The sequence below is a fragment of the Vibrio sp. 661 genome (genome assembly GCF_033339315.1).
Lineage (GTDB): Bacteria > Pseudomonadota > Gammaproteobacteria > Enterobacterales > Vibrionaceae > Vibrio > Vibrio alginolyticus.
This window is the reverse complement of the sequence record NZ_JAWOUJ010000001.1, coordinates 651063-708733: the sequence shown is the minus strand read 5'-3', so window position 1 is coordinate 708733 and position 57671 is coordinate 651063. Positions and strand designations below refer to the sequence as shown.

Sequence of the window (57671 nt, the reverse complement as noted above, 5' to 3'; positions counted from 1 at the left end):
TTGATTGGACGAACAGTTAAATCAATCGAGCTAGAAATGGTTTCTTGACCATCACTGATATCAAACGTTAAGTCGAGTTCACCATTAAAATCTGTATCAGGTGTGACGGTATAAGTGCCATCACCATTATCCACAACGGATGCATTAGCACCCACTTGCACGTTGAATGCGGCAAGATCATCGCCATCAACATCACTCGCGTACCCGAGAAGTTGTTCTTGAGTGAAGGTAATAGTGCCATCTTCATCCATGATGTACGCCAGATCTTGCCCTACTTCTGGCGCGTCATTTTCACCTTCGACTTTAATTTGGAACGTTTCGCTCGTAGTTTCGGAGTCGAAATCGTCTTCTACTTGCGTCGTGGTTTCTTCGCTGGTGTCTTGTACATCCACCGCGAAGCTCTCTTCAGTGGTTTCTGAATCTAGCTCGTCACCACCTTGAGAACCTTCAGAGTCTGAAGAAGCACTTGGCGCAGATGAAGTTTGTACCGCTTGTCCTTGCGCTTCACTGCCTTCTGCGTCCGAACCACCTTCAGAGCCAGAGGCATCACCACCACCGACCGCTTGGGCACCCGCCCCAGAATCCGAACCACCGCTGCCCAGAGCCTCGTCACCTGATTCTCCGCTAGAAGCTACACTATCAACAACATTGGATTGTGCAGCGTCAGAGTCGCTGCTACTTTCAGTATCCTCTTCTTGAACTGCGCCACCCGAGCTCACTGCTTCTTCTTCCGTACCCGCGCCACTAGGATTTTCTTCCATCGCACGATTGGCTTCATCAACAGCATCTGCACTTTCAGCACCGGTCGCTACAGTCGAAGAGACGGTCGACTGCTGTTTTTCTTCTTTTGTCCCCGTATCCTTCGTTTCTGTTTGCTCTACCGCATCGTTAAGCTTTTCATTGTCTTTTTCTTGATTAGTGTCGCCTGCCATTACAGCCTCCGTTGCTTTTAGCTAACTGATCGTATTTAGAGGCAGTAAAGGACACCATTTTTAGAAACCAACTTTTTTATACAACTTTTTTCATACCTTTCGAGTTCCATAAAAACAAAAAAATTTGAAAACCCAGTATAAAGATCCTTACTTGTTGTCATTAAAGCAATTAGTGCGGTGGGATAATGATAAATATGACAAATCTGTTGCGCTCAGTCGACAACAGCCATAAAGGGCTGCAATTGCTATTAGGCGATTTTTACCAAGATTTCAGTGACGCAGGGATTGATATTGAGATGCTGCATAAACAAAACCGTTTTGAAGCACTCAGATGTTATTCAAAAAGACTAAAGACCATTCTCGTCTTGTTATGTGATGACGACTTACCACCAAAATTGGCAAAGCTTGAACACTTAAACAAACACCATTTCCCTGCTCCTAATGAATTGATCGAGGACGTTAAAACCGAGCTTAACAACGTAAACAAACAAATTAGCCAGCTGTTAAAAATCGAAAATTCAATCGATAGCCGCACAGGTAGTGAATCGTAGGGGTGGCTCATGAGTAATAAGCAAATAGAACATCACCTCAAAAAGGCACTCGTTTCGAACAACGAAGCTTCGAAGGTAACAGCAGACGATACAATCGTGCTAGCCAGTGCAATGACCAGCGTACACAAAACCTTGCTGGTTATCTTTTTGCTTTCCATGGTGGCTATCGCCGTGGCATCTCAGGCTCGTATCGACATTGTGGTGTCGGTGCGCGGTGAGCTATTGCTCGAATCTGACATCGAAAAAGTGCAACACCTTGAAGGCGGTATTCTAGAAGAAATGCTAGTGCGCAAAGGCGAAGTGGTTTATGAAGGTCAACCTATTGCACGCCTTCGCTCTCTGGATAGAAACACTCAACTTGATACGGTAAACACAGAGATCATTCAGCTTGAGCTAGACAAGATTCGTTACGAAAGCCTGCGCGATATGGTGGAACCCGATTTTTCTGCCTACATCGAAAAGTACCCAGAATTAGTGCAAGTCAACATGAATACCTGGCAGCAAGAATTTTCTAAAAACCGTTCCAATGAAGAGTTGATCACTCACGATATCCAACATAAGAATTCGCTTATTGATTCAATGCTCAAGCGCCGTAAAAGCTCCGAGAACCAGCTCTCCTTAATACGCAAGCAGCTCAATATTAAGAACACCTTGTACAAAGAGGAAATGGCGTCTTACGTCGATGTTCTGAATATGCAGGTTCAAGAGTCAAACATGGTGCGTGAGATTGAAAACCTTGATGAGTCGGTCATGAATGAGCGCTTCCAACTCGACAAACTAGAGAAGCAGTACCGAGACTTGGTGGAGAATCGTAATGCCGAGTATCAAGCACAAATCATTCAAGCAAACAAGGACTTAAAGTTGAAACGTATATTACGTCCTCAACACTCAGATAAAGTGGATCGCCTCGTGGTTTACGCCCCTATTGACGGTGTAGTAGATAAAGTGCACTTCAATTTCCGCTCCGCTGTGATACCGCCAGGTGAAAGCATCGCGGACATTGCACCGATCAATAACGCCCTTCACGGAGAGGCGAAGATCCCGCGTAAAGACATGGGTTTTGTAGAAATCGGACAAGCGGTCAAAGTGAAGATGGATACCTACAACTTTGCCAAATACGGATTTTTGGAAGGTCGAATTGCATCGATCAGCCGTTCTTCTTATGAAGAAGAAGACGCTGAATTCTATCTCGCGGAAATCCAAATCAGTCAAAACTATCTAGAGCGCGGAGGCACACAATACAAGCTGTCCCCTTATATGGAGTTTACCGCAGACGTGAAAACAGGTTCACGCCGGGTGATCGAATACGCAGCGAAGCCGGTTATGTCGGCTATCGAAGACGCATTCGATGAGAGGTGATGGATGAGTAGCAAACCTTCTTACAATATTTCCGTTCCTGTTATGCGCCTAAGCATCGCTTTCAGCTTGATGCTGGCTGCCCTCGCCTTTTATTTGTATATCTCTTGGGAAAAAGTGGATTCAGTCGAGAAAGTGCAAAACGCGCCTCTGTTGGTTCAAGCTCAACAGCTCAACCAAACTATCGAGTTTGATATTCAAACGCTTCAACGCTGTTTAAGCGCGCGTTATTGCAGTACAACAGAGCTTGATTTTGAGGTTCTGAAAGACGAAATTGACCAATTTAAGTCGCTCGCGTCACTCAACAAAACCGAGTTTAGCTTGGTGGGCGCGACCGAATACACGCAGCTTGAACTGGCAATCAATCGCTTCTCAGACAGCCAAAAAACACGCGACGATGTGTTGGCACTGTACCTCTCGCTCACCAATAACTACCTACAAATGGACGACAACTACCGGACCATATTTAACAACCATGCGAGTGACCTAATGATGGAGAAAAACGAGTTCTTCATTTGGTTGTTTGTGGTCGTTGTCGTACTGGTTGGTATCGCAGTGCTATCGAACTTGGTGGCAATCCTTAAACTGAAAAAATCCAGCTCGAATGAGCGTGACATTGACCAAGAATTCGATGAGCTTTATCAAGAACTCAAACTACTGGATTTACAAAGGTTGGAAGAGTTGCTGAATGAAGTGAGCATCAATCCTAAGCAGCGTCAGATCTACTCACACCTAAAACTGATTTTCAGCAAACTCGAAGAGCAAAAACGCAATAACGATCTCTACAAGCAGCTCTATGCTCTGATTGGTTACGAGATTCGTGGCATCACCAACACCATTAACGGCGGCGTGCAATATCTCGTTCAAGAGACCGATGAGAGCGGAGTGTTGATGGCGCAAGATATAACCTCGGCTGCCAATACCCTGTCTGAATTGGCAGAGAACTACAACCGACTCATTTCACAAGGGACCGAGAGCAAATCGAAAGAGTTTTCACTGCTGAATGTACTGTCTGAATTGATGATTCACATCAGTTCAAAAGTGCAGCGAAATGAAGGTGAGCTAGACTGCTTTATCTCAGATAACTTACCAAACCGTGTTGAAGGACAATCCACCAGCTTATTCTGGGTGTTGTTCCTTCAGCTATCAAATGCCATCCAACTCAAAGCCGACAAGAAACTGTTTGTCACCATTGAATCAGGTGCGGCGTCAGACATTGAAAATACCCGCCTGACCATCAATCTAAACTTCTTAACCACGCTGGATGTGCCGCTTGCCAAGCTCAATACCCTACACTGGAGCGACCATAAACAGCACACTGCAACCAAAGACGATTTGGCGAAAAGCGTGTTGAAAGATTATGGCTATTACGAGAGCCATTGGTATCAATCGGGCAATCAGGAACGTTTTCAAATTCAGCTCGATTTGAAAGCCAAAAGCTTCCACACCGAGAAAACTCGCTTCGACAATAAGCGCCTATTACTGTGTGCCAACTCTCAGCTGCGCATTGATGTGATGAGCAAAATGTTAGTCAACTTGGGCTTAGAGATTACGCCAATTCGAACGCCGAACGAACTCTTCTCTGCGGCAAAAACCTTTGGCGAATACGATGCCATCATGCTGACCGACACGTTCGAGCCAAACAAGCTGCCCTCACTGAGCAAAACGGTGAAATCGCAACTGCGCAATCACCCGAACACCAAGTTGCTGCTCTCGGTCACTAGCACTCAGCAAGCGCAAGAGAGCCATACCTTTGCCGACAAGATTCTGAACTCCCCTGCGATTCCGTATGAGTTTATCCCCAATCTTTTAGCAATCATGGAAGCGGAAGCCTCAGAAGATCAGATGGAGAACAGCTCATTCCTGATTGTGGAAGATGACCGTGTTCAACAGATTCTACTCAAACGTATTTTGAGCAAGCAAGAATACGAAGCCGACACCGTTGGCGATGGCGCAGACGCTGTTCAGCACTTCATGAATCAGCGCTCGGACATCATTTTTATGGACTGCATCATGCCTGGCATGGGCGGTATTGAAGCAACCAAACGCATTCGACAATACGAACAAGAGAGCGGACAAAACCCTTGCACCATCATAGGCGCGACAGCATTGACCAGCAGTAATGAACACCAAGCTTGTATCGAAGCTGGAATGGATTACGTGATCAGCAAACCTTATAAAAACGACGAAATCATCAAGGTGATCAACAAGTATGTGGCGGTACAGAAACTTAACTAGCTGCGTATTGGCAGCGCTTACATTGAGCAATGCTCCTTCGGCAATGGCGACCACCTTGCTTGAGGCGGTCAAACTCGGCTTGGAAAACAATTTATCTCTGCGCGCTAGTGACAAAGGCGTGGAAGAAAACGAATACAACATCGACATTAGCCGTTCTAAGTTCCTGCCTTCTTTAAACGGTGCCGCTGATACAACATGGAATGAAAACGAGACCATATTAACGGGAACACCAGATAAACGTTCAAGCTACAACTCAAATAGCTACAGCGTGTCTTTATCGCAATCGGTGTTTAACCTTGGCGACATCTTCAAATACGGCACCGCGAAGCTTGATTTCAACATTGAAGAAATCAAACACGAGAACAAAATCCAGAGCACCATTTCTGAAATCGCGACGCAATATTTCGAATACCTCAAAAACAACGCGCAAATCAAAGCCACCCAAGTAGAACTTAAATCGTCTGAAACACGTGAGCGCCAAATGCGTCGCAACGTGGAACTTGGCAACACTGCGGCGAGCGAGTTGTATGAGGTAATTGCCCAGAAAGAAGGCATTGCCAATCGCTTAAGAACCTTAGAGAAAGACCGGCGCGTAATTTTGAACGGTTTAGAGATTCAAGTTCAATACCCAGTCACCCCATCACAGGACATCTACGAAAGCGTGCCCTTGGCGGAAATCAGCGAATCCGAACAACGTGAGATTCTTGAACAAGCTTTGAAGCTCAATAACGACTTATTGGTTGCGAAGAAAACCGTCGAGCGCAGCCGAAGAGGCTTGAAAGAAAGCGGTTCAAACTTTGTGCCGACCGTATCGCTCTCTGCCAGTTACCGTTACGACGATGCGAACAACTATGACCGAACCGACCCAACCGCAACAGGGGACAGTAACTCGACCAGCGTCGGGTTGAACTTGAATGTGCCAATTTTCTCCGGCGGTTCGGATTACTACGGTTATCAAAAATCGTCGACTGCCATCGAGCGAACCGAGCTGCTGTACCAAGATTCATTGTTCGCGACACGCAATAGCGTTAACACCTCGGTACTCAACATTAATGACTTCTCCCGCGCTATTAGCAGTTACGAGAACATCATCCGTGCCAACTACGCTTCCTACAAAGGCATTCAACGCGCCTACCAACTTGGCACGCGAACCATTACCGACTTACTGGCCGCGGAAAGTAAACTGTTTAGCGCGCTACGTGATTACGAGAGCGCGCGTTATGACTACATCATTGAATCGATCAATCTTGAGCAAATCAAAGGCATGCTGTCGGTGCAATCCATCGAAAGCATCATGCAATTAATGAGCGATATCGAAGGCAGAAGCAATCAAGACTTAGTTCCAAAACACCTTCTCTCCAAACCATCGATTAAGAAAGGAGGTCGCAATGCAAACTGAGTATTTTTCCCAAAAGATTAACTTTGCTGACAAATGTTACCTGACTTTCTCAACGGTCATCTCGACGCTGTTTGGTTTAGTACTGCCCTTTTCGATTCTAATTATCTTTGACCGTGTTTTACCTAACCAAGCCAAAGACACGCTGTTTCTTCTGTTTGCCATTATCTTGATCACCATCTTCCTCGACTATCACTTAAAGAATCAGGAAGAGAAGATTTCGTCGGTGATCATGAAGCAATTCGAAACCAACTTAACCAACAAGGTGTTTCAATCAATCTGTTTGGCTGAGATATCGAAGTTTCGTCGTCTAGAACCCGGTGAATACCTAGAGCGTATTGCGACCATTCCAGAGATTAAATCCTTCTTTGGCGGAGAATCTGTACGGGCATTGATCAACCTTGCCGTCAGCATACTGACCATTCTGATTATCGGTGTGATCAACATTTGGGCGGGAGTGACCATCTTGCTCGCCTCCATCATTTTGGCGGTGTTCGCACTCAGTCTTTCCAAGCAGAAAATCAACAGCTTAGAAAACAAATCCGACATCGAAGGCTTAACTACTTCTAAAATCATCGAGATCATCTCTAGCCCACTCGATATCAAAGCGCGCAATATGGAATATCGCGTTGAGAGCTTGATGACACAAATGGTGGAAGAACGTGAAGTCGAGAACATCAAATACGAGCAAATTGAATCAAACTTCAACCTTATCTTGTCGCTCATACAACAGCTCTCCATCGCTTGTGTGGTGGTGGTTTTGGCAACGGCAGTTATCAACATGCAATCGAGCCAAGGCATCATGGCTGCCATCATCATGCTTACCAACCGCTACTTCGCGCCATACCAGCAAGTAATGCGCACGGTGAGTCGATGGGAGTTGAACAAGCTTCATATTCAACGTATCGCCGAGCTGCTTGAGCTTGCTGCATCTATAGAACAACAAAACGACACGACGGAAGTCGAGCGCATCTCGGTGAAGTATTCGGAAAAACAACGCATTGAGTTTGAACGCGGTCAGGCTTACTTGCTGACGGGGAAAAGCGGCGCAGGTAAAACCCACCTCGCCAATTGCATTACGCGGCAAAACACCGACAGCAAGCTCGATATCCAAATCAACGAGACACCGCTCGATGATGTCAACTACAACGTCTGGCGTAATAGCGTGCTCATGGTGGACAAAACCAGTTCGTTCGTCGAAGGGACCATCATCGACAACCTGACTTGTTTCCGCCCGAGCTTAAATAACACCGCATTTGCGCTTTGCGAAACCATGAACATCAAAGCACAAATCGATGCCCTTCCCGCGGGTTTTTACACCGAGCTCAAAGGACATTTACGCAACCCATTCTCACGCCAAGTCGCTTATGCCTTGTTGCTGGTGCGTGCCTTACTTGCGAACAAACGTGTGTTGATCTTCGACGACATCGACTGTGTTTATGATGACGACTTTGCTCGATTGGTTTTGACCAGTACCGCCTATCGCGCCAACGACAAAATCCTCATCATCGTCAGCAACAAGATGGACAAACTCAATCATCGCCTCAAACGCGTCAAACTTACCGGAGGTGACCAATGAGTATTTTGGTTGATTTTAATAATGTCCCTCAGCGCTTGTTGGACTTTGAGGCTCGCAGTTATGACGAGCGATACAATGAGTCACCTTTGATTCGTGGTTTAGCTTACACCCTCATAGCGCTTGAATGGGAAGGCACACCTCCTATCCTCAGCGACGCTTTTATCCCCAAACCAAAAGACAGCGACAGTTTTATCGCTACGATTGAACGCCTTGGTTACCGTTGTGACGTCACCAAACTAAAAACGTTGGAGCACATCGAGGGGCATCCTCATCCTTGTTTTATCGAGATAGAAAACCTCACTGCGATTTTCTTGGGCACTAAAGACGGCAAACTGATCCTGTTTGATTACACAAATAACAACACCATTGAATACCCGCTCTGCAAGAAGCCGTGCTTGTTGGTCTCGATCAGCGAATACTCCCGCTTATTCCGAGAACCGCCACCTGAATCTCAAGACCGCAGTAACTGGATTAAATACGCGTTTTATCGCTACAACAATGAACTCAAAAGCCTGATTATTCTCAGCTTCGTGGTCAGCATTCTCGGCGCACTCCAGCCCTTTTTTATTATGAGTGTGTACAACTTCGCCTTAACCTCTAGCTCGCAAGCCACGCTTTATTGGCTCACGTTATTTGCTGTGATTGTTGGGTTCTCGGAATACTTTTTCAAGAAAATGCGGGTCAACATCATCGCCACATCAGGAAAGGATTTGGCGGTGCATATTTCTCAAAACGTAATATCCAAACTGTTGTGGCTTCCTTATTCGATGACATCCACCGCAGGTGTCTCTTCTCAGTTAGCGCGTTTGAAAGACATCGACACGTTCCGCCGTTTGGTAACCGCAGAGTCAACATTAAGCTACTTCGACATGCCGTTTGTTATCGTATTCATTATTGCCATTGCTCTTATGTCTGGTACCGCGGCGCTAGTCGTTATGGCGGGGTTGATTCTAATGTTGGTGTTCTGTGTTTATTCTCGTTACATCTACTCGCAAGCCACGTCCAAGAGCTCTCGCGCCAACGCCATGGTTTCTTACCAATGGAATGAGATTCTTCGTGGTATAAAAACCATCCAAGGCTTGCCATTATTGCGTGTTATCCAGTCCCGCTTTAGCGCATCGCATTTACAAAGCACCAACGATGCAGAACATGTTTCAGTGACTAATAGCAGGGTTCAGGCAGCAGGCGGGAGTTTGATTCAGGTTATTGGTACCGCAAGTATCGTCGCGGCCGTTATCGGCGTGATGGACGGCACCTCCGATGCAGGTGCAATGCTTGCTACCGTAATTTTAGTCTGGAAGGCGTTGGGGCCAATTATGGGCATCTACAACTCTATTTCTAAGTTCCAATCCATTAAGGCGTCTTCTGCGCAAATCAACAACCTTATGGCGATGAATGACGATAAGCTAACGTTAGAGAAAAGCCCCCCTATTCGCCTCTTTCAAGGTAGTATCGTCGGCTCTGGTGTGAGCCATCGTTATAGTGGTGCGGCAACAGGCTTAACTAATCTTGGTTTTAAAATTCCACCGGGCGCAAAAGTCGTGATTTGTGGACCAACAGGTTGCGGTAAAACGACGCTCATCTCTATTATCGCTGGGCTAGAGGAACGCTATCAAGGCTCAGTTTCGGTGGACGGTTATAACATCAAACAGTTCAACAGTTACCGCTATCGAACCTCGATTAACTACATCCCGTTTAACCTGCATATTTTTGAAGGCTCCTTGGAGACTAACTTCATCTTGCATAATGGATTAACCCCAACAGAAAAAATGCGTGAAATGGTGAGTTTCTTTGAGCTCGATACATGGTTACCACAAGGCCTGGACACTCAATTGAGCGTTGATATCTGTAAAAGTTTACCAAATGGTATTCAACAAAGACTGCGGCTCGCATTAGGGCTAGGCAACTGCGAACAATCTTTGATTATCATTGACGAGCCATTTAATGGTGCAGAGCAAGAAAACTCCCACTATTTCAAGCGGTTATTTAGCGACAAACTACTCAATAAGACCGTTATTTTCTCAACGAATGATCCGGGCATGATCTCTACATCCAACATGAGCTTAGTCTTGGAGCCAGATGGCAACCTGAAATATTTCGGGTTAACCGATAAGTACTTAAAAAGTCTAAGTTAAGTTCGGAATGTGGTGTGGTTCATCATTCATACTTGAGCACGGTCATTGACAAAAATGTAAACGATGAGACTATTTACTCTGTAAGCGCGTACACTAAGGAATCCGATGTATACATTTGTTGCAGACAAATTGGATGTGGTTTATTTATCAACAATACCAGAAAACTACCAGTTACAAGACTTCGATGTGCCTGAAGAAGAACTCGAAATTCGTGAAATTGTAGAGGTATGGTATGAGTCTGCGTTTCTACCTGACTTTAACCTTCAACACATCGACATCGAAAACAAAACCGCATTAGTCGAGACACAAGCGCAAGTCGTAAACAACTACACAAGTACGCTCGCTTTTTTACTCAAAAGTCGCACTTATCGCGCAGCACTTAACCGATTATTGAGTGTATGGAGATTGGAGGCAGCAGCTAAAGCACAGCTTGAGCTGCTGTTACTTACGGAAGAACAGAGTAGCAAGCCAGTAAATTAATCGGCTAGGATAAGGGGCTAAAAATCTTAAACCCAACCATCGAATCGGAGACGTTTCTGCACGCGTTCAACCGCCTCTATCTGCATCTGACGAACACGCTCGTTAGATACGTTTAATAACAGGCCTATTTCCGACAAGGTTTTCACTCTCTGGTCAAATAATCCGAATCGATGGATCAAGACTTTCTGCAACTTAGTTGGCAAAGTTTTAATAATATTTTCAATAGCTTGAGTAAAGCACTGGTTTTCACAGTCTTGTTGTGGATCTGGCGTATACTCACTTTCACACAGTTCAAGAACAAATGGAACACGATGTAGGTCCGCCGTGGTCGATACATCAATAAAACCACTTAGAGCAACAAGTTCATCTATGCGCTCTGCTTTCACCCCTGAGCAGCGTGAGAGTTCAGAAATAGACAACTCCTTGCTCTCACTTTTTGACGCATCGAGCTTTTTTAAAGCCAGGCTATTTATCTCTTTGCACACATGAGCAGGTAAACGTACCGTGCGGCCATTGTTCATTAATGCCGCTTCTATATTCTCGCGAATCCACCATACCGCATAAGTAGAAAAACGGTAGCCTGGCTCAGGATCGAACTTATCGACCGCTTTTATCAAACCAATGTTACCTTCTTCTATTAAATCGAGCAGAGTAAAGTTATTACCTGGCCGTTTGAGGTAACCTTTTGCGATTTTCACAACAAGTCGAAGATTAGACTCAATCAACATTTCGCGCGCTTCTTCATCACCAGCTCGATTAAGTTTGGCGTAATGCAACTCCTCTTCACGAGACAACAAATCAATGCCCACAATATCTTTGAGATAGTGAGCATAAGGGTCTTTCCCAACTGACAACGATTCTTTCATTGACAGTTCATCCGTGACAGCTCGGAACCTAGCAAAGCATTCGTTGTTCATTCCCCGTCCTTCTCAAGCCAACTTATTTCTTATCTTCTTTAATTGTTTTTGTACAACACCGTATGCATCATGCTTTATATGCATTACTTTACACTGAGTGTAGACAGGGGTTCTGATCTTTACCAAGAAATCACTTATCACTTTAAAACAATTACTGCTTCTATGATAAAAACGTGAGCAGGCGGGGGTTTATATATATGAGAGTGCAAGTATTTGTACGCAAATTGGCCTCAAAGAAAACAACGCAACGTGATCGTCAACGCTTACCACCTTACTCTGACTAAAACTTTGAGGCTTGAGGATGGTTTGAAGTATCAGTTGAATTAGCTTAATTCACTTGACGAAGCGCAGGTAGAAGCTGACAGTCTGTTATAACTTGGAAAACTGCACGATTCTTTCCTTCAGACTTACCTTGATACATCAACTCGTCAGCATCTTGCAAGCTCACGATGTGGGTAAACTCAGGATAGTAAGCACAGCCCAAACTGATACTCAAATGAATTGCTTGTCCGCCCAGTATAACAGGCTGATCGTAAACGGCTTTACAAAGCATATTGGCAAAATTGAGCGCTTCTCGCTCTGACAGAGAAGACGTAACGAGTGCGAACTCTTCTCCTCCAATTCTCGCCAATGTCATTCGGTCATCAGTCATCGACTTAGCGGCTTCTGCGATGGCAACTATTGCTCGGTCTCCAGCAAGGTGGCCATATCGATCATTGATTGATTTAAAATCATCAATATCAAACACCATCACCGTTAAGTTTCGCTTCAAATGATTCAGTAGCGCCAATTGCTCAATCAGGTGTCTACGGTTGTATAGCTTTGTGAGAGAATCCGTCAACGTCATCTCTAGCAATTGCTGATTGGCAATCGTTAATTGCCTTGTCCGAAGAGCAACCATACGTTTGAGGGCAAAAATATGATAAAGCGTTGCGACCGCCATAATGAAAATAGCAATAGGGAAAAGATAAAGTGGATAAACCGTTTTCACCAGACTCCAACGGGTGAGGATCCGCTCACGATCCGTATCGATGACTTTTTCAAACGCTCGTGATACCTCTAAAATGGAAGTTGCACTGTGCATTCCTGCTGCAATCCGAAGATCTTTACTATATAAGCTAATTGTCGGGACAAACATACCCGCTCCCGGCGTGGTTGCCATATAAAAGTTAGCAACTTGCAGGTCCGCAACGAAGTACAGCACCTTTTTATCGACGGCGGCTTGTATCATCGAATCATTGTTAATGTATTCTGCGATAGGTGCATTCGGATAATTCGTCTGAACAAACTCAGACTCGTAACTTCCTTTAACAACGCCAATTGGCAGCGTCATTTCGCCAGTTAAAACACTCCTGATATCAACCGAAAGTACATCTTTATTTACGTACAATTTGGTTTGGATAGGCATTATGACTGCGCCAAAGTCCATATACTTCGCCCTTTCGGGCGAGTAGACAAGTCCTCCGTGAAAGTCAGCCTTACCCTCTTTTACGGCTTGCAAAGAAGCATCCCAATCCAAAAGGAGAAACTGAACGTCGATTTGGTTGTTCACCGCGTACTCTTTCCAAAAGTCGATTAAAATACCTTTAGGTTCACCATCTGGGCTAAGGTAAGAGAACGGCTTCCACGCTTTGGAGTTAGCAACAATTAAAGAATGAGACTCTGACTTGTGTGCATGCGCCATCGGACAAATGGACAGCCACAGTAGTAATAAAGAAGCACACGCTTTTTTACATTTGCAACCATAAGTACCATAACTCGTCGATGACATACCTACTTCTCACCAGTCTTTTTAAACCATAATCTCGGCTGTTTGATTAGACTAAAGATATAGTAGAGTTGCATAAGACAGGAAGTGACGCTTATTGATATGAATCTAACTTAGTAAGTTTTAGTACTTAATTGGTACTTTCAACGCCTAGTTCGCTGAAGCAGTTGAAGCAGTTGAAGCAGTTGAAGCAGTTGAAGCAGTTGAAGCAGTTGAAGCAGTTGAAGCAGTACATGATAAATTAGGAAAACTTATCTGGTACTAAAAATTGAATATCATCAGTTTTGCAAACACCTAGTACCAACAAAAAAGCCCTATTCAAAATCCACCTTGGGGAGAACTTTGAATAGGGCTCTTTGCCTCTATGCTTCATTTTACGGCTGAAGCTACCTTTACCTTTTTTCGCTTTAACGACTCGTGTTTGGAACAGCTGACTGGTAACAACCGCTTTTAACGCGTTGTCTTTGATTTCACCTCTGCCGAAGTCGGTCTCATGTTGTGAGCCACTCGGTTGAGGACTGATTTTACGCTTTGCCATAAATCCTCCTTAATGGTCGAACCAGATTGGACAATAATTATATAAATAAGTCAAATTTATAGATTTAGTTGAATTTTATGCTAAAAAACTTCACATCACCGTCATTTATTTGAAATTTAATCAAAAACATGCTGGTTAAATAGTGACTAAATACAAATATTTGTCCATAAAGCACTAATATATGTTGACTCTTCGTGGAATTAACCTAGACTCAAACACGGCTAGAAAGAAAGTTCTTTGTTTTCACATTTCGTTGGATTACTTGTAACCCGTCGTCCTGTGGTACGCAATAGCAATTTATTTTTCCACGCTATAAGCGCCGTTGAGGCGAAAGATTACATTATTTAGATATTTAGGAAATAGACATGTCTAACACAGCTACTGGCACAGTTAAGTGGTTCAACGAAACTAAAGGCTTCGGTTTCATTCAACAAGAAAACGGTCCTGACGTATTTGCTCACTTCTCTGCAATCACTGGTGACGGCTTCCGTACTCTAGTTGAAGGCCAGAAAGTAGAATTTGTTATCTCTCAAGGTCAAAAAGGCCCTCAAGCAGAGCAAATCAAAGTACTTTAATTCTTAAAGAATTTGATACGATAGCCAGCTTTTAAAGCTGGCTATTTTTTTGCCTAAAACTTATTTTGCCAACAAAACGATATAAATCTATGGCTCTTAAACCAACCATTTACAAATTTCGTATCGCCATTTCCGATATGAATAATGACTATTACGATTCTAAAAATCTAACTATCGCCCTTCATCCTTCTGAAAAGCCGCAACGAATGTTGGCTCGCATTCTAGCTTACTGTTTAAATGCTCAAAGCAATCTGGAGTTTACAAAAGGACTCTCTACGATTGAAGAGCCTGATTTATGGCATGTTGGCGATGATCAAAGCATTACTCACTGGATTGAAATTGGCGAACCAGAACCAGACAGAATTAAGAAAGCTTCTCGCCTCGCAAAGCATGTAAAAGTTTACACTTATAACACCAAAGCGGCTGTCTGGTGGGACAAAATGTCAGGAAAGTTCTCAATGCTTCCCGTCAACGTAGAGAGCTTTGACTATGACGCTATCGACTTGATTTGTCAGCATCTTGACCGAGGTACTAGCCTTTCTGTTATGATTACTGGCAGCTCAATTTTTGTTGATATCAATGATCAACATATCGAAGTAACGGTGAAGGAACTAAAAAACCATGACGTCTCTTAGTGAACTGAGTCAAGAGATGGGATTTGAAGAAATCCCCTTTGTTAAAGAACATAAAGCAGCAAAGCGGCGTTGGTTAAAAGAACAGTCACAACTATTTACAAAAGTTTGTGAGAACAAACCCACAACAGCACCTACTCTTCACCTGCTTGGCCTTTTGACCAAATCACATATTGAAGCAAGTGCTAACTACGAGCAACATGCTCACTCTACCCAGCGTATGCAGCAAGTTCTGACTGACTCCTTGGGTAATGAGCTCGCGGATAAGTTTACTAACCAATCTGCTGAAGACCTAATCTTAGTCACCCACCTTTGGTTATACACGCAAGGCTATTTAAATATGGATTTCAGCTTGGCGCACGATCATGCCGAGCAGACTCAAAATACATTGCAGCATGAGCTTGTCATAAAACGCATGGACGTTGATGCATTCAGAACCGAACTCATGCAAAGTTTTTATCAAGGTAAAGAAGCCCGTCCGGCTTCAGCAAGTGGCTTTTGGGGTTGGTTTAAACGTCTATTTTCCGCATAAAATACATGGTTTTATCCATTTCAAACAACTGATAGACTTCACGCTCAGTGCAACAAGCATCATGATTGCATTCTTAAAGGACAGTTACCCAATGAACGTCAAGGGATCATTATGAAGTTTATCCGTTGGATTTTAGGCAAGGTTATCTTATTGCTGAACGCGGTGTTCTCACCTCGTGGTATTAAGCGCACCGCAGAAGAACAGCAACGTATTGATGAAAAAGCGAAACAATACGCACTTTACCAATTTGAAGCCTGCCCTTTTTGCGTAAAGGTCCGCCGTGCAATGAAGCGTCAATCGGTGAACATTGAGCTACGTGATGCAAAAAATAATCCTACTCATCGAGCTGAACTAGAGCAAGGTGGTGGGCGAGTTAAAGTCCCTTGCCTTCGTATCGAAAAAGATGGCGAAACACAGTGGTTATACGAGTCATCTGACATCGTCGCTTACGTTGAAAAAGAATTTGCCTAAGTTCCCCCTATGAACATTGGCGGATGTAAAAGAGGCACCTAACGGTGCCTCTTTTCTATTTTTTCTAGCTAAATGTTGCCGTGCGAGCTTTCCTTATTCAGTCTTCTTGCTCAACTCCGAACTTAAACTCCACTAAGCAAATAACGGGTATGCAAGAACAACACAACGAAGATTACCACCCAACGTCTGCGTTATTCATCCACGATCAATGTTAGCTCTACGCGCCGATTGCAAGCTTTACCACTCGCTGTCGCATTGCTGCACTTCGGTACATACTCTCCGAAGCCTCTAGAAAACACTCGTTGACGTGGAATACTCGTCGCCAATAATTGTTTTTCTACTTCACGAGCTCGCTTTTCAGATAGCGTGTCGTTGAAGCTTTCAGCTCCCGTACTATCCGCATGACCATCAATCACGACATCAACATCAGTTCTTCCCGCCAGATAGTGACCAATGTTTCGAATCCAGTCTTGAGATTGAGCAGATAACCTTGCTGAGCCCGTTTGAAAATGCACTTGCTCTTTCAAACGTATCATCAGGTGGCCACCACTGAGCGTCTCGTGAGGAATGTTATGCCTGCTCAGGAACATTTCCAGAGAGGTCACGTTTTGCGACTTTTTTACTGACGCCCTCGCCGTTTGATATGAACGAGAGGAAGAAGCCACATTGGATGCGCTCGGGTATCCCCACTCTGGGTGTCTCAGCTCAGTGTTTGATTTAGGAGCTGTATCTAAAATGTTCCCACCTGGGACCATATCTTGATCGAGGCTACTGCACCCGGCCAGAATGCCACAAACAATTAAAAACCAATGCTTCATACCATTACCAACGTAGAAAAACTCTTGTTCATTGTGTCGACAAAACACGCCGAATCTTTAGCGCTTTTGTCCACCGATTGGTTTGTCTATGCAGCGTTCATGCCACTTGAGTCAATGCAAAATCATCTCTCAAATAAAACGCAACACTAAAATACCCTACCCTTACAGTCCATACGTCAGGCAAAGTCTGTTACCAATGGTCTCACTTTATTGTTATTTAATGGTTTTAGTCACTATCGTTAACCGATAAACTAACGCAAATTTCTCATTTAGAGCACTACTATGTTAAAAACCATATCGAAAGGCTTTGCTGTTGTTGTTGCCGTAATGGCTTTGTCGGCATGCGATAGCGGCAAGAGTCAGCCTCAGCAAGGCAAACAATACGAAGTTTTGCCAGTATCCCTTGAAGAGTATGATTTAGCTCCCCTGACTGAAGCATTCTCTTTAACTTGTGGCCACTGCCGCTCAATGGAAGAGTTTGTCCCTCAAATTGAATCATTGACCGATCAAAGCGTTGAAAAAATGCATGTAACGTTCAATGAAAGTGCACAAGTGAGCGCCATCATCTTCTATACTGCCGTAATGCAGCTTGAATCAACACCAGATAAAGCGTTTATGGCGGATCTTTTTACTGCTGTGCAAATGGGTGCCGATGCAACGGCTGAGGAACGCCAAATCGCCGTAGAGAAAGCCTTTGAGTCTCGCAACCTTATCAGCCCTTACCATTTAGATGAAGCACAGCAAAAAGCGCTGTTTGAGTACATCACTAAGGCAGAAGCGATCACGACTCGCGGCCAAATTAACTCCGTTCCAGCCTTTATCGTAAACGGAAAATATCAAGTGATTACTGGTGGTCATGACAGCGTTGAAGCCATGGCAGAAACCATCAACTTTTTGCTAAAACAACCTAAATAGACAAGGAGATTACGTGTCTAAATTTTTGTTTCCTCTTATTATTTTTATTTTGGCGGGCTTTTTCATTTACCGTACTTGGACAAACCATAAAGTAGCAGATGAAAACTTTGCCAAAGGCCAAGCATTCTTACTAGAAAATGCGAAAAAAGAAGGCGTCATCACAACAGAAAGTGGCCTTCAATACATGGTTCTTGAAAAAGGCGAAGGTGAGGTTCACCCAACTGCAACAAGTAAAGTAAAAGTACACTACCACGGCACCTTGATTGATGGCACGGTATTCGATAGCTCTGTTAATCGTGGTGAGCCGATTTCATTTGGTCTTAACCAAGTCATTAAAGGCTGGCAAGAAGGTCTACAATACATGGTAGAAGGTGAGAAAATCCGCCTTTTCGTACCAAGCACGCTTGGCTATGGTAAGAGTGGCTCTGGCCCAATTCCACCAGCAAGTGTTTTGATCTTTGATGTTGAACTGCTAGAAATTCAATAAATCTAGAAAGCTTTGTCTTAAAGCCAAAGTATCAAAACCAAAAACGCCGCGAACCACGCGGCGTTTTCTGTTTTAAGAAAGGTTAAAAACCAATATAGTGATCCGAAAGCAATGCAATGAACAACGCCAAAAGATGATAGATAGAGAATTTAAACGTCTCCATCGCGGTATTTGGCTCTGGTGCATATTTTAGCTTCCATGCATGGTACATAAAGCCAACATTGAGTAGTAGCGAGGCAAAAAGATACACCACGCCGACCATACCAACCAAAACCGGTAGGACACAAACCAAAGTCAATAGCACCGTATACAACAGAATAGAAGTTTTGGTGTACTCAATGCCGTGTGTCACTGGCAGCATGGGAATATCTACCTTGCGGTAATCCTCGACACGATGAATAGCCAGAGCCCAAAAATGTGGTGGCGTCCAGATAAAAATGATCATCACGAGCAGCCAAGCATTCGCATGTAATTGCCCTGTTACAGCAGTCCAACCGAGAAGAGGCGGCATCGCACCGGCAATCCCTGCAATGACGATATTTTGGGGCGTAGCACGTTTGAGGTACATTGTGTATACCATCGCATAGCCGAGCAAACTCATCAAAGTCAACCATGCCGTCAGCGGGTTGACCATCGCATATAGAAGTACAAACCCTAAGACACCTAAAACTGTAGCGAAGGCTATCACCGATGATGGTTTAGTCTCACCCGATGGCAATGGTCGTTTGTGTGTACGTGCCATTCTCGCATCAATTCGGCGGTCAATTAGATGATTAAACGCTGCCGCAGACCCTGCCATCAGACCAATCCCCGTTAGGCCAACTACCGCCTGCAACCAGGGGAAATCATCAACTGGGGCTAAGCTCATCCCTACTACTGCCGTCACCAACATTAACGCCACCACTTTAGGTTTCGTTAACTTCAAATAAACGGAACTTAGTCGCTTTCGCCCATTTAACGACAGCGCGATTTCTTTACTCATAGCGAACTCCTTTCGCGGTGTAATTCCAAGCCGTTTTACCCTGCCACAAGTAAAACTGGCTAACACAAACGAGACTCAACATAACAGCGGCACCAAGGTTGTGCGCCACCGCGACATAGATAGGAAGTTGAAATACTACGTTGCTTACACCCAGCATAATTTGGCACACCAGAGTGAATAACAACCACCCTCCGATTCTCTGTGAATGATGAGAATCTTGCCTCATAAGCCCAATACTATAAGCCAATACCACGGTGGCGGTAACAATAGCGCCTATACGATGAGTGACGTGTATAGTCATTCTTGCCGGATACTCCAAGACACCAAATTCATAATTCTCGAATCCAGTTTGCCAGAAAGAAAACGCTTCTTTCCATGAGAGATGGCTCATCCAGTCTCCCTCACAAATCGGCAGTGTGGTACACATCAGCGCAGCATAATTTGACGAAGTCCATCCTCCAAGGAGCACTTGCACCAAAACAACCAGGAAAACCAACAATGAAAAGCCTCTCAGAGAGCTAGAAGATGGAGAGAAATAGAGATTGTTTTGCGCTTTTAATTGGCAGTAAAAAATCGCCTGTAACGCCAATAAAACAAAACCACCGAGCAAGTGAAGCATCACGATGACGGGCATTAATTTAAGAGTAACTGTCCACATTCCCAAAAGTGCCTGCCCAATCACCAATACGCTTAGCAACATCGGAAAGGTTGAATTTACACGCTCAGACCTTACTGATATCGCTGCCATCGCAAAAATGACTAAACCTAACGTTCCCGCAAAATAGCGATGAATCATCTCAAGCCATGCTTTCTCATGCTCTACTGCCCGCTCGGGGAAGTTCAGGTTAGCACGTATGACGTCTTCTTCTTGATGCGGCACAGAAAAGTGCCCATAACAACCAGGCCAATCCGGGCAACCTAACCCTGCATCTGAAAGGCGAGTATATGCCCCTAACATGATCACCACGAGAGTTAGCAGCAAACTGAATCTAACCAACTGAATTAATTTCATATGCACTTCCTCTAACCGACTCGTGACAGTTTTAAGAGCTTGCGTAAGTCCGCCAACATACCTTTATTCAATAGGACTAAGTCCTCATTTGGTTTCGGCGAGTAAGACATCACCAGTTGCCCAAGAGGATCAACGATCAACATTTGCCCAGGTTTCACTTTTGCGGTAACCAATTCATTCATTTGCATCGCTAACATCGATACTTCCATGGGATCTGAATGCTCAGTCTGCCAAACGACTGGCACTACTCGCTCTTGATACTTACCTAAAGCAACATGGCTTTGCTGAAGCAGGTAAAGCTGCTGTTTACACTGTTCAGTGCATTCGTTAGGCAATACATAAGCGAGTTGCCAACCATGGTCTTTGAGAGGTGACTCTTGACCAAGTTGCTCTAACGTCGTGTATGGTTCGACTAACTCGCCTCTATTGGTCACTCCGCTTTGATACCACCCTTGTGTGAGAATGACTTTTGCAATGACAGCGGGAAGCGCGAACGTACAAACCAGCGCAATCAACATTAGTCGTCCTTTGGTTACTTTAGATGTCATGCTTCACCTCCATGTGACGCAACTTTTTTTGCCAACGAACAAAAACAATTAAAGTCAGTAATAAGAAAACACCTGCCATCGAAAACCATTGAATCGAATAGCCAAAATGTTTGGCACTATTGAGTGGCAATGGATTCCAAGGAAAGTCATAGGGCCAACGAGTTAAATTGTCTGGCTGCAAGACTGCGGGCATAAGTTCAATATTCAGTAGCTGATTCAATTGCGCGATGTTTAGGTTTTGCACGCGAATAACATCGCCAACTTCCGGCATTAACTCTGAGCTCAGTGGATTAGTAGATTTTCGGTACAGGCGTCCTGTGATGAAAATCGAATTATCGAGTTTGGTGACCGTTGGTAACATTGAGCGATCTGCTCTTCCCTCGACAAAACCAAGCTCCAATAACGCATAGGTACTAGGCTCATCGCTCGTCAATACAATCTGAAATGCTAAATATCCCACACTGCCTTGATGCGTTTGGTTGTCTAACAAAATTACGGGAAACGCCTGAGGAACAACATTAACTTCCACTTTTTTCCCGAGGATACTTTCCTCTCGCCAGTCGTTGTCTTCAAGAACGACGCTTAGTGCTTGGTACGCACTATCCGCACGCGCGAGAATGGCTTGTTCCAATGCTTGTTTTTCTTGCCCTCTCTCAAACTGCCAAAAACCCAGTTTGACCAAAAGAGAAAACACAACCACAGTTAAACCAACTGCAACCCAAAACCGTTTCGATAGCCATAATTGTCTTGATAACAACAATGATGAAACCGGAGGTGCCATGTCCACCGTATTTCTATTCAAACTGACGCTTGTCCTTTTGCTGCTTTTCATTATCTTCAACCTCGCAAAAGCGCTTATCGAAATGGTTCGTGAAGACCCAGATAATCCTGAAAAAAGAGACAAACCCATGAGTCATTACTTAGGCCGTCGAGTCATGTTCTCCGCTTTGGTGGTCGTCCTTTTGCTTATTGCGCTCAGCTCGGGTTGGCTAGCACCAAACCCTCGCCCTTATTAGTCGAACCAAGAGTTCACACTGCGCCTAAAGTACGTAAACAAACACAAACAGACATAACCAAACCACATCCACGAAATGCCAATACCAGCTGCCGGCTTGAAAGGCAAAATGGTTCTTTGGCGAAAAGTGATCTTTAGCGATTCTGAACAGCAGCACGATTAAGAAGATAGTCCCAAGACAAACGTGTAAACCGTGGAATCCCGTCAACATGAAGAACGTGTTACCGTAAATACCGGACTGCAACGTGAGCCCTATGTCTTGATAAGCATGAACATACTCAACCGCTTGGTAATATAGGAAAAAGCCAGCAAGTACGATGGTTATCTCTAACCAAACAATCAGTGCCGTTCTTTTGTCTTGTTCAAGGCTTATATGCGCCATATGTAGCGTAATAGACGACAATAGCAGCAAGATAGTATTGGTAAGTGGTATGCCCTGCCACGGCATAGCTTGTGTTGTTTCTCCCCCCGGTGTCAGTGTGAGTGGCCACATCGCTTCGAAGGTTGGCCACAGGACTTCGTTGGTCATGAAGTTATTATCTGCCCCACCTAACCAAGGCACAGAAATCATTCTGGCGTAAAACAAGGCACCAAAAAAGGCACCAAAAAACATCACTTCAGAAAAGATAAACCAGCTCATTCCTTGGCGAAAAGAACGAGTAATTTGCGAGCTGTATTTTCCACTCAGTGATTCAGTAATCACATTACTAAACCAACCAGCCAACATGTAAAGCAAGAACAAGAAGCCCACCGCTAGCACAATGCCACCAATGGTTCCCACTGCACCGTCACTTTGTGTCCCCTGGACGGTCATGCCTGCGCCAACAGCAACCAAAAACAGAGCAAATGCACCGATGATCGGCCAGCTACTTTGAGCGGGAACATAATATGTTCCTGGCTTGTTACTCATAATTTCTCTCCTTACTGACCAACCTTGGTCTGTATCTCTCTCCCTGAGTGGCTAAGAGCCTGTAGGAGGGGGAAGTTTATAGAGTGTGTAAGACAGCGTTAACGTGTGTATAGACTCCGGCAAGCCCGGTTCGATATAAAAAATCAACGGCATTTGAGCTTGCTGTTTACCATCCAGAGGCTGCTGGTTAAAGCAAAAACACTCAATCTTATTGAAGTAAGCAGCTCCAGTCCCGGGAGAAACAGAAGGAACGGCTTGCCCCACCAACTTCTGCCCGCTTTCATTAAATGCAAGGTATTCGGTTTGTACGACTTCACCTGGGTGAACATCCATCGAAATCACTTTGGGTCTAAACTCCCAAGGCATATCTGGGCTGACATGCGCCATAAACTCCACGCGAATAGTTCGACTCATGTCCGGTTGCATACCTGTCGGTTGAATGGCGGCCACTTCACTTGTCTTTCCATTGATTCCCAGTGCGTCGCACATCACGTCATAAAGTGGGACCAGTGCATAGCCGAAGCCAAACATTAACAGGGTCGCCAAAAGTAACTTCACTGTGAGCTTCTTGTTTGATGGATTCGGTTTCATGTCACTCACCCCACTCTTTGCTAGTCAATCTCAGGCGGTGTAGTAAACGTATGATGTGGCGCGGGGCTTGGCACTGTCCACTCTAAGCCCTCCGCACGTTCCCACGGTTTTGCAGAAGCCTTTTCCCCGCCACGAATACACTTGATCACCAACCATAAGAAGATCAGTTGTGACAACCCAAATGCAAACCCACCAATTGATACTATTTGATTAACATCAGCAAACTGAATGGCGTAATCCGGTATGCGTCTTGGCATGCCCGCTAAGCCTAGGAAGTGCATTGGGAAAAACAGGACATTGACGGAAATAATTGAGCACCAGAAATGCCATAAACTCAGCTTGTGGTCGTACATATTACCCGTCCACTTAGGTAGCCAGTAGTATGCCGCTGCCATGATCGAGAATACCGCACCAGATACCAACACATAATGGAAATGGGCAACTACGAAGTAAGTGTCATGATATTGGAAGTCCGCCGGCACAATCGCCAACATCAGTCCCGAGAAGCCACCAATGGTAAACAGCACAATAAAGGCAATGGCAAACAACATTGGCGTTTCAAATGTCAGAGCTCCACGCCACATGGTGGCAACCCAGTTAAAGACTTTAACCCCCGTTGGTACCGCAATCAGCATAGTGCAATACATGAAGAAGAGCTCAGCAAAAACTGGCATCCCCGTGGTAAACATGTGGTGCGCCCACACAAGGAAAGATAACAATGCAATGCTGCACGTCGCGTAAACCATCGAATGATAACCAAACAGCTTCTTACCACTGAAAGCAGGCAGAATGGCGGAGATGATTCCAAACGACGGTAAAATCATGATGTACACTTCTGGGTGACCAAAGAACCAAAAGATGTGTTGGAACATTACCGGGTCACCACCACCAGCTGCGTCAAAGAAGCTAGTCCCGAAATATTTGTCAGTAAGAACCATGGTCACCGCACCCGCTAGTACCGGCATAACCGCGATCAACAAGAAAGCGGTGATTAGCCAAGTCCAAACAAACATTGGTAACTTGAACCAAGTCATTCCCGGAGCTCGCATATTTACGATCGTCACGATAACGTTGATCGCGCCCATAATGGAGCTGATACCCATGATATGAACAGAGAATACAAACAGCGCAGTGCTATCCGGGCCATAAGTCGTGGACAGCGGAGCATAAAACGTCCAACCAAAATCAGGACCGCCACCAGGTAAAAACAACGAGCTCAACAAAATAAGAAATGCAAAAGGTAAGATCCAAAAGCTCAAGTTGTTCATACGCGGCAGCGCCATATCTGGAGCGCCGATCATCATCGGGATCATCCAGTTAGCAAGACCCGTAAATGCTGGCATCACCGCACCAAATACCATTACTAAACCGTGTACCGTGGTCATTTGATTAAAAAACTGCGGATCGACTAGCTGTAGCCCTGGCTGGAACAGTTCGGCACGAATGATCATAGCCATCGCACCACCTGTTAGAAACATCGCAAAGCTAAACCAAAGGTAGAGGGTGCCTATGTCTTTATGGCTTGTAGAATACAACCAACGAGTGATGCCCTGGGGTGCATGATGCTCGTGACCATCATCAATCGCAATGGTACTGTTCGCACTGGCTTCTGCTGGCGCAGACTTCACTGCCTTATCAATTGGCTTACTCATATTTCCTCCTTAGCACTGCCTTGTGCTTTAAAGGCATTCACATCGGATGCTTGCACTGTATCGCCAGTATCGTTGCCCCATGCATTTCGTTGATATGTGATAACCGCGCCAATTTCTTTGTCACTTAACTGATTAGAAAAAGCCTGCATTGCGGTGCCCGGGCGACCGTTGACAATAATATCTATGTGCTCTGTAACATCTCCGGTTGCAATAGGACTGCCTTTAATCGCGGGAAATGCACCCGGAATCCCCTCACCATTTGCCTGATGACACACAGCGCAACGCGCCGTGTATATCGATTCGCCTTGCGACATCAATTCATCCATAGATAAGTCTTGAGAGAGCGCTTCTTGTGCCGCCGCTTTTTGAAGTGCGAGTTCTTCCTTCTTACTCGCTAGCCATTCATCGAACTTTTCTTCTTCCATCGCATGCACCACCACTGGCATAAATCCATGTGCACGACCACATAGCTCCGCACACTGACCGCGATATACGCCTGGCTCATCAATTCTTGTCCATGCTTCATTAATAAAACCTGGAATGGTGTCTTTCTTGACGGCAAAGTCCGGTACCCACCAAGAGTGAATGACATCATCAGAAGTCATCAAAAAACGCACTTTGCGATTCACAGGCAACACCAAAGGGTTATCTACTTCCAGTAAGTAATGTGCGCCTTTAGCTTCGATTCCATCAATTTGTTTTTGGCTGGTGGCAAGCAAACTAAAAAACTCAACATCTTCGCCAAAATAGCTGTAATGCCATTTCCATTGCGAGCCTGTGATCTTGACCGTGATATCCGATTGGCTTGTGTCTTCCATTGCTACTAGAGTTTTTGTTGCGGGAATCGCCATAGCGACAAGAATGATGATGGGTATGACCGTCCAAATAATTTCCACTTTTGTACTTTCATGGAAATGTGCGGCAACTGCTCCTTTTGACTTGCGATGACGGAAGATGGAATAGAACATCACACCAAAAACAATCAAAGCAATTACACAGCAGATATAGAAAATCAGCATATGTAATTCATACACTTGCCCACTTATCTCTGTGACCCCTTTTGTCATGTTGTAGTCATTTTCCTTTGACCAACCAAAAGAGGAAAATGTGATTAAAATCACATTCAGTGATAAGGCTAGAGTAGTCGTTAATCTTTTCAAAAGATCTCTCCTCTGCTCAGCCGCTACGCCTACGCGAGCTTCCTTGCGTCCCGATGCAAATATCGAACAACTTTACGAAAAATCACAAAAACTACGATTTCGACACGGTTTGTTATATTTATGTTAAAAGGCTAGTTATAGTTCCAAGGTTCTTCAAGAAATTAAATATGATTAAATTTTGTTCGGATAAGAAAAATTAATTCGGTTTATCGATTGCCCTCTTTGAAATGTAATTGAGAACCATTTACATTGATTTAAAAGAAAACATTGAGATACTTACCAAACGAAGTGTCCAAGAAAGTAGGCTCCCCCTACTAAGGAATGACTGATATGACAGCACTAATTACGCAATGGCTAGAACGAGACCCTGATCCTAAGACTCGTGAAGAGCTACAACACCTCGTCGATACGAACAATGAACAAGAACTTACTGATCGCTTTGGCTCACGCCTTGCCTTTGGTACTGCAGGCTTACGTGGCAAAGTGGGCGCAGGTCCAAACCGAATGAACCGCTTGGTGATTCAAGAGACCGCCACTGGTTTAGGGAACTATTTGCTTGAGCAAGTCAAAGATGCCGCGAGTCGTGGTGTCGTTATTGGCTACGACGGTCGTCCCGATTCAAAACAATTCGCGCATGATACCGCATCCGTACTGACGGCCCTTGGTATCAAGGTTTACCTAACGTATGACGTTGCAGCAACCCCAATTGTTGCGTTTGGTGTCCGTACATTGAATGCTGCGGCCGCTGTTGTTGTTACTGCCAGTCACAATCCACCAGAATACAATGGCTTTAAAGTATATTGGGAGAATGGCGCACAGATTATTCCTCCGCACGACTCTGGAATCGCAGCGAAAATTGATGACGCAACAACGAAGCCATTACCTTTAATGTCTCTCGATGATGCAAAACAGCACGGTTTGTTAGTTTGGTTGGAAGACGACTACTACCAAACTTACCGTAAGACAATGAATGAAAACGCGCTGCTTACTCCTGACAACAATACCGATATATCTATTGCTTACACCGCAATGCATGGCGTTGGCGCGAATATGGCGGAAACGCTACTTGCCGACGCAGGCTTCCAAAAAGTGGCAAGTGTTAAGGAACAGCGCGAACCTGATGGAAGCTTCCCAACCGTCAACTTCCCAAACCCTGAAGAAGCCGGTGCAATGGATATGGTGATGGCATTAGGTAAGTCCGTAGATGCCGATATCGCTTGCGCGAACGATCCAGATGCAGACCGTTTTGCCGTGGCAGTTAAACGCCCAGATGGCGAGTATCAAATGCTAACAGGTGATCAGGTGGGCTCACTGTTTGGCGATTACTTGTTGGAACAGCAACCTAACGCTTTGGTTGGCAACACCATCGTATCCTCAAGAATGCTGAGCAGCATCGCTAAGGCGCATGGCGCACAATACTATCAAACATTAACTGGCTTTAAATGGCTTACTAACGTTGCCATGGAACAAGAGACAGAAACCAACCCATTCTTGTTTGCTTATGAGGAAGCGCTCGGTTATACCGTGGGTAACAAGGTGTGGGATAAAGATGGTTTATCTGCAATCGTCGCGTTTTCACAGCTAACAGGCAAGCTTAAAGCGCAAGGCAAAACACTGTGGGATAAACTGGAAGAGCTGTACCGCGAGCACGGTTTCTACTTCAACGCACAACGCAGCATCGCTCTCGACCCGAACTCTCCACCAATCGGCGACAAACTCCGAGCAAATCCACCAACAGAGATTGCTGGTAAAAAAGTTGCAGTAACCGAAGATCTTAAAACATCGGTTCGCATGTTTGACGACGGCTCTGAAGAATCCATTGACTTACCAGCAAGTGACGTATTGATTTATCACCTAGAAGATCAATCTCGCGTGATTGTTCGTCCTTCTGGTACTGAGCCAAAACTAAAATGTTACTACGAAGTCATCAACCTCTTCCCTGCGGATATGAGCTATGAACAAGCACAGCAAGCAGCAGAAGCGAAGATGAACGAACTTATCGACGCGCACCAGCAAAGTTTGTAAGTCAAAGAGAAACATAGATATTTGATACAACAAGAGGCGCAAATTCGCGCCTCTTTTTTTATTTTCACTAGAACAAGTCAAGCTAACCCGTGCTTTCCCTAGCCTACAATTTCCTTTTGTAGAAAGTACTTGTGGATGCCCTCTGCAGGATAGCCTGAGTACTGCCCCACTTTCTCAAAACCCAATTTGAGATAGAACTCAAGAGCTTGAAAGCTGTAGGTATCCAAATAAACATGGGTAACCCTATGAGGCTTTACTTTTTGTTCTAGCATCGACATTAATTGACTACCGAGACCAGAGGTTCGACTTTCAGCGTCTACCCACAAAAACTCAACAAACACCGTATTTTTAAACATTTCGCCAGTCAAGCCACCCATGATCTTGCCATTCTCATCTTTTGCGAAACAGCCTACAGCATGCACTTCCCCTTCAGGTAAATGCAGTCGGTTATAAGATCGAATACCTTCACGAACAAAATCAAGGTCTGTTTGATCTGGATTTAAACAAAATTCAAGCTTCATATACCCTCTCCTTAGGAAACACCAATATCCTAAAACAAAAAGCCAGCAATTGCTGGCTTTCTGATGGCATATGATAACTTTACAAGGCGAAACTACTCAGTATCCACAACGCCAGAATAACAAACACTAACCCCATTAGTTTATGTTGATACGTGCGGAATTTTTCGTTCTCGAGCAGCCCTTTGCCCAATGTGCCTGCTAACCCAACAAGTAATAAATTGAATGACAAGCCAAGAACGTTCAACAATAACCCTAGCGCTAGCATCTGCTCACCAGAAGATGCCGTGATATTGCTTGAGACAAACTGCGGCAAAAACATCACAAAAAAGACCAAGGCTTTAGGGTTGAGCAAATTACTCATCAAAGCACGTTGATAATAAGTTGATGCCATTTTGTTTTGACCATCAAGCTCTGGAGCCGAAGATGCCTCAGCTCGTAAGCAGTCCCAACCCATTTTTAACAAGTAAGCGCCACCTAGTAGATGAAGGACTTTAAGGGCTATTGGGCTCATGGCAATCAGGGTAGATACGCCCATCGCAGCAAGCAAAGTAAGAATAACACCAGACGTCGCATTGCCTAAGCTAGCAAAAAGACCGACCTTCTTACCGTAACTCATACTAGAACTCGCTATCAGCAACATATCGGGCCCTGGTAATAGCAACAAAGCCATTACTGCGGTGAGATAAACAGGAAGTACAGATAAATCAATCATGATGAAACCGCTTTTCTACAACAAGGCGGCGAATGTTATACCAACAAAATGACATCATCCAGCCCAAAATAGCCAAGATAATTCAAAAAATAAAAATCATAGTTTGCCCATGTGAAAAATAGCAATCAATTCGCCTGTTTATCAAAATCGAATAGCAATTTTGTACAAAAATAAGCACGATGGATCCGTTACACTTCTAAAATGATTTTCTTGAGCAGACCGGATAAAGATGAAAGAAAAGAATAAGGAAATCGCTACCTTCAAGATAGCTCAAGAGCTCGGAGGTTTAGAGCTTCTCGATGCAAAGTATGAGAAGCAGAATTTTTCACGCCATAGCCACGAAGGTTACACTATTGGTGTCATCGAAAAAGGGGCACAACAATTTTTTAGGACGGGCGGGAATCATATCGCGCCACAGGACAGCATCATCCTTGTTAATGCAGATGAAGTACACAACGGGCATTCAGCCTCGGAAGGCGGCTGGGAATACAAAGCAATGTACCCCGTACCTCAGCAGTTTCAAACTTTAGGACAAGAGCTTGGCTCACCAAATGTAGCTCTGCCCTATTTCCCTCAACCTGTGGTTTACGATCCTGAGCTGGCTAGTCAGTTACGACTGGTATTTGAAACACTAGAAAAATCAGACAACCGTTTATTGAGAGAAACTTTGGTTTACGGCACGTTGATCAAGCTAGCCAGTAAACACAGCACTCATCGGACACCACTGAAAGAGTCAACCAGAGCTCAGCGACAAGTGCAGCTAGTCAGAGAATTTTTGGAAGACTTTCCACAAACGGACGTCTCACTAGAAGAACTCGCGAAACTGTCTGGATTAAGCCCTTTTCATCTGCTGAGAGAGTTTCAAAAGCAATTTGGCTTTCCGCCTCATGCCTATCAAATTCAGCAACGTTTACGTATGGCGAAGAAGCTACTAAAAATGGGACAAAAAATTTCAGACGTGGCACAAGAATGCGGCTTCCATGATCAAAGCCATCTGCATCGACACTTTAAAAAAGCCATGGGCGTCACTCCCGGCCAATACGTCCGTCACAGCTAAAGCAGCAATATTGTACAAGGCGTTATGCCACTACCGAGCTATCTTGGTAATCTGATTTAGGAATAAATAAGAAGAAACTATGGACCACTCTTTGCAGTTACAAAAAGAATCAAAAGCCACGCTATTTTGGCAAGGTACACTTGCGATGATGCCTCTGAGTATCGCAGTGCTCCCTTGGGGCTTACTCGCAGGCTCATTCGCAATTGATACTGGGCTTCACCCTTTGGAAGGGCAAGCACTATCCGCCATTTTGTTCGCAGGTTCTGCACAGCTCGTCGCGATGGGAATGATTAAAACGGGAGCAGGTCTAGTGACCATGTTACTGACAACGTTTTTTATCACCTCTCGACACTTCCTCTACAGTGTATCGATGCGCAGTAAAATTGCACCGCTCCCTCTAAAATGGCGATTATCACTCGGCTTCTTACTTACTGACGAGCTGTTTGCGATTGTAGGCCACCATTCCGATAAACAGTTTAATCGCTGGTATGCACTTGGGGCTGGTCTGAGTTTTTACCTGTTTTGGAATGTCGCGACATTGACGGGCATTATTGCGGGAAGTCTAATCCCTGAACTGAACGAAATGGGTTTGGAATTTGCTGTAGCCGCAACTTTTATCGCGATAGTAGTACCCACCATTAAAAATGCAGCAGTGCTCGCGAGTGTTATTGTGGCTTTGGTGAGCTCAGTTGCCCTAACCTATTATCAAATTGAGGGAAGTTTGATGATTTCAAGCATTTTAGCCATGCTTACTGGTTACTTTGTGGAACAAGTAAAGGAGAAACGCTAATGATCATGTTGGCTATTTTGCTGATGACGGTACTTGTTTTCACCAGCCGCTACTTGTTTTTAGAACCCAAGCTACCATTGCGATTAGGGACGCGCACTCAAAAAGTACTCAATTACGCTAGCCCCGCAGTACTGACTGCGATCTGGGCACCTATCGTTTTCATTCCCGATGGGGAGCTCAGCGTCAATGTGCAAAACCCATTTTTACTGGCTGCCGTACTGGCTGCTTTAATCGCGTATTTTACTAAAAATGTTCTTTTAACGACGGTTATCAGTATGGTGGTATTTCTCGTTCTACGAATTTGGCTTTAATCCGCCAACCACTCAATCTCCAACAAGGTGACATCGCCACACTTTAATCGACCAAGGAAGATGTCACCTTCATGTACCTCACCAACGCCCTTTGGTGTACCGGTCATCACTACATCGCCATCTTGAAGTGTTGTGTAACTGGTTAATTCATCCAGGATAGTTAGCGGCGGATAGAGCATTTGGTTAACGTGACCTTTTTGTACACGAACACAGTTGATTAAGAGCTCAAGGTTAAGATCATTGATATCAATGTTATCCAAAGAGACAAACCGACTAAACACAGCAGAGCCATCAAATGCCTTAGCTCGCTCCCACGGCAACCCCTGATTTTTAAGCGAGGATTGCAAACCACGCTTGGTCAGATCCAATCCCAAACCAACCGCTGAATAACGTCCATCCTTGATCAAAAAGCAGATTTCAGCCTCATAATGAAGGGGCTCTTGATGGAATGAACGCAGAGTTGTTGATACGGAAGTTGCGGGTTTATTAAATACCACCATTTGCTCAGGCATTGCATTATTAAGCTCATGAATATGTTCAACGTAATTTCGTCCAACACAAAGCACTTTACCCACTTCTACTTTCTTTTCTTCAACTTGAATAACACTCATCATTCTTCCCTGCAAAACAAAAATCCCATCATAATCTAACCTATTGACTTAACGACACTAAATAGCAACCTCTAGTGTAAAAAATAAGACATTCACCCCGTTTTGAGTTTTGTATCATCTAATTGAAACAGCAAAGTATTTGTAAAACAAATAGACAAAAAAGCCAGCACGAGGCTGGCTTTAGATCAATGAGCTTGAATAATAGTTCTCGCTAAACCCTATTATAGGTAGTAACGAGCACCTAACGCCCATTTGTCATCAGTTTCACGACCATTGTCGTCATTTAGGTCAAACTGGTAACCCGCGTAACCAACAAATTTAGGCGTGAAGTTATATTCTGCTTGTAGTGCCATTTCTTCACGAGCAGTTTCTGTTTTAGAGCTCTTAAACTCTTTACCTTCCACCATCTCATAGTTAACACTCAAGTTTAGGCTGTTCGCCAGAGCGTATGCGATGATCGCTTCGTACACATCACTTTCTTCTAAACGGTCGCCTTTTGCACTGAAGTTCATGTTTTCGTTTGAACCATAAACCGCAGCAAGGAATAGGCCTTGGCCGTACGCACCGTAAGATGCTGATACAACGTGTGATTCCGCCGTGTGCTTACCTGCATATGCAGGGTGCTGGAAATCACCGCCATTGTATGAATAACCGATTTTAGCGCCCATGATTGAGTAAGAAAGCGCAGCTTGCACACGGTCATCGTATTTAGCACCGCCAGTTATAACTCCAGCATCGTTGCGCGTGTAATCATCGTTTGCACCCTGCCAACCAAGACCAAAGTTGATCACACCCGCTTCACCCAACTCGATGGCATTACGGTAAGAAAGCATTTTATCCGCACGGCCAGTGCCAAGGTTTCCATGATCGTCATAGATGAAGTCGTTGGCAAACGCGATTGGCATATCTGCAATACCTGCGACATCGTAGTAAGGTGACCATTGCGTACCACCTACTGCACGACCATAAACCTCATGAGTTATACCTAAGTAACCTAGACGAGTTTTAAACGACTCTTCACCACCGTCTAAGTAGTTTAGCGCCCATTCACCACGTGCGTCTGCGGTGAAGCCATTACCCAAATCCTGTGTCGCAGAGATATTGATACGAGGAGAGTTAGTACCCACATCCGTGTCACCTTGCTCTGATCCATTTAAATTAACAGAAACGTGGCCGCCCATCGAAAATGTTGTGCCATCGTTATTATATAGTTCCACTGCAACTGATTGAGTACCGAAGGTTGCTGCCGCGATTGCCGCTGCTAATAATTTTTTATTCATTTCTAAATCCATTACTTATTAGTTGGTTAGTCAGTTTTAGACCCGGCTTTGGTTCACTTTCGTAAAAACGAAATGATGAACAAAGAGAGGAATACAAAGGCTATCCGAGGCATCGTTTCCACCAGATTAGTTTTACCTTTGTGTAACAACTGCCGACACTTTATTTGATTAGTTCCTGACAACCGAGTGAAAAGATCTCAGACAAAACCTAAAAAGCAATCGTTTACTTAGCCTTCAAGAAATCGAGAAATAAAAACCTTACAATAAGAAATGCTTTAGAGAGAGTTAGCTCACAAATAGCTGATGATTCGCTATTTTTAGGCCAAACTTCCCTGCCAAATTGAAATGTTTACTTACATTTAGGGTCAAGAAACAATTCAGGAACTTTTTGAAAAAAACACAGTCTTCAACGGAGAGGAAAAAACCTCAAAAAAGATAAACCTTTCTTTTTATAAGTGGTATGAGAAGGGGCACTTATTCTCGCCAGCAATAAAAGTGCAATCAAATCATAACTTAACAGAAATCTATCTTTCATTTTCAGCCTTTACCTTAGCGTCATCAACACATCGGGCAAGAAAGCCCATCGATTACAACTAGGGTAATAAGAAAATGAAAAAGGCAGCACTAACTACTGCAATTCTTACAGCATTGGTATCAGCACCATCATTCGCAGCAACTGTATACAAAAACGACGGTACTGAATTAAAAGTTGGCGGCCGCGTTGAGTTTCGTGGTGACTTCATCGGTTCAGACGGTGCTGAAGTTGAAGGTTCTATGGAAGATAAAAGCCGTGCTCGTCTTAACCTAAAAGGTAAAACAGACATCGGCAACGGCCTTTCTGCTTTCGGTGTTTACGAAGCCGAACAAAAAACGGGCAAGAGTGAATTCAAAAACCGCTACATGTATGCAGGCGTCGACTCTGATATCGGTGCTTTCTCTGTAGGTCGTCAAGACATGGCTGCAGTCATCATCTCTGACATGACGGATATCACTGAATTCTCTGGTGTTCAGCAAGTTATTGATTCGTCTTCTGATAAGCAAGACAGCGTTTTCGCATACCGTGGTGCGTTTGATGCACTACAACTTCAAGCAACCTACCAAGCAAACTCTAGCGATAACGAAGATAAATACGGCATCTCTGGAATGTACTCACTACCAATGGGCCTCGACTTTGGTCTTGCATACTCTGGTGGCGATGTAGATAAAGATAACTCTGAAGATCAAATTCTAGGTGGTATCGCTTACTCGATGGACAACCTTTACCTAGCAGGTACTTATTCTCAAGGTTCCCTGACTGACTCTGAAGACTTTACGGCTTACGAGCTAGTCGCAAGCTACAAAGTAGCAAGCAAAGTGACACTTGCAGCTCTATACACAGCTCAAGAGAATGATCCAGACAACGGTTCAAAGTACGACACCGTTGAAGGTATCGAGCTTGTTGGTTACTACAAACTAAACAGCAACTTCCGTACTTACCTGTCTTACTACATCAACCAACTTGATGAAGCAAAAGATGCAACAACAGGTCTAGTAACAGAAGGCGAAGATACACTGCGCCTAGGCGTACGTTACGATTTCTAATTCACTCTTGTCCTAAGAGCGAGTCCACTTGGCCAGCACCTTTGCTGGCCATTTTTTATGTAACCCAACACAACTCGATAAGTTTTCACACTATCCAAGCATCGCTCAGCAATGAAAAACGAGCGTAACGACGCCTACTTCTGCCCTCTTTTAATGCGATTGATCACTAAGTTAGTGCATTTCATCTAATCGACAACATAGAAAAACCAAAAAACCATTTAAAATCAAATATATAAAAGTTGGCACGTGTTCTGCAATATTATTTATGCAAATGCATGGCAGCGTTTGTGCTTCTCGTTCTTTGTACCTGTTATAACAGGCACGTCCTTTGAATTGGTAATGTCGCCTCCCTCTGGGAGGCATTTTTTTATTGGCGCGAAAAACAATAGGACGTATGATCCCGCCACCTCTATCAAACTGGAATTTTTCAATTGAATCATCATCCTGTTCAAGGTGCGTCCTGGATGCTAACAGCTGGCTTGGCATTCGCCATAGTGAACAGCTTCGCCCAAATTGCTAGCATCAACTTTGGTGTCTCCTCCACCACATTTGCGTTATTCCAATATGCAATCGCCTTATTTGTTATTCTGCCCTACCTACGTACACTTGGGATTAGACGTTCTTTAAGAACCCAACACTTTGGCTGGCATGCATTCCGCATTTTTCTCTCTGTTATCGGGATTCAACTTTGGTTATGGGCTCTCGCTTACCCAGTTCCAATTTGGCAAGGTATTGCACTTCTCATGACCTCCCCGTTATTTGCCACAGTTGGTTCTGGCTTGTTACTCAAAGAGAAAGTAGGTACTGCACGCTGGCTCGCTACATTGACGGGGTTTGTTGGTGCCATGATCATTCTTGAGCCTTGGGCAGACTCATTTACATGGGCGACCCTGCTCCCTGTTGGCGCCGCATTTTTCTGGGCAGCGTATTCATTAATGGTTAAAAAAATGTCGGTAAACGATCCGCCTTCAACCATGGTTGTCTATTTATTACTGCTGATAACGCCATTTAATATCTTGTTAGCGATACCGACGTTTACTATGCCAGATACGTGGACGATATGGGGTGTGCTTTTAGCCGCAGGTGCACTTACAGCACTCGCTCAATGGGCTATCGTTAAAGCATATGCAGTAGCAGACGCCTCATTTGTGCAACCATTTGATCACGCCAAACTGCCTTTGAATGTTGTTGCTGGTTGGTTGGTGTTTGGTTGGGTGCCTCCTGGTCGTTTATGGTTAGGTGCTGCGATTATTATTGCATCTATTGCGTTTATTACGCATTGGGAAGCGAAAAAGACAAAGTTAGTTGAAAGAAAAATCTAATTTAAAAGTTCTATATTTTCAGGAAAGGAAATGAGGAACCCATATGAGTCAACCAATCAAAATTACACTGTATCGCTGGGCTGGTAGTTGGGGCCCATTCAAAGTCAATATTCCTTGTGGTGAATGTACATTAACCAAAGATATTTTAAAGGATACTTTTGAAAACGAACTAGCCGATGTGCCCGTTGAACTTGAAGTAAAAGATTGGTTATCGCACTGGTGGGAACCATTAAAAGCGGGGGCTTGGCATGCACCCATTCTTCTTGTCGAAGGGAAAGTTATCAGCCAAGGAGAAGCATTGAATCGGGGTGTGCTTGTACAGTCTGTTATTGCTGAGTGGGTAAAACGCGATGAGCTAAAAGGCAACATTGTTTATGGTAAAGCAACTTGCCCTTACTGTGTCAAAGCCAAACAATTACTTGACGAGGCTGGTGTTCAGTATGAGTACCGTGATGTAGTTAAAGACAGCGCCGCCTTATACCGCATGATTCCTGAAGTAAAAGCCATCATTGGCGAAAAAACACCGGTAACAGTGCCGCAAATCTGGTTAGATGGAAAATATATTGGAGGCGCTGACAATTTAGAAAAGTGGTTATCAGCAAAGGGGCTAGATAAAGTGCCTAATAATGTTGTGGAGATACCAAGCCAATCCGCGTAATTCTAGATTTAAATGTCATCAGCCTTTGAGTAGCGTTTGCCAATGTTGTGCAATATGTTGGCTACTTACTAACAACAAAACAGAGAAAAGCAAAAAGCCCTGATTTTTCAATCAGGGCTTTTTAAATTATTTCGCCAGTTTTTTAATAACACGAGCAAAAACAGAAGCTTTTTTCTTCTTCGCTTTACCGTAAAGCGCTTTGTGCATCGCGTCTTTTGCAATCATCTGGCCAATATAAGCACCACCAAGTTCGTTACCCATGACCTTCTCCTGAATGTATTGACTTAACTATGTTGTAATTTTACACCACAATTAGATAAAAACAAGACTCCAGTCACATTTATTTTGTAATTAACTTTCAGTTTAGTTTTCGTGGATTTTTTGAAATGAGCGTCTATCGCTTAGGTTGTTGGTATGTTTTACCCGCTGCGACGTACGTATCTTTCTGTTTGATTTCAAAGAATGTTTCAAAGAACCACGCAGCAAACTTGATCAAGTGATCGCCTTCATTCATGACGTGCTCTACGTATTCTTGCTCTTCTCCGGACTCGTCTTCTTGAGTGGTAATATGGTAAATACGTTTCTCGCCATCAACTTCTGCAAGACCAAACTGACCCGTTAGGGATTGTGCCGCTTGTGCAACTTCTTCTTCCTCACACGCCTTCAAGATTTCAAGTGCCTTTGGCATGCTTTCTTGCTGAGTAATTTCTTTTACCAGTGTTTCAAATTCGTTTTGTTGCATTCTTTCACCTAACGATTAGAGATCGGATAGCCATTGGGCAGAAATGTATTCCAAGCTTGAGAGAAGTATCAAGGTTCGCCCTCTTCCTTTCAAACCAAGTCATTCAGTATACACAACAAGCCAGACTTAATTTAGCTGCGCATTTTAGAAAGCCGACCTTCTGGTTGCAAGTATATTCAGATAGAAGTTTCTGCTTGAACCGTCCCTTCTGGCACTTTACGAAATTGGCTTAGTACAAGAACAAAGCAAGAAAGTAACGCAATAAACAAATAAAACACCCCAAGCTGCTGCTGATTCGTAACCCATGAGTCTACTAAGTACCCACCAAACAAACCTGCTAAACACATTTGAATAGAGCCAGATAACGCAGAAACCGCGCCTGCCTGTTGCTTATGTGGCGAGAGTAGCAAACTAATCGATACTGGGAATGACATGCCTTGGGCAAAACTTAAACACGTGAATGCCGTCAGCAATGAAAATACACTGAAGGGGGTAACCAACAACATGAAGCCAGCAACAGCAACAATCGCGAAACTCATCAGCAAGATTTGCTGAGCTTTGTAACGAGCATTGATCAAATTCAGCACTAAGCTACCCGTCAGCAAACCAACTGACGGTATGATCATCAAAGAGCCGTAATCTGCCGCCGTTAATCCTAACTCTTGTTGCATTAAAAATGGATACAAGGAGAGCGTAACCAGAGCCGATAAATAACTAAGCCAGTTGTAGCTCGCACTACCAATCACTTGTGTATTCGTTAACAGACGCAAATAGTTCGCGCTTACTTCGCCTACTTTAAATTTTCTCTTCGGATAAGGCAGCGTTTCTGGCAGCACCAATAAACCAAGTGTAAAAATTGCCATTAAGTAAATCAGTACAAACACGAAGACAGCATGCCAACTCAGGTGAAAAGCAATCCAGCCACCAAACAGCGGAGCAATAATTGGCATCACTGAAGCAGTGACTGAAATATAAGATAGCGCTTTGGTTAATTGCATACCGTCATAACTATCACGCAGTACTGACCGACCAAGTACCGAAGCGCTGCCCGCTCCTAGGCCTTGCAGTAACCGTCCCGCTTCAAGGGCAACAATGTTGTCCGAAAACGCGATGCAAATAACCGTACCAACTAGATATACACTTTGCCCCAGAATAAACACTGGCCGACGACCAATCGCATCAGACAATGGGCCGTAAAAAAGCTGAGAGATACCGAAGCCAACGAGAAATAGCGTGACGAGATTCTGAATCGAATGTTGCGGCAAATTCAAGTCATGACCAATCAATGGCAAAGAAGGAAGATAAATACTAACGCCAACTTGGCCTGTGGCAATGATCATCATCGCTAATAACAATGGTGTTTTACGCAAACGTTCCTCCTACTTTGTGACAGATTGATGGCAAACAGTGTATATTTGATACTCAAAGATGATAATCAGCTAAGTTGGAAAGGAATTAATTCCCAAGGAGATACAATGGACTGGATTCAAAGCGTGAAGAGTTATATTCGTGTGGTCGAAGAAGGTAGCTTTAATGCCGCAGCGCGGAAACTCAATACCACCAGCTCAGCTATCAGTAAGCGAGTTCAATGGCTAGAAGATAAAATTGGCGTTCAACTACTCAAACGTACGACCCGCTCAATTAGCCAAACTGAAGCTGGTGCGCTGTTTTATCAACGAGCAAAAAGTCAGCTTGATTCATGGCAATCGGTATTAGATGAAACTCGCTCAGTCAACCAATCACCAGCGGGGCTATTAAAAATTGGGGCAACGCTGGCCGTTGGTTCCAAGTTTCTAGTTCATTATCTTGATGATTTTCTTGATAAATATCCAGACATCACACTTCAATTAACAACAACGCTACCAGGCCAATTGCCAGAGCTAAGCTTAGACCTGTTTATTAGCCGGGAATTAGAGCAACTGAACTCTCTAAGTTTCAAAGCTACTGCACTTTTCGAACATAAAGCCCAGTTTTACGCCGCGCCTAGTTACCTAAAGAAATATGGCACACCACAATGCGTTGAGGATCTGACAGAGCATAATGTCCTGATTTGGGGAGAAAAACCCTCACGAGAAATCAAAACAAATCGAGGCAAACGTATCAGCTTGTCCGGTAACTTTGCCACGACCAACCCAGAAGCGCTGTTTCATGGTGCCAAAAGAGGCATGGGTATTTTGATGACGAACAACGTCATGATCAAAGATGATCTCAAATCCGGCGCGTTAGTCCCTATCCTGCCCGATATCACAGCGGATAAAGCCACTGTATATGCCTACTATCCAAAGCTGGATTATCAGCATACCCGAACTAAGCTGTTCCTCGATTATCTCAAATCACGATTGGAAGAGGAGAAGCGCGCCTAGCTTAGCGTTTTTATCGCTATAGCTTTAAAAGGTTCAAGCATAAAAACATGAAAATAATGATTTGTTCGTTCACAAAATTTGAAAAATCTGCCTTAGTAACCGATAGTTTATTTGATGCATATCAAATAATAATTCGTCGTGTCTTACACGATATGTTAATAACAACGCTAGGTGAAATGCTCAATGGGTCAGGTACAAATCAGTTTCCACAAAATTGATGAGATATTGAAGCTAAACGGCACGGCTCAGCTAAACCGAGTCACGCTAGATATTCATCAACACTTGCAGAGCCATTGCACTTGCGTCGTAGAAGTTGCGCATCTTCAGCATTCGGCTCATACCATTTCCTTCGCCAGCAATGGAAAAATTACAGACAACCTAAGCTACCACCTTTCAGGCACCCCCTGTGAAAAAGTGGCGAAAGACATTGGCGAACATATTTTCTATCAAGACCAGGTATACAAGCGTTTTCCTGAAGATCAGATGTTTCAAGAAGATGGCATTCAAGCTTACATTGGCCTGCCATTGAAGACACAAAATGGCGAAGTTCTGGGAATTTTACTGTCTACCTTTACCCGAAGCATCCACGCGAAAGAAGCGCAAGATATCCTCGACTTCCACCGATTTTATGCCAATGTCATTATTCATAGCTTACGTGAAAAGTGGGTCAGTGAACGTTCAGATAAGCTTCTTAATCAGCTTAGCTATGAGGTATCGCATGATAACCTAACTGGACTGCTCAACCGTAGCTGTTTAGCTGATACCTTGGAGACATTAACGCAGCAGGCGACTCGCCCATTCAGTTTGGCGTATCTTGATATCGATAATTTCAAATCGATCAATGATATCAACGGAAACTATATCGGCGACCAAATCATTAAGTTCACAGCTAACGCCATTCAACAGAGCTTGTCGTCGCCAAACAATGCGTTCCGTGTTGCAGGAGATGAATTCGCCTTCATCACGTACGACGAAGATCCTGTCGCCGTGTGTCAGGAAGTACTCGACAAAATTGAAAGCGGCTACAGCGACAAATCTAACCGGATTTCTTTCACCGTTAGTATTGGTATTGCACGTGCCCCAGTACATATGTTGAACAGCGATGAGCTGATTTTGAATGCCAGTCTCGCTCTCAAAGATTGTAAAAAACACCGCGATACACGGATTCAGCATTACGACACACACCTTAGTGCGTTATACCACCGTAGGACGCAGCTTATTGAGGCAATGCGAATCCAGCTAAGTACTGATATACAAGACAGCGATGAGTTGTATGTAGTGGTTCAACCGATCGTTGATATCACGAGCGACCGCTGGAATTACTTTGAAATTTTGACTCGTTGGAATAGCAATATCTATGGAAATATCTCTCCAGCGGAGTTCATTGAAGCTGCCGAACAATCAGGCCTGATTATCGAGTTAGGTGAACGGATTATTGAACTCGCGTGTATCGCAAAGCAAGAACTCGAAGCGAACCTAGGCTATAAAGTCAAACTCTCCATCAATTGCTCAGCGTATGAGCTGGTTGATTCCAACCGTTATATTAATCACTTAACCAACATGGTTGAAAAGTATCAGCACGAAGCAAAAGACTTTGTTATAGAGCTCACCGAGACCGTCTTACTCTCACAAAGTGGCCGTGAACAGATGGTACTTAACTCGTTGCGATACTTGGGTTTTAAAGTCGCACTGGATGATTTTGGTACGGGATACTCAAGCTTGAACTATATACACAATTATCCGATTGATAGCATCAAAATCGATGCTACCTTTGTGCAGAACATGCTCTCAAATACAACCTCTGAACAAGTAGTGTTTTTGATAGCGCAATTGGCAGAGCTGCTTGATGTGGATTTGATTGCCGAAGGCGTAGAAGACGATAGAGCACTACAAAAGTTAATTGAAATGGGCTGCCACTACATCCAAGGTTATTTTTACTCTCGTCCACACAGTGTTGAAGAAATCGTACACCTGATAAATGAACGTGAAGTGCGGAGTGCCTAACGTACTGAACAGACTGCTGTCATAGAATTCAAATCTAGTTAATGCACAAAGTAAAAGAGACCAAGCTATGCTTAGTCTCTTTTTGTTTTTTAAGCGAAGTACTTTATTACAGCACTGCTTTCTCTTTATCGCGTAATAGTCTATCCATTTCATCTCTGTTCGCGACAAAAGTAGCCATCTCTTTCTTAGGAACAGAACTCGCCATTGGGATATTTGCTCGCATAGCGTTAACTGGACGGCCATATTCAATCAACTCATAGTGAAGGTGTGGCCCAGTCACTCGACCTGTTTTACCAGAAAGACCGATACGCTGGCCTCGAGAAACCTTTTGCCCTTTCTTCACCAAAATCTTACTTAGGTGTAAGTAACGGGTTTTGTATTTGCTGCCGTGCTCAACAACCACGTAGTTACCCGCATATGGGTGTTTACGAGTCATGATCACTGTACCATCACCAGTAGAAACGACTGGTGTACCGGTTGGTACAGCAAAGTCAGTGCCGTTGTGCGGCGCAACACGCCCCGTTACTGGATGTAAACGATTAGGATTGAAGCCAGAACTGATACGCCAACGACTACTTACAGGGTAACGCTGGAATGCGCGCTGTAAGCTTTCACCTTTGGCATTGTAGAATTGACCATCAGTATGAAGGTAAGCGGTGATCTCGCGGCCGCGATTATAAATCTTAATCGCCTCAATTTCGTTCTTACCTGTTGGTACACCATTGATGCTTTGTGAGCGGCGAACAACTTCAAATCGATCACCTGCACGAAGATCACGTCCAAAATTAAGTTGTTCTTTGAGTAAGCTTACGACTTGACTCACTTCCGCCGACGTTAAACCTAAACGACTCGCAGAAGAAGAAAAACTGCCTTGAATAACGCCAACTAAAGGTTCTTGGCTCCACACGCCAGGAATGGAAATATCAGTAAAGTCATAGCTACCATCACTATTCAGCTTGTAGACCACTTTATCTGCAATAGAAAATTGCAGTTCCATTTTCGCTAACTCGCCTGTCGCATCATCACGCCAGAAACGGAGCGTATTGCCCGGCTTAAGTGTATCAAGTGCCAAGTAGTTCAAATCCGTTTCCATTACTTTCATTAACGAGCTGTAACCGAAACCGAGCTGACTAAAAATAGTGCTTAGGTTGTCACCTGCTTGGATTTGATATTCGAAGTTCGGGGGAGTGACAACTTCGGCAGTTGTCGCATCAAGAATTTTTTCAACGACCTGAGATTCAGGTAGGTTCAATGCGATGGTTTTGGTTAAAGATGACTCTTTGAGAGAGTGAGAAACACCAATCGCAACTAAAACTGGCAAGGAGTATAACAGCAGCGCTCTACGACTTGTCAGATTCGGCAACCGTCTTGTAATTTCATTTGTAGACACGGGAATTACTATCTCCTTTCAAACAAGGCTCATAGCTTATGCATTCCCGAATAAGAAATCACTAGGAAATTTCGAGATCTAGCGCAGAAAATACTGAATTTTTACAGAACTCAAAAAAAATTCATCACTGTTGCATATGTAAGTTATTCCCTACACGCTGTAATGTGGATGAATTGAATTGATTTGGCGTGTCTGCCATTGCTTGATCGTCACCGTGCGCTAAATATGAAAGCGTGATAGTTGTATCACTTTTCCATTCGAGCTGAGTAAATTTCACGCGGTCACCAACAAAAATACTGTCTAAAAGTACAACTCGGCTCGGCACGGGGTCAAACTTGAACAAGCCAACATAGTTAAACGAACCGCTACCTTGTGTCGTTACAATCATCGGTGCAACAACCCATGAAACACCTTCAATCTCACGCTGACTAATCGACGCAGTTGGGACAAGTACCTGACCTTTCGTCGCACCTGCATCATAGTCACCTATCAAATAGCCGTTTTCTTTATCCCACTCATCAAGAAAAGTGACCGCACCCTGCTCGGGGACTTGTATCGTCCAAGGATTACGTGCAGTGATACCAAGCGTCTCTTGCACAATAACGTTAGTTTCTACTTCTGTTTGAGGAAACTTAGCCATGATCTCGTCATCAGACAAACTAAAACGATAAACACCTGCGATCACAACCACAACTAATAAAACGATTGGAATAAGTAGAATAAGTGGTATCGGCAGGATTTTTTTGTGAGTCATGAAGGCTTCCTTGTTTCAAGGTATAAACGAAAAGCGAGTATACCATTGTATACCCAAATGATTTCACCTCTTCAAGTGTTTCAAAATTAAACTAAACTGATTGTATCCAAATAGTTTCAAGTCCAGAGCTCATAACGAGCTAGTGACACAAGCTCTGTGCTCTAGGTCTATTGGTGTATTGGTGTATTGGTGTATTGGGACAAATAGGTAATCACGATGACAAAAACCATTCATACATGCGAGTGCGCCTGCGGTTTAGTTGAGATCCGTTGTAAGGGAGAGCCCACCCACACGTCTGTCTGCCATTGCTTCGAATGCCAAAAACGAACTGGCAGTGTTTTTGGGGTACAAGCTCGCTTTGAAAAAGAGCACGTCACTTTAAACGGTGAAGTCACTAGCTATACCCGAATTGGCGATGATGGCAGTGAGGTTCAGTATGACTTTTGTCCATCCTGCGGCACGACAATGAGGTTGTTCGTTGCTGCATACCCAGAAATCATGATCATTCCCGTCGGTCTATTTACCGATAAAGAGTTCCACCAACCTACCGTTTCAGTCTATGAACAAATGAAACACGGGTGGGTGAGTTTCGAATGCACAACGGAACACATCTGCTAGCGGGCAATCCACGTTCACATATTTACTTTGGCTCGGACAAACACCCTATAAGTGAGATTTTTTTGAGAATGATCAATCGAGTTTTACTGTAAAGGGTTTCGTAACTCGGTGTGAGCGTTATAATCGGCTCCTAATATTTGGTGGGGGTTTATTGTGATTTCCAGACTTCCTCGTTGGGTGGAATATGGTGCGTTTCTACTAGCTCTTCTCGCGGGCTGCGTCAACGCCGTTGGTCTTCTCGGCTTTCAACACCAAGCGATAACTCATCTTTCGGGAACCGTAACTCAGCTAGGGAACAGCTTGCTAACAGGTGTGGATAGCTCCATTCACCTGCTCTTCATCGTATTTAGCTTTTTGATTGGCGCTGCCTTTAGCGGCTTTTTTATTGAAAGCAGTGCGTTAAAGCTAGGACGAAGATATGGTGTTGCACTGTGCATAGAAGGAAGCTTACTCTTACTCAGCTTGGGCTTTTTGGTGCAAGGGGATTTGTACGGCCAATATCTAGCATCAGCAGCATGTGGATTACAAAACGCAATGATCACCACGTTTAGCGGCGCAGTAGTCAGAACCACACATATGACCGGAATCATCACCGATCTAGGGATTATGATTGGAGAGAGCTTGAGAGGTCGTCAATTTGACCGACGTAAAGCAAAATTATTCCTATTCATTTTCTTTGGCTTTTTGTTTGGCGGCGTCGCGGGAGCGGCTCTATTTACGGTATATGGTTTATATACGCTGGTTTTCCCAGCAATATTGGCTTTTTCTACAGCTCTGATTTACTGGAGTTACCTATACATACTTAGCCGTCAACAAAAAGCATAAAATTTCGATCCGATTGAAGCGACATGCTTCAATCGGATTTGGCTCAATAGGTTCACACTGCAACGGTACAAGAAACGCTGAACGGTATTTTGACACCACTAAAAACCTTAAAATAGATAAGGCTAACTGAATTTCTGGCAAAGAAGTTAGTTAGATCAAAATCACATTTGTTTACCATTTTATTATTCCAGTCACAATGCGCCCCATAATTCACTGCGCAATTCGCCTCTCGTGCTACAATTTTCTAACACAAGCAACATATTCGCATACACTTAGACGTTATTTGACCAATTACCCGACAAATCGGCTGAATAACTAGATGTATTTAATGAATAGTATTGCAATGGATGCAGTTTGCGGGTACCCTCCGCAAAACTGTGATTAAATACGGATGTTTAGTGAATATTTATGTCATGGAAATGGCAAGTATTGACTAGTAGTAACACGAGACAACTATGCATAACACCACTAATGCTACTGAAGCTCCTAAGGGCAACTTTTGGATGTTTTTCATCCCTTCCCTAATTGGTCTTCTACTCTTTATGGCTCCGATCTCTTACGATGGCGGCCTAACCATTCCCGTTGCCGTGATGGCAAAAGTCATCCCAGCGGTGTTAGGCGATACCTTGATTGCTATCGTCACCAGTATCATCGCTTTCATGGCCGTTGCTTCTGTTCTTTGCAAAATTTTTAAGCCAGCTGCAATTTTACGTAATGGTTTTTTAAACGGTCTCTTCAACCCATCTCCACTTTGGCTCGTTGTTCGTTTAATCGGCGGCGCTGCCGTGTTAATGACGTTTTTCCAAGTGGGTCCAAAAGCAATTTGGGAAGAGAACACTGGCGGGCTTGTTCTTACTGGTCTCCTACCTACTCTGTTTGCCGTTTTCATTTTCGCGGGTTTACTGCTTCCGCTTCTTTTGAACTTCGGTCTTCTGGAGCTATTTGGTGCGTTACTCAGTAAAATAATGCGTCCGGTATTCAACCTACCTGGCCGCAGTGCAATTGACTGTATGGCATCTTGGTTAGGCGACGGAAGTGTTGGTATCTTGCTAACCAGCAAGCAATACGAAAATAAGTTCTACACTCAGCGTGAAGCGGCTGTTGTCGGGACCACTTTCTCAGCAGTATCGATCACGTTTAGCTTAGTTGTTATCGCTCAGGTAAAACTAGAGCACTTATTTTTGCCTTTCTACGGCGCTATCTGTCTAGCTGGTATCGTAGCTGCGATTATCATTCCTCGCCTGCCTCCGCTTAGTCTGAAGAAAGATCGCTACATTGACGGCAGCAACCCAGATAAAGACGCAGATGCAGTGCCAGAAGGCCACACCACATTCTCTTGGGGTATGGATCTAGCTCTTAAGCGTGCTGGTCAAGTCACATCGGTTCAGTCTGTATTTAAAGAAGGCGTACACAACGCAGTCGACATGGTATTTGGCGTACTACCTGTAGTTATGGGTCTTGGTACCGTTGCATTGGTGATTGCAGAATACACGCCTGTATTTGCAATTCTGGGTCAACCGTTTATCCCATACCTAGAGCTACTGCAAGTCCCTGAAGCTGTTGCAGCATCACAGACAATCGTTGTTGGCTTTGCGGATATGTTTATTCCAGCAATTTTAGCGGCCTCAATCGATAACGAAATGACACGTTTTGTTATTGCGGCAATGTCAGTAACTCAGCTTATCTACATGTCGGAAGTAGGTGCCCTACTGTTAGGCAGCAAAATTCCAGTAAACATTGTAGAGCTCTTCGTAATCTTCATTTTACGTACGCTAATCACGTTACCTGTGATTGCTGGCGTTGCTCATCTTATTTTCTAAAATCGAGACGTCAATTAACAAAGGCTCCGCATCGTCGGGGCCTTTTTTATACCTAAAACTCCGTCCACATTAGGCTTTTAGTAAAAAACTCATAATTTACAAAGACAAAACTTAAACAAAATACCTGTCAGCACCAACAAAATTTTCATCACCTCACCTGTAAAACCAGTTGATACCACTGTTTGTTAAGCAATTCTTTTCATTATGAAGATTTCATTAATCGAGCTCGCAAACATGATCACACTCACAAGTTTTAACGTAAATTGTCGGTTTGTTTAAATTTAGTTAAAAAAGACGACAAATGAGTTCATGTTTTTGACAAAGATGTCGATAAAAATATAACCAAACACAATAGGTTTCTCTTTATGCCCAATTCGCTCGGTTTAAAAGAGGCGAAAGCAAAGTGGAACCAACCGGGAGAATCAGAGGAAAGCTCATGAAATTCAGACATAAGGTTGTCACAGCCTCTTCATTTTTGCTGCTAATTACCGTATCGTTATTGTCGACACAACAAGTTATGACCATCCGCTCCCAAACTCAGGAGCAAATCGACTCAAGTGTCAACGAGATATTGACCAGTGTTGGTAACACTGTGCAATCAGAAATGAATGCAAAGAAGGATCTCGCTCGCTCCATTACTGAAGTGATTGAGCTTGACCCCAGTTCACATAGCTATGTTCAAAACATACTTGAAAGACCCACACCAAAAAGCAGCTTCCTTGCCATCGGTTTTGGTTATGAAAGTAATGGCTTTGTGATTGAAAATGACGACGGCTGGGATGCGGGTCCAGACTACGACCCACGTCAGCGTCCTTGGTTTATTGCAGCTAAGAGCAAAGGCGATTTGGTCGTAACCGATCCGTACGTCGATGCGTCTTCGAAAAACGTTATCATCTCTGTTGGTACACCAGTAAAAGAAAATGGCCAGTTTTTAGCCGGTATGTTTTATGACCTCGAATTAACTACCCTTTCAGATCTGGTCAACCAAGTGAATCTGTTTGATGCTGGTTACTTATTTCTGGTCACCGCTGATGGCACAACCATTGCTCACCCTCAAAGTAAATACAACGGTGAGAAAGTCGGTAGCTACCTCCCGCAAATCGAACTTACGCAATCAGCACAACATGTTGAGATTGATGGCAACCGCTACATGGTTAACCTGACTCACATTCCTGGCGAGAACTGGTACGTAGGTTCGGTGATCGATGAAGCTGTTGCCTATTCTGCCGTAGGAGAGCTTCGTAACAACGCTATTATTTATTCAATCATTGCCGTGATTGCATCTATTATCGCCCTAACTCTGTTGATTCGCACTCTCATGCGTCCTTTGGACACGCTAAACAATGCGATTAAAGATGTAGCATCAGGGAAAGGCGACCTTACACAACGCCTCGAAACAGATACTGACCAAGAGTTTTCTGAGCTTGCCACAAACTTCAATACGTTCATGGAGAACTTACAACAGCAAATCATTGAGTCGAAACGTATTTCTGATCAAATTTTAAACGGAACTCAAATCACCGCTGAGGGCGCAAAAGACTCGGCAGGCGCAATTCACACTCAACTGCAAGAGCTAGAACAACTTGCTACCGCGATGCATGAGATGTCTGTCACCGCGACAGAGGTTGCTAATAATGCGCAAGGTGCGGCAAGTGCAGCCAAAGAAGCCGACCAAGCAACGGTTGAGGGGTCTTCTATCGTTGGTGAATCGACACAAACGATAAACATGCTTTCCGATAGCATTGACCTTGCAGTCGAAGAAGTACAAGTGTTGGAATCTGCTACCGCCAATATCGAAACGATTCTAAAAGTCATCAACGATATTGCGGACCAAACGAACTTACTCGCGTTGAATGCCGCAATCGAGGCTGCACGTGCGGGAGAATCTGGCCGAGGCTTCGCCGTTGTTGCAGATGAAGTCCGTACACTGGCACAACGTACTCAAGAGTCGACAACAGAGATTCGTACTATGATTGAGCAACTACAATCTGGCGCTTCTTCTGTGGCAAATGCCATGCATCAAAGCAAAGGTAGTGCTATAGAGGCCGTTGAAAAAGCGGATTTAGCAAATAGTGCGTTACAATGCATTCGTGACGCGATTCAGCGTATTTCCGATATGAACTTGCAAATTGCCTCAGCAGCGGAAGAGCAAAGCCTTGTCGCTGAAGAGATCAACAACAATACGGTGAATATTAAAGACCTATCGACTCAAGTCGCCGAATCGGCAAATCGAACCAACGACGCGATGCAGGCGCAACAAGAAGATGTACATAAACAAGATCAAATCTTAAATAGATTTACTGTCTAACACTCATCTAAGCAAAAGCAGCGAGCACCGGCTCGCTGTTTTTGTTTTTAACCCTCAACCCTAGTATTGGTCGATGTTACATGTGACATGTTGTTGCTATTAAGCTCAACATTACAAGAACGCCGACTATGTGCCCTTTCAAGTTTAATTGAACTCGACATGGATATAGCGATCATTAGAACGGCGATAATAACGGTCGTCCACTTTTAGATAAGTGAAATCTCCAATCTTTATGTAGGTACTATTCCGAGGAATTCGGTCATGGTAATAGTAACTGCGCCTTGGTCGTCTGGTCTCCACATAAATAACGTCACGATGTTTGTGTTTATGCTTGTGCTTGCGATTGTGTTTATGATGGTGGTGATGCGCATGATGGTGATCGTACCGATGTCCATGCTTATGCTTCGGGTCAGCCACCGCTTCTGTACTCAACACACCTAAAGACAACATAACGCCAACCATGGCAAAAGATAATTGCTTTGACACAACAGAGCCTCTTATTCATATCAACATCGATATAATAGAAGGGTGAATCACTGTACATGTCAGCCTTTCGCTAAGGAGTTTTACTAAAAAGTCAGCGCTAACCGTGATTATCAGAGAAACGTCAAACATCACAAATGCTGATGACTTCGAGTGGCCTGGGTTCGGCTATGAATACAAAAAAGCCGCCCGTTTGACTACGAGCGGCTCAGTTTTTAAATAAGCTAGCGTGATTTTATACTGCTTGGGCAAACAGCAAGAAACAGCCGAATAGGAAGATCATGCTCATTCCCATTGCGCCGCCACCAGCTTCATAAATATTGTCATCTTCTACCGGCACTCGACGCACTTTCATGGTCATTGATAATGGAACAAAGACCGCGAGAAACACAAGAATAATCCCCGCGTAGCTGAGAATAGCTAGGAAGTGTTCTGGCGCAAATACAGCACCTAATAGTGGTAGCACAAAAGTAGTAACAAAAATCACTGGCTTACTTGCTTTCAGTAGGTCTGCATTTTGATCGTATAGCGCCATTGCAACACCTAAGAACGACGTTAGTAGTGCCAAACCAGTAAACATGGATAGGATGAACTCTAAGCCCTCGTATTGCTGACCTAGTACCGAGATCAACTCTGTTACGTTGGAGTATTGAACAAGCTCATGAGGTGGTAGATTGCCGACAACCGCTAACAACCATAATAGGTAACAAACAAGCGGAATAGTTGAGCCCACGATAATCATATTACGCAGCTGTGTTTTACTCGCTTCTTTGTTGTAAGTTACAAGCGATGGGATCACGACCATAAAACCGAAACTGGTGAAAAGCACCGAACTGGTTTTGATAAGTGCCATTTTATCGTCGCTCACAACCTCATCAAGTCCTTCAAACGAGACGCTTGGTGCAAGCGCAAAAAGTGTCAGGATCAGCGCTACGATCATGCCTAGGAACAAACCGCGATTCAGCTTATCTACTACCCCTGTACCTGCCGAAACAATGATACCAACTAAAAGAGTAAAACCGACTTGGCTTGAGATCGTAGATGTTGGAAGCCCAAATGAGGCTGTTACTTTTTGTACGAGATCACCCGCACCAATGATGTAAGCCATTAATAGACAAACTAACAGGGCGTAAAGCAAGCTGTTGGTTACCAACTGGCCTCCTTTACCAAGCGTTTCGCGAGCAATTGCATTCATGCTCACACCACCACCTACTTTACAACTGGCTTCAAGAAGGAGCAGCGCAGCATAAGTCGTTCCAGCCCAGATGAACAACATAAGAAGAGTGCCCCAAAGGAGGCCAAATTGAGCAAGCACCATTGGTATAGCAAGCATACCAGCGCCAAGAGCAGTACCTGCAACGATCAGGGAGCTACCGACAAGTTTTAGGTTCACGGTTAATACCTCTAAATTCAATCCGTTAATTTCTCACCAGTTGTGCTTTATCTAAAGCACACAACAAAACGCTCCGACTTAGTCAAAATTTGGTTACAAGAGCACTATGTTACAAGAGCCCTGTATGGCTAAGAAAACACGCAACAAAAGGTGGTTAATCATTTGCACATGAACACTTGAGAGTCGTTTTTGGCGATGTCATCGTTGATGAAATGTGCGCAACTTTGGGTTCGAAGCAAAATTGTTCATTTTAATTCATCAACCCCATTCGTTATGAATGGATTTGGTTCGAAAAGATTGTAAGGCATAAGCAGGACGATTGAAAAGCAAAAGGTCAATCTTATAGCGATATATTTTAACAACTCTTATCTTTTACCTAAGATGTGTTGTTTTTTTCGTCACTAATTAGTCTTTTATCGCTTGAAGAGAAGGAAGAACGTGCTCAATGGCTCAATTTGGCTGGGTGTACAGATTAATTTACAGTTTAAGTGAAGGTGTTAGATTCCGAGGACGTAGCCTAGATCGGACAATATCGCTATTATTCGCTGCGTACCGACACGTTCGGTTCACATACCTCTAAACACTGATTTACGGTTCGAAAATATAGGTAAATGAGTGTCCGAATGCTGGGTGTGGTTCCCCAGCATTTGCATCCTTTCCTTTAGATGTCATCAATTGATCGAAATTGCGTAAATCTTGTATCGCCCGACTTTACGACTGTGTTAATACGCTTTATCTAGCGCGCCAATGATATAAGTTAACACTGGAATACCCATATCGGCGACCTGCTTCTCAGTCTCACTCATGTTTTCATGCGCCATCCGCAGCTCTACTTCACTTATCGATTCTTTGTGAAGGTAAAGCTCTTTGTAGTTCATCAATCGCTGTTGTGACTGTTGAATCAGTGTCACAACATTCTCTTTAGTCTCACGATGTTGCTGATCAATTTCACTAAATAAATGATCTAAAATGCGTTGCATTTTGCGAATAGAAGCTTTCGTTTCTATTGATTTGTATGATTGATACTTTTCCATTGAGTTAATAACTGACTAAAATATTTACGTTTTTATAAGACAGTTATTTTTATACTGATTGCAAAGCAGGTAAATATGTGGTGGTTAAACTGGTCCACTTCTTGCTCCGTTTAGGTCAAAACTGTCCTTTCAGGAGAGCACATGCAGGTAGACCCTATAATTCAAGCACTGATCGCAAGACGAAAATCGAATGGCCTCTCCCGTGAGCAAATGGCAAACATCGCTGGAATGAGCGTAAAAACATATCAAAGGATCGAGCGCGGAGAGTCCGATCTTAAACTCTCACAATATCGTGCCATATTGCGTTCGCTTCATTTGACTGACCTAGATATTGCCTTAGATGTACGTGATGTTCAGCATGTCACAGCAAATGACTTAACGGCCGTGGCGCGATTGCTCTCACCGGAAGCTCAGTCCCTGCTCGTTCGCCTGTTATCGTTAATCCTTGAACAAAAGAACAAGAAAGGTGATTAACCACATTACTCATACCCAAACGTGAATGTCCTGTTGAGCGTTGAAACATGAATCGTTTAGACAAAAATAAAACTCGTCAAATGACGAGTTTTATTCTTTATATCAGTCCGTTACTCTAGGCTTTTTAATTCCGATGTATCAACGCCTTTTATTGCATCTTTCGCCACTTTATCAGGATCAAAGACATCACGTTCTTCATACGAATTATCAATCATGCCTTGTCCTATCGCGGTCGCCTGCTTTTGTAACTTGTTACCCTCTACCTCACCAGCATCCCAGCCTTGTCGATAATCTGAGTCGGTTTGATACCTTGTTTCGTCCTTAATATAGTGTTCAAAATCATTCCCTGCCTCTTGCATACCACTATGCCGACCGTCATGAAAGCCTTGGATATAAGCTTCATCATAACCGCTCTCTTTTAACGCGCTGTCACTCGTACCACAGCCTGAGAGGAGAACAAAAAATAGCGAAACGAATACCTTATGAAACATATTTAGGCCTCAAAGCTTTCAAATAAATTAATCATAGTTCGCGATTTCAACTTCTGCTTACTTCAGGCTATTAGATAGCACTGTGACTCGACGAAGCCTGTGAACTTGAGTCCCTACAGTGAGTACAAAGCGGGACAAAGCATCACACCTACTGATAAACATTATACTCAACGCGCGTTTAATACTTCCATCGCAAGTGCTTCATCATCTTGCTCAGCCAAACCACTGATACCAATTGCACCGACGACTTTCCCCTCTTGTTCTACAGGTACACCACCCATAAAGCCTGTGATCTTCGGGTCAGTCCAATAACTCAACTGCTTACCCGTCTCACGAGCCCAAGCACCCAGATTGCCGCTAGGCTGACGGTCTCTAGCCGAGGTGTAAGCTTTGTTATGTGCCAACAAACCTGCTTGCACACTCACATCATCCATTCGGGCAAAACCGAGCAATTCTCCATGTGTATCAACCACGGCAACCGCAATGTTCTGCTTGCGAGCAGTCGCAATTTCCAATGCCGTTTGAATCAGAGTTTGAACTTGTACGTATTTCATTTTTCTCTCCTACGGGATCTCATGACCAAGGGTTTTCTCGAACAAGCCATACCAATGGCTACGTGATAGCGTGACGTTCTCTACTTGAGCACAAGCGCGAATACGCTGTGGGTTTGCAGTACCAATAACAGGCTGAATTTGGTTTGGGTGACGCGTTAGGAAGGCTAAAACAATCGCCTCAGACGACACGCCATATTCAGCTGCTAGCGCCATCACCATCTCCGCCGTCTGTCTGGTGTTGTGATCATCAGAATGTAAACCACGCTCTGAGAATCTTCCTTGCGCCATACTGCCCCACGCTTGCAGTTGGATATTATGCTTACGGGCATGTTCCAGTGTTCCCGCAACGTAGTCAGATTCCGACGAAGGAAGCCCCATGCCTTGCTTAATAAAGTCAGACTTAGCCAGACTCATTTCCAACTGGTTCGCCACAACAACTTCGCCCGTTGCTTGTTGAAGAAGGTCAATTTGAGCACTGTTCATGTTAGAAACACCGAAGTGGTTAACTTTGCCAGCTTGTTTCAGGGCTTTTAGCGTTGTGCCCAGTTCTTCAAATTCAACCAAAGGATCAGGACGATGCAGCATCAAAACATCAAGATTTTCCACGCCAAGGCGTTCAAGAATGCCCTCAACAGAAGCCGTCACCCATTTGGCAGAGAAGTCATACTGCTTAACACCTTGCTCATCTCCTAGACGGATGCCGCACTTTGATTGCAGATACATTCGTTCTCGTAAGGTTGAGTCATTGGCTAAGATGCGCCCAAACACTTCTTCAGCCTTACCGAATTTGTAGATATCCGCATGATCAAAGAGATTGATGCCAACCTCTAATGCTGCCTCTACAGCGGCATAAGCTTGGTTTTCATCTTGGGCGGTTAATGGGTTGCGATTCCACTCCCCTCCAAGTCCCATACAGCCGAAGACCAAGCGGCTAACGTTAGGTAAGGTTTTGGCGAGCGGTAGTGTTGGATTGTTCATCGTTATTCTCACTTTTCCGATTTCTGCATCTTCAATTTCTTAAATTAACTCGAACCATCTTACCGTTCGTAAAAATTAGTTTAATACCGTAAAATCGAATTCATTATCCTCGTTACCGAACAATTAAAGCGAGCAATAAAGATGGCAGATTATAAGAGAATCGAAAAACTGATGCTGTTTGCTGAAGTGGCTCAAACACTCAACTTTTCTAGAGCAGCAGAGCAACTTGGTATCTCTAAAAGTTACCTGTCGGAACAAATCAAGCGATTGGAATCGGAACTCGCCACGCCTTTGATTGTTCGAACCACACGCAGCGTGAGATTGACGGCAGAAGGTGAATCGATCTTTGCACAAGCGGAAGATCTCAAACGCCGCGTAATGGAAATGGAAAAGAGTTTAAGTCAGCAATCTGAGCAAGTAGACGGTCTGATTCGTCTTACTGCTCCCAAGATGTTTGCCGAAGCGGTGCTGCATGATTTGTGTGTGGCGTTTCGCGCTTTACATCCAAACGTAGAGTTCGAGATTCTTTCTAGCTATCAAGCGTTTAATCTGACGGAAACCAGCGTCGACTTTGCGTTTCGAGCAACAAGAACGCCGCCCGAGAATATGATTGCGCATCACCTTTTGGACTACCACCACTGGCTGGTTGCCTCTCCTCAGTATCTGCAAGAAGAAGGTACGCCGGAGACGTTAGCGGATTTAAAACAGCACCAATGCTTAACCACATTGCATCAAAAAGAGTGGCCGTTAAAAACGGGAACAGTTCAAACCCAAGGTTGGCTTTCAAGCAATGAAAACCGCTTACTCAAAGAATCAGCCCTGTCTGGCAATGGCATTGCTCGGTTAGCAAGTTACTTTGTCGAACAAGACGTTGAACATGGTCGTCTAATGCAGGTTTTATCGGAAGAAACCGACCACCAGCACAACGCGGTTTACTTGGTGTACCCACAACTTATCTATCAATCGGCGAAAACCAGAGCCTTCATTGAATTCGTGAAGCAGCACTTTGCTAAATAACTAAGGTAGTTAATCTGCCGACCACACCGAGCGGATATCTGGCCAACCCCAATTGGTTAAAGCAACGTCTTCTAATACACCTTGGAAGCGCAAAGTTTGTGTATGGTGGAACATAGGTGCAATCCAATACTCGCTGATCAACGTCGATGAAATTGGCTCCAATGCATTAAGGTAGTCCTCAAGTGGAACGAAAGATCTGACTCTCTGTAGTTGTTCATCTAACCATTGTGCGTTCTTTTCTCCCAAAGTGTGGAATAGCACAGCGTTGCTGAAGAAGTTCGTGAACGCTGAGGCATGACGATTATCATCTAGGTTTATGTTCGTTACGACCATTGTCTCATTTAGCTCACCGTTCTTAGCCTTCTCGTTCAGCTCACGGTAGGAATACATAACAATTTCTACTTTACTGCCAACACTCGCCAAACGATTAGAAATAGCCCGCGCACAGCGACGCAATGCGGTATAGTTATATCCTGCTATCGTAATGTGTTTAGGTAACTTAAGCGGCTCACTGAACGGACGGAGCACTGGCTTCCAACCTGGTAGCAGGTTATAAGCGGGTATACTCCCAAACACAATATTCTCGCGGCGCATCACTTCGGCCAAGTGCTCAGGTTGAATTAGCTCACTAATATAACGGCGCTGCGCTAAAGAGAGTTTGTGCTTAGCGTGCTGATTAAATAAGGTGAATAAGCAACCATCTTCTATTCGGCTACGCTTGCTCGCCGATGAGTTTTCTCGGTTTTGCGTCGACATATAGTGTCCACACAAATCCTCCTCGGGCGAAGCATCCCTTTGCAACGTATTTGCTGCCAATGACGGGTTCTCCATTTGCTCGTCATTAACAATCCAGATAGTCACCAAATCCGTTAGAACTCTACATGCGTAGTAACCATTAAATGCTTGCAGTTTTAAACGACTTTCATTGTGCTCGACAACAGAGAATGGGCCACTTCCGACCACCAGCTTGTTATTCGCTACGTTAACTTGGCTTACTGGTTGAATGCCGTATTTCACCCCAGAAATAAGTCCAGCAAAGCCCAAGTCAGCTCGATTAAGCTTAAAAACAACTTTCAATGGCGTTGGCGCAGTGATGTTAGCGACATGTGCCAATTCTTTTTCGTAATACTGTAGTGAACTCAATTTTGCAAACAAGCTAACCACTGTTTCTGCATCAATGGAATTACCATTATGAAAAGTCAGACCTGGACGAAGGTAGAAAGTCCATTCGTAGGTGTCTTCGTCATAACGCCAGTGATGTGCGAGTTCTGGTTGCACTTTCCCATTGTGATCACTCGAAACTAAGCAACAATAGATTTGCCTTAATAAGAAACGTTCGCTGCTACGCTGAAGTTGATGTGGAAC

Annotated in this window: 58 protein-coding genes (2 of these 58 cut by a window edge); 29 read left to right on the top strand and 29 right to left on the bottom strand. The window is 44.0% G+C overall.

Annotated features, from left to right (window positions below; translation table 11 throughout):
* Positions 1-932, bottom strand: the start of a protein-coding gene (locus R7P69_RS03260; protein ID WP_318121342.1) for a tandem-95 repeat protein. Its footprint begins 16597 nt before the window's first position; 932 of the gene's 17529 nt are visible here — the first part of the coding sequence; it begins with the start codon at positions 930-932; its stop codon lies beyond the left edge, outside the window.
* 182 nt (positions 933-1114) lie between these two features.
* Between R7P69_RS03260 and R7P69_RS03255 the strand changes: the two genes are divergently transcribed.
* The 7 genes from R7P69_RS03255 (at position 1115) to R7P69_RS03225 (ending at position 10667) form a co-directional block, all read left to right on the top strand.
* Positions 1115-1483, top strand: a complete 369-nt coding sequence (locus R7P69_RS03255; RefSeq protein ID WP_031777210.1) for a hypothetical protein — start codon at positions 1115-1117, stop codon at positions 1481-1483.
* 9 nt (positions 1484-1492) lie between these two features.
* On the top strand, positions 1493-2842 hold the full coding sequence (locus R7P69_RS03250) for an HlyD family type I secretion periplasmic adaptor subunit (protein WP_033906830.1): 1350 nt from the start codon (positions 1493-1495) through the stop codon (positions 2840-2842).
* Positions 2843-2845: 3 nt separating this feature from the next.
* Positions 2846-5077, top strand: a complete 2232-nt coding sequence (locus R7P69_RS03245) for a response regulator (protein ID WP_238952547.1) — start codon at positions 2846-2848, stop codon at positions 5075-5077.
* On the top strand, positions 5052-6476 hold the full coding sequence (locus R7P69_RS03240; RefSeq protein ID WP_238952546.1) for a TolC family protein: 1425 nt from the start codon (positions 5052-5054) through the stop codon (positions 6474-6476). Before R7P69_RS03245 ends, R7P69_RS03240 begins: the two co-directional genes overlap by 26 nt.
* Positions 6466-8052 carry an ATP-binding cassette domain-containing protein gene (locus R7P69_RS03235; protein WP_042521477.1) on the top strand — a complete coding sequence of 529 codons (1587 nt, stop codon included), beginning with the start codon at positions 6466-6468 and terminating at the stop codon, positions 8050-8052. Before R7P69_RS03240 ends, R7P69_RS03235 begins: the two co-directional genes overlap by 11 nt.
* Complete coding sequence (locus R7P69_RS03230) at positions 8049-10187, top strand: ATP-binding cassette domain-containing protein (RefSeq protein WP_238952545.1); 2139 nt, start codon at positions 8049-8051, stop codon at positions 10185-10187. The genes R7P69_RS03235 and R7P69_RS03230 overlap by 4 nt, the downstream gene beginning before the upstream one ends.
* A 105-nt stretch (positions 10188-10292) precedes the next feature.
* Positions 10293-10667 carry a hypothetical protein gene (locus tag R7P69_RS03225; RefSeq protein ID WP_238952544.1) on the top strand — a complete coding sequence of 125 codons (375 nt, stop codon included), beginning with the start codon at positions 10293-10295 and terminating at the stop codon, positions 10665-10667.
* 26 nt (positions 10668-10693) lie between these two features.
* Here the strand turns inward: R7P69_RS03225 and R7P69_RS03220 are convergent, their stop codons facing one another.
* The 3 genes from R7P69_RS03220 to R7P69_RS03210 all read right to left on the bottom strand — a co-directional run bounded on the left by R7P69_RS03220 (position 10694) and on the right by R7P69_RS03210 (position 13890).
* Positions 10694-11584 carry an RNA polymerase sigma factor RpoD/SigA gene (locus R7P69_RS03220; protein ID WP_017635872.1) on the bottom strand — a complete coding sequence of 297 codons (891 nt, stop codon included), beginning with the start codon at positions 11582-11584 and terminating at the stop codon, positions 10694-10696.
* Positions 11585-11912: 328 nt separating this feature from the next.
* The gene (locus R7P69_RS03215; protein WP_238952543.1) at positions 11913-13355 is read right to left on the bottom strand and encodes a diguanylate cyclase domain-containing protein; all 1443 of its coding nucleotides are present in this window, start codon (positions 13353-13355) and stop codon (positions 11913-11915) included.
* Positions 13356-13593: 238 nt separating this feature from the next.
* Complete coding sequence (locus R7P69_RS03210) at positions 13594-13890, bottom strand: alternative ribosome-rescue factor A (protein ID WP_017635870.1); 297 nt, start codon at positions 13888-13890, stop codon at positions 13594-13596.
* A gap of 365 nt (positions 13891-14255) precedes the next feature.
* Between R7P69_RS03210 and R7P69_RS03205 the strand changes: the two genes are divergently transcribed.
* The 4 genes from R7P69_RS03205 to R7P69_RS03190 all read left to right on the top strand — a co-directional run bounded on the left by R7P69_RS03205 (position 14256) and on the right by R7P69_RS03190 (position 16100).
* Positions 14256-14465: a cold-shock protein gene (locus tag R7P69_RS03205; protein ID WP_005375625.1), complete on the top strand. Its 210-nt coding sequence runs from the start codon at positions 14256-14258 to the stop codon at positions 14463-14465.
* Positions 14466-14554: 89 nt separating this feature from the next.
* Positions 14555-15100 (top strand): YaeQ family protein, encoded by a 546-nt coding sequence (locus R7P69_RS03200; protein ID WP_005375627.1) that lies wholly within the window; start codon positions 14555-14557, stop codon positions 15098-15100.
* Complete coding sequence (locus R7P69_RS03195) at positions 15087-15629, top strand: hypothetical protein (protein WP_053303766.1); 543 nt, start codon at positions 15087-15089, stop codon at positions 15627-15629. The genes R7P69_RS03200 and R7P69_RS03195 overlap by 14 nt, the downstream gene beginning before the upstream one ends.
* A gap of 111 nt (positions 15630-15740) precedes the next feature.
* The gene (locus R7P69_RS03190) at positions 15741-16100 is read left to right on the top strand and encodes a glutaredoxin family protein (RefSeq protein ID WP_005375631.1); all 360 of its coding nucleotides are present in this window, start codon (positions 15741-15743) and stop codon (positions 16098-16100) included.
* A gap of 191 nt (positions 16101-16291) precedes the next feature.
* Here the strand turns inward: R7P69_RS03190 and R7P69_RS03185 are convergent, their stop codons facing one another.
* Positions 16292-16918 (bottom strand): OmpA family protein, encoded by a 627-nt coding sequence (locus tag R7P69_RS03185; protein ID WP_085569492.1) that lies wholly within the window; start codon positions 16916-16918, stop codon positions 16292-16294.
* Positions 16919-17200: 282 nt separating this feature from the next.
* Between R7P69_RS03185 and R7P69_RS03180 the strand changes: the two genes are divergently transcribed.
* On the top strand, positions 17201-17833 hold the full coding sequence (locus R7P69_RS03180; protein ID WP_042521488.1) for a thiol:disulfide interchange protein DsbA/DsbL: 633 nt from the start codon (positions 17201-17203) through the stop codon (positions 17831-17833).
* 13 nt (positions 17834-17846) lie between these two features.
* Positions 17847-18320, top strand: a complete 474-nt coding sequence (locus R7P69_RS03175; protein ID WP_005375638.1) for an FKBP-type peptidyl-prolyl cis-trans isomerase — start codon at positions 17847-17849, stop codon at positions 18318-18320.
* An 82-nt stretch (positions 18321-18402) separates the two neighbouring features.
* On the opposite strand, the gene cyoE is transcribed toward R7P69_RS03175, so the two are convergent.
* The 4 genes from cyoE to R7P69_RS03155 are packed head-to-tail and all read right to left on the bottom strand — an operon-like array spanning position 18403 to position 21643.
* Complete coding sequence (gene cyoE / locus R7P69_RS03170) at positions 18403-19302, bottom strand: heme o synthase (protein WP_005375639.1); 900 nt, start codon at positions 19300-19302, stop codon at positions 18403-18405.
* Complete coding sequence (locus tag R7P69_RS03165) at positions 19295-20314, bottom strand: COX15/CtaA family protein (RefSeq protein ID WP_158155329.1); 1020 nt, start codon at positions 20312-20314, stop codon at positions 19295-19297. Before R7P69_RS03165 ends, cyoE begins: the two co-directional genes overlap by 8 nt.
* An 11-nt stretch (positions 20315-20325) precedes the next feature.
* On the bottom strand, positions 20326-20862 hold the full coding sequence (locus R7P69_RS03160) for a hypothetical protein (RefSeq protein WP_017635864.1): 537 nt from the start codon (positions 20860-20862) through the stop codon (positions 20326-20328).
* On the bottom strand, positions 20852-21643 hold the full coding sequence (locus R7P69_RS03155; protein WP_199267669.1) for an SURF1 family protein: 792 nt from the start codon (positions 21641-21643) through the stop codon (positions 20852-20854). The genes R7P69_RS03160 and R7P69_RS03155 overlap by 11 nt, the downstream gene beginning before the upstream one ends.
* Between R7P69_RS03155 and R7P69_RS03150 the strand changes: the two genes are divergently transcribed.
* Complete coding sequence (locus tag R7P69_RS03150) at positions 21642-21878, top strand: DUF2909 domain-containing protein (protein WP_005375504.1); 237 nt, start codon at positions 21642-21644, stop codon at positions 21876-21878. The genes R7P69_RS03155 and R7P69_RS03150 overlap by 2 nt on opposite strands.
* 24 nt (positions 21879-21902) lie before the next feature.
* Here the strand turns inward: R7P69_RS03150 and R7P69_RS03145 are convergent, their stop codons facing one another.
* Genes R7P69_RS03145 through coxB form a run of 4 tightly spaced genes read right to left on the bottom strand, consistent with a single transcriptional unit; the run spans position 21903 to position 26190 of the window.
* A complete protein-coding gene (locus R7P69_RS03145) occupies positions 21903-22787 on the bottom strand; it encodes a cytochrome c oxidase subunit 3 (protein WP_005385214.1) in 885 nt (294 codons plus the stop codon).
* Between the two features lie 51 nt (positions 22788-22838).
* Positions 22839-23378: a cytochrome c oxidase assembly protein gene (locus R7P69_RS03140; RefSeq protein WP_047101617.1), complete on the bottom strand. Its 540-nt coding sequence runs from the start codon at positions 23376-23378 to the stop codon at positions 22839-22841.
* 20 nt (positions 23379-23398) lie between these two features.
* Positions 23399-25030, bottom strand: a complete 1632-nt coding sequence (ctaD, locus tag R7P69_RS03135) for a cytochrome c oxidase subunit I (protein ID WP_017821601.1) — start codon at positions 25028-25030, stop codon at positions 23399-23401.
* The gene (gene coxB, locus R7P69_RS03130; protein WP_005385208.1) at positions 25027-26190 is read right to left on the bottom strand and encodes a cytochrome c oxidase subunit II; all 1164 of its coding nucleotides are present in this window, start codon (positions 26188-26190) and stop codon (positions 25027-25029) included. The genes ctaD and coxB overlap by 4 nt, the downstream gene beginning before the upstream one ends.
* A gap of 330 nt (positions 26191-26520) precedes the next feature.
* On the opposite strand from coxB, the gene R7P69_RS03125 reads away from it, so the two are divergent.
* Entirely contained in the window at positions 26521-28215 is a 1695-nt protein-coding gene (locus R7P69_RS03125; RefSeq protein WP_025768465.1) for a phospho-sugar mutase, read from the top strand.
* A gap of 98 nt (positions 28216-28313) precedes the next feature.
* Here the strand turns inward: R7P69_RS03125 and R7P69_RS03120 are convergent, their stop codons facing one another.
* Together R7P69_RS03120 and R7P69_RS03115 are read right to left on the bottom strand one after the other, a co-directional pair.
* Positions 28314-28736, bottom strand: coding sequence for a GNAT family N-acetyltransferase (locus R7P69_RS03120; RefSeq protein WP_238952542.1), 423 nt, complete (start codon positions 28734-28736; stop codon positions 28314-28316).
* 79 nt (positions 28737-28815) lie between these two features.
* Entirely contained in the window at positions 28816-29448 is a 633-nt protein-coding gene (locus tag R7P69_RS03115; RefSeq protein ID WP_086047290.1) for a LysE family translocator, read from the bottom strand.
* Positions 29449-29677: 229 nt separating this feature from the next.
* Here R7P69_RS03115 and R7P69_RS03110 point away from each other — a divergent pair, with 229 nt between their 5' ends.
* The 3 genes from R7P69_RS03110 to R7P69_RS03100 all read left to right on the top strand — a co-directional run bounded on the left by R7P69_RS03110 (position 29678) and on the right by R7P69_RS03100 (position 31606).
* Positions 29678-30505 carry an AraC family transcriptional regulator gene (locus tag R7P69_RS03110; RefSeq protein ID WP_086047289.1) on the top strand — a complete coding sequence of 276 codons (828 nt, stop codon included), beginning with the start codon at positions 29678-29680 and terminating at the stop codon, positions 30503-30505.
* A 79-nt stretch (positions 30506-30584) separates the two neighbouring features.
* A complete protein-coding gene (locus R7P69_RS03105) occupies positions 30585-31295 on the top strand; it encodes an AzlC family ABC transporter permease (protein WP_053307845.1) in 711 nt (236 codons plus the stop codon).
* Positions 31295-31606: an AzlD domain-containing protein gene (locus R7P69_RS03100; RefSeq protein WP_005385193.1), complete on the top strand. Its 312-nt coding sequence runs from the start codon at positions 31295-31297 to the stop codon at positions 31604-31606. Before R7P69_RS03105 ends, R7P69_RS03100 begins: the two co-directional genes overlap by 1 nt.
* Here R7P69_RS03100 and R7P69_RS03095 read toward each other — a convergent pair.
* The gene (locus R7P69_RS03095; RefSeq protein WP_017635857.1) at positions 31603-32217 is read right to left on the bottom strand and encodes a fumarylacetoacetate hydrolase family protein; all 615 of its coding nucleotides are present in this window, start codon (positions 32215-32217) and stop codon (positions 31603-31605) included. The genes R7P69_RS03100 and R7P69_RS03095 overlap by 4 nt on opposite strands.
* Positions 32218-32438: 221 nt before the next feature.
* Positions 32439-33497, bottom strand: a complete 1059-nt coding sequence (locus R7P69_RS03090; protein WP_238952541.1) for a porin — start codon at positions 33495-33497, stop codon at positions 32439-32441.
* Positions 33498-34106: 609 nt separating this feature from the next.
* Here R7P69_RS03090 and R7P69_RS03085 point away from each other — a divergent pair.
* The 3 genes from R7P69_RS03085 to R7P69_RS03075 all read left to right on the top strand — a co-directional run bounded on the left by R7P69_RS03085 (position 34107) and on the right by R7P69_RS03075 (position 37058).
* A complete protein-coding gene (locus R7P69_RS03085; RefSeq protein WP_005375535.1) occupies positions 34107-35078 on the top strand; it encodes a porin in 972 nt (323 codons plus the stop codon).
* Positions 35079-35542: 464 nt separating this feature from the next.
* Positions 35543-36400 (top strand): DMT family transporter, encoded by an 858-nt coding sequence (locus R7P69_RS03080; protein WP_005375542.1) that lies wholly within the window; start codon positions 35543-35545, stop codon positions 36398-36400.
* Between the two features lie 43 nt (positions 36401-36443).
* Entirely contained in the window at positions 36444-37058 is a 615-nt protein-coding gene (locus R7P69_RS03075) for a glutaredoxin domain-containing protein (RefSeq protein ID WP_017635855.1), read from the top strand.
* Positions 37059-37184: 126 nt separating this feature from the next.
* On the opposite strand, the gene R7P69_RS03070 is transcribed toward R7P69_RS03075, so the two are convergent.
* From R7P69_RS03070 to R7P69_RS03060, 3 genes are all read right to left on the bottom strand, one after another.
* Positions 37185-37319, bottom strand: a complete 135-nt coding sequence (locus R7P69_RS03070) for a hypothetical protein (protein ID WP_017635854.1) — start codon at positions 37317-37319, stop codon at positions 37185-37187.
* Between the two features lie 133 nt (positions 37320-37452).
* Positions 37453-37800: a hypothetical protein gene (locus tag R7P69_RS03065; RefSeq protein ID WP_005375501.1), complete on the bottom strand. Its 348-nt coding sequence runs from the start codon at positions 37798-37800 to the stop codon at positions 37453-37455.
* Positions 37801-37976: 176 nt separating this feature from the next.
* Entirely contained in the window at positions 37977-39170 is a 1194-nt protein-coding gene (locus tag R7P69_RS03060; protein WP_017821607.1) for a multidrug effflux MFS transporter, read from the bottom strand.
* A 105-nt stretch (positions 39171-39275) separates the two neighbouring features.
* On the opposite strand from R7P69_RS03060, the gene R7P69_RS03055 reads away from it, so the two are divergent.
* Both R7P69_RS03055 and R7P69_RS03050 read left to right on the top strand, forming a co-directional pair.
* A complete protein-coding gene (locus R7P69_RS03055) occupies positions 39276-40163 on the top strand; it encodes a LysR family transcriptional regulator (protein ID WP_025768470.1) in 888 nt (295 codons plus the stop codon).
* A 183-nt stretch (positions 40164-40346) separates the two neighbouring features.
* Entirely contained in the window at positions 40347-42167 is a 1821-nt protein-coding gene (locus R7P69_RS03050) for a putative bifunctional diguanylate cyclase/phosphodiesterase (RefSeq protein ID WP_005375494.1), read from the top strand.
* 106 nt (positions 42168-42273) lie between these two features.
* On the opposite strand, the gene R7P69_RS03045 is transcribed toward R7P69_RS03050, so the two are convergent.
* Together R7P69_RS03045 and R7P69_RS03040 are read right to left on the bottom strand one after the other, a co-directional pair.
* The gene (locus R7P69_RS03045) at positions 42274-43557 is read right to left on the bottom strand and encodes a peptidoglycan DD-metalloendopeptidase family protein (RefSeq protein ID WP_025768471.1); all 1284 of its coding nucleotides are present in this window, start codon (positions 43555-43557) and stop codon (positions 42274-42276) included.
* A gap of 124 nt (positions 43558-43681) precedes the next feature.
* Positions 43682-44311 carry a hypothetical protein gene (locus tag R7P69_RS03040; RefSeq protein ID WP_017635850.1) on the bottom strand — a complete coding sequence of 210 codons (630 nt, stop codon included), beginning with the start codon at positions 44309-44311 and terminating at the stop codon, positions 43682-43684.
* Between the two features lie 216 nt (positions 44312-44527).
* Here R7P69_RS03040 and R7P69_RS03035 point away from each other — a divergent pair, with 216 nt between their 5' ends.
* The 4 genes from R7P69_RS03035 to R7P69_RS03020 all read left to right on the top strand — a co-directional run bounded on the left by R7P69_RS03035 (position 44528) and on the right by R7P69_RS03020 (position 49882).
* Positions 44528-44929 (top strand): GFA family protein, encoded by a 402-nt coding sequence (locus R7P69_RS03035; RefSeq protein WP_025768472.1) that lies wholly within the window; start codon positions 44528-44530, stop codon positions 44927-44929.
* 153 nt (positions 44930-45082) lie between these two features.
* The gene (locus R7P69_RS03030) at positions 45083-45754 is read left to right on the top strand and encodes a YoaK family protein (protein ID WP_005375484.1); all 672 of its coding nucleotides are present in this window, start codon (positions 45083-45085) and stop codon (positions 45752-45754) included.
* Between the two features lie 455 nt (positions 45755-46209).
* Positions 46210-47574: a YjiH family protein gene (locus R7P69_RS03025; protein ID WP_017635848.1), complete on the top strand. Its 1365-nt coding sequence runs from the start codon at positions 46210-46212 to the stop codon at positions 47572-47574.
* A gap of 436 nt (positions 47575-48010) precedes the next feature.
* Positions 48011-49882: a methyl-accepting chemotaxis protein gene (locus R7P69_RS03020; RefSeq protein WP_171342517.1), complete on the top strand. Its 1872-nt coding sequence runs from the start codon at positions 48011-48013 to the stop codon at positions 49880-49882.
* 144 nt (positions 49883-50026) lie between these two features.
* Here the strand turns inward: R7P69_RS03020 and R7P69_RS03015 are convergent, their stop codons facing one another.
* The 3 genes from R7P69_RS03015 to R7P69_RS03005 form a co-directional block, all read right to left on the bottom strand.
* Complete coding sequence (locus tag R7P69_RS03015) at positions 50027-50368, bottom strand: hypothetical protein (protein WP_081007912.1); 342 nt, start codon at positions 50366-50368, stop codon at positions 50027-50029.
* Between the two features lie 232 nt (positions 50369-50600).
* Positions 50601-51758 (bottom strand): amino acid permease, encoded by a 1158-nt coding sequence (locus tag R7P69_RS03010; protein ID WP_053303777.1) that lies wholly within the window; start codon positions 51756-51758, stop codon positions 50601-50603.
* Between the two features lie 722 nt (positions 51759-52480).
* A complete protein-coding gene (locus R7P69_RS03005; protein WP_005375472.1) occupies positions 52481-52792 on the bottom strand; it encodes a hypothetical protein in 312 nt (103 codons plus the stop codon).
* 141 nt (positions 52793-52933) lie between these two features.
* Between R7P69_RS03005 and R7P69_RS03000 the strand changes: the two genes are divergently transcribed.
* Positions 52934-53266 (top strand): helix-turn-helix transcriptional regulator, encoded by a 333-nt coding sequence (locus R7P69_RS03000; RefSeq protein WP_005375470.1) that lies wholly within the window; start codon positions 52934-52936, stop codon positions 53264-53266.
* Between the two features lie 110 nt (positions 53267-53376).
* On the opposite strand, the gene R7P69_RS02995 is transcribed toward R7P69_RS03000, so the two are convergent.
* From R7P69_RS02995 to R7P69_RS02985, 3 genes are all read right to left on the bottom strand, one after another.
* A complete protein-coding gene (locus tag R7P69_RS02995) occupies positions 53377-53757 on the bottom strand; it encodes a hypothetical protein (RefSeq protein ID WP_005375467.1) in 381 nt (126 codons plus the stop codon).
* A gap of 167 nt (positions 53758-53924) precedes the next feature.
* Positions 53925-54311 (bottom strand): GlcG/HbpS family heme-binding protein, encoded by a 387-nt coding sequence (locus tag R7P69_RS02990; RefSeq protein ID WP_005375465.1) that lies wholly within the window; start codon positions 54309-54311, stop codon positions 53925-53927.
* Between the two features lie 9 nt (positions 54312-54320).
* On the bottom strand, positions 54321-55289 hold the full coding sequence (locus R7P69_RS02985; protein WP_033906813.1) for an aldo/keto reductase: 969 nt from the start codon (positions 55287-55289) through the stop codon (positions 54321-54323).
* Positions 55290-55430: 141 nt separating this feature from the next.
* Between R7P69_RS02985 and R7P69_RS02980 the strand changes: the two genes are divergently transcribed.
* Positions 55431-56306, top strand: a complete 876-nt coding sequence (locus R7P69_RS02980; protein ID WP_171342516.1) for a LysR family transcriptional regulator — start codon at positions 55431-55433, stop codon at positions 56304-56306.
* A gap of 9 nt (positions 56307-56315) precedes the next feature.
* Here R7P69_RS02980 and R7P69_RS02975 read toward each other — a convergent pair whose 3' ends face one another.
* Positions 56316-57671, bottom strand: the 3' portion of a protein-coding gene (locus tag R7P69_RS02975) for an SgrR family transcriptional regulator (protein WP_171342515.1). The gene runs 402 nt beyond the window's last position; only the last 1356 of its 1758 coding nucleotides appear in the window; the start codon falls outside the window, past its right edge; it ends in the stop codon at positions 56316-56318.

Coding starts and splice junctions, on each gene's coding strand:
- R7P69_RS03125 (WP_025768465.1), top strand. CDS start 26,521: ATGACAGCACTAATTACGCAATGGCTAGAACGAGACCCTGATCCTAAG.
- R7P69_RS03055 (WP_025768470.1), top strand. CDS start 39,276: ATGGACTGGATTCAAAGCGTGAAGAGTTATATTCGTGTGGTCGAAGAA.
- R7P69_RS03195 (WP_053303766.1), top strand. CDS start 15,087: ATGACGTCTCTTAGTGAACTGAGTCAAGAGATGGGATTTGAAGAAATC.
- R7P69_RS03035 (WP_025768472.1), top strand. CDS start 44,528: ATGACAAAAACCATTCATACATGCGAGTGCGCCTGCGGTTTAGTTGAG.
- R7P69_RS03090 (WP_238952541.1), bottom strand. CDS start 33,497: ATGAATAAAAAATTATTAGCAGCGGCAATCGCGGCAGCAACCTTCGGT.
- R7P69_RS03080 (WP_005375542.1), top strand. CDS start 35,543: ATGCTAACAGCTGGCTTGGCATTCGCCATAGTGAACAGCTTCGCCCAA.
- R7P69_RS03185 (WP_085569492.1), bottom strand. CDS start 16,918: ATGAAGCATTGGTTTTTAATTGTTTGTGGCATTCTGGCCGGGTGCAGT.
- R7P69_RS03140 (WP_047101617.1), bottom strand. CDS start 23,378: ATGAAACCGAATCCATCAAACAAGAAGCTCACAGTGAAGTTACTTTTG.
- R7P69_RS03065 (WP_005375501.1), bottom strand. CDS start 37,800: ATGCAACAAAACGAATTTGAAACACTGGTAAAAGAAATTACTCAGCAA.
- R7P69_RS03160 (WP_017635864.1), bottom strand. CDS start 20,862: ATGACATCTAAAGTAACCAAAGGACGACTAATGTTGATTGCGCTGGTT.
- R7P69_RS03005 (WP_005375472.1), bottom strand. CDS start 52,792: ATGGAAAAGTATCAATCATACAAATCAATAGAAACGAAAGCTTCTATT.
- R7P69_RS03110 (WP_086047289.1), top strand. CDS start 29,678: ATGAAAGAAAAGAATAAGGAAATCGCTACCTTCAAGATAGCTCAAGAG.
- R7P69_RS03050 (WP_005375494.1), top strand. CDS start 40,347: ATGGGTCAGGTACAAATCAGTTTCCACAAAATTGATGAGATATTGAAG.
- R7P69_RS03240 (WP_238952546.1), top strand. CDS start 5,052: ATGTGGCGGTACAGAAACTTAACTAGCTGCGTATTGGCAGCGCTTACA.
- R7P69_RS03025 (WP_017635848.1), top strand. CDS start 46,210: ATGCATAACACCACTAATGCTACTGAAGCTCCTAAGGGCAACTTTTGG.
- R7P69_RS03180 (WP_042521488.1), top strand. CDS start 17,201: ATGTTAAAAACCATATCGAAAGGCTTTGCTGTTGTTGTTGCCGTAATG.
- R7P69_RS03150 (WP_005375504.1), top strand. CDS start 21,642: ATGTCCACCGTATTTCTATTCAAACTGACGCTTGTCCTTTTGCTGCTT.
- R7P69_RS03040 (WP_017635850.1), bottom strand. CDS start 44,311: ATGACTCACAAAAAAATCCTGCCGATACCACTTATTCTACTTATTCCA.
- R7P69_RS02995 (WP_005375467.1), bottom strand. CDS start 53,757: ATGTTTCATAAGGTATTCGTTTCGCTATTTTTTGTTCTCCTCTCAGGC.
- R7P69_RS03245 (WP_238952547.1), top strand. CDS start 2,846: ATGAGTAGCAAACCTTCTTACAATATTTCCGTTCCTGTTATGCGCCTA.
- R7P69_RS03190 (WP_005375631.1), top strand. CDS start 15,741: ATGAAGTTTATCCGTTGGATTTTAGGCAAGGTTATCTTATTGCTGAAC.
- R7P69_RS03100 (WP_005385193.1), top strand. CDS start 31,295: ATGATCATGTTGGCTATTTTGCTGATGACGGTACTTGTTTTCACCAGC.
- R7P69_RS03020 (WP_171342517.1), top strand. CDS start 48,011: ATGAAATTCAGACATAAGGTTGTCACAGCCTCTTCATTTTTGCTGCTA.
- R7P69_RS03215 (WP_238952543.1), bottom strand. CDS start 13,355: ATGTCATCGACGAGTTATGGTACTTATGGTTGCAAATGTAAAAAAGCG.
- R7P69_RS03115 (WP_086047290.1), bottom strand. CDS start 29,448: ATGATTGATTTATCTGTACTTCCTGTTTATCTCACCGCAGTAATGGCT.
- R7P69_RS02980 (WP_171342516.1), top strand. CDS start 55,431: ATGGCAGATTATAAGAGAATCGAAAAACTGATGCTGTTTGCTGAAGTG.
- R7P69_RS03165 (WP_158155329.1), bottom strand. CDS start 20,314: ATGAAATTAATTCAGTTGGTTAGATTCAGTTTGCTGCTAACTCTCGTG.
- R7P69_RS03250 (WP_033906830.1), top strand. CDS start 1,493: ATGAGTAATAAGCAAATAGAACATCACCTCAAAAAGGCACTCGTTTCG.
- R7P69_RS03105 (WP_053307845.1), top strand. CDS start 30,585: ATGGACCACTCTTTGCAGTTACAAAAAGAATCAAAAGCCACGCTATTT.
- R7P69_RS03200 (WP_005375627.1), top strand. CDS start 14,555: ATGGCTCTTAAACCAACCATTTACAAATTTCGTATCGCCATTTCCGAT.
- R7P69_RS03220 (WP_017635872.1), bottom strand. CDS start 11,584: ATGAACAACGAATGCTTTGCTAGGTTCCGAGCTGTCACGGATGAACTG.
- ctaD (WP_017821601.1), bottom strand. CDS start 25,030: ATGAGTAAGCCAATTGATAAGGCAGTGAAGTCTGCGCCAGCAGAAGCC.
- cyoE (WP_005375639.1), bottom strand. CDS start 19,302: ATGAGTAAAGAAATCGCGCTGTCGTTAAATGGGCGAAAGCGACTAAGT.
- R7P69_RS03235 (WP_042521477.1), top strand. CDS start 6,466: ATGCAAACTGAGTATTTTTCCCAAAAGATTAACTTTGCTGACAAATGT.
- R7P69_RS03085 (WP_005375535.1), top strand. CDS start 34,107: ATGAAAAAGGCAGCACTAACTACTGCAATTCTTACAGCATTGGTATCA.
- R7P69_RS02985 (WP_033906813.1), bottom strand. CDS start 55,289: ATGAACAATCCAACACTACCGCTCGCCAAAACCTTACCTAACGTTAGC.
- R7P69_RS03225 (WP_238952544.1), top strand. CDS start 10,293: ATGTATACATTTGTTGCAGACAAATTGGATGTGGTTTATTTATCAACA.
- R7P69_RS03145 (WP_005385214.1), bottom strand. CDS start 22,787: ATGAGTAACAAGCCAGGAACATATTATGTTCCCGCTCAAAGTAGCTGG.
- R7P69_RS03230 (WP_238952545.1), top strand. CDS start 8,049: ATGAGTATTTTGGTTGATTTTAATAATGTCCCTCAGCGCTTGTTGGAC.
- R7P69_RS03210 (WP_017635870.1), bottom strand. CDS start 13,890: ATGGCAAAGCGTAAAATCAGTCCTCAACCGAGTGGCTCACAACATGAG.
- R7P69_RS03205 (WP_005375625.1), top strand. CDS start 14,256: ATGTCTAACACAGCTACTGGCACAGTTAAGTGGTTCAACGAAACTAAA.
- R7P69_RS03070 (WP_017635854.1), bottom strand. CDS start 37,319: ATGGGTAACGAACTTGGTGGTGCTTATATTGGCCAGATGATTGCAAAA.
- R7P69_RS03095 (WP_017635857.1), bottom strand. CDS start 32,217: ATGAGTGTTATTCAAGTTGAAGAAAAGAAAGTAGAAGTGGGTAAAGTG.
- R7P69_RS03000 (WP_005375470.1), top strand. CDS start 52,934: ATGCAGGTAGACCCTATAATTCAAGCACTGATCGCAAGACGAAAATCG.
- R7P69_RS03155 (WP_199267669.1), bottom strand. CDS start 21,643: ATGGCACCTCCGGTTTCATCATTGTTGTTATCAAGACAATTATGGCTA.
- R7P69_RS02990 (WP_005375465.1), bottom strand. CDS start 54,311: ATGAAATACGTACAAGTTCAAACTCTGATTCAAACGGCATTGGAAATT.
- R7P69_RS03120 (WP_238952542.1), bottom strand. CDS start 28,736: ATGAAGCTTGAATTTTGTTTAAATCCAGATCAAACAGACCTTGATTTT.
- R7P69_RS03075 (WP_017635855.1), top strand. CDS start 36,444: ATGAGTCAACCAATCAAAATTACACTGTATCGCTGGGCTGGTAGTTGG.